The sequence below is a fragment of the Neoroseomonas eburnea genome, from assembly GCF_018129005.1.
GTDB lineage: Bacteria > Pseudomonadota > Alphaproteobacteria > Acetobacterales > Acetobacteraceae > Neoroseomonas > Neoroseomonas eburnea.
Genome location: NZ_JAAEDL010000034.1, coordinates 1 through 51,702, shown reverse-complemented (window position 1 = coordinate 51,702; position 51,702 = coordinate 1). Strand labels below are relative to the sequence as shown.

48 protein-coding genes are annotated in these 51,702 nt (G+C 71.9%); 19 read left to right on the top strand and 29 right to left on the bottom strand.

The features are described from left to right. Positions 1–335 (top strand): hypothetical protein (locus tag GXW74_RS23940; protein WP_211849116.1); only part of this gene is annotated, 335 nt, incomplete at its 5' end. A 218-nt stretch (positions 336–553) separates the two neighbouring features. Here the strand turns inward: GXW74_RS23940 and GXW74_RS23935 are convergent. Both GXW74_RS23935 and GXW74_RS23930 read right to left on the bottom strand, forming a co-directional pair. Next, positions 554–1,024 carry an acyl-CoA thioesterase gene (locus tag GXW74_RS23935; RefSeq protein ID WP_211849115.1) on the bottom strand — a complete coding sequence of 157 codons (471 nt, stop codon included), beginning with the start codon at positions 1,022–1,024 and terminating at the stop codon, positions 554–556. Between the two features lie 2 nt (positions 1,025–1,026). After that, the gene (locus tag GXW74_RS23930; RefSeq protein WP_211849114.1) at positions 1,027–1,785 is read right to left on the bottom strand and encodes an HpcH/HpaI aldolase family protein; all 759 of its coding nucleotides are present in this window, start codon (positions 1,783–1,785) and stop codon (positions 1,027–1,029) included. A gap of 112 nt (positions 1,786–1,897) precedes the next feature. Between GXW74_RS23930 and GXW74_RS23925 the strand changes: the two genes are divergently transcribed. The 7 genes from GXW74_RS23925 (at position 1,898) to GXW74_RS23895 (ending at position 13,257) form a co-directional block, all read left to right on the top strand. Continuing rightward, the gene (locus GXW74_RS23925; protein ID WP_211849113.1) at positions 1,898–2,746 is read left to right on the top strand and encodes a dimethylarginine dimethylaminohydrolase family protein; all 849 of its coding nucleotides are present in this window, start codon (positions 1,898–1,900) and stop codon (positions 2,744–2,746) included. Between the two features lie 4 nt (positions 2,747–2,750). Beyond that, positions 2,751–4,148 (top strand): FAD-binding oxidoreductase, encoded by a 1,398-nt coding sequence (locus tag GXW74_RS23920; protein WP_211849112.1) that lies wholly within the window; start codon positions 2,751–2,753, stop codon positions 4,146–4,148. 4 nt (positions 4,149–4,152) lie between these two features. Then, positions 4,153–5,334 (top strand): MFS transporter, encoded by a 1,182-nt coding sequence (locus GXW74_RS23915; RefSeq protein ID WP_338148316.1) that lies wholly within the window; start codon positions 4,153–4,155, stop codon positions 5,332–5,334. Positions 5,335–5,491: 157 nt separating this feature from the next. Further along, entirely contained in the window at positions 5,492–6,325 is an 834-nt protein-coding gene (locus GXW74_RS23910) for a universal stress protein (RefSeq protein WP_211849111.1), read from the top strand. A gap of 135 nt (positions 6,326–6,460) precedes the next feature. Further along, the gene (locus tag GXW74_RS23905) at positions 6,461–7,630 is read left to right on the top strand and encodes an efflux RND transporter periplasmic adaptor subunit (protein WP_211849110.1); all 1,170 of its coding nucleotides are present in this window, start codon (positions 6,461–6,463) and stop codon (positions 7,628–7,630) included. Positions 7,631–7,636: 6 nt separating this feature from the next. After that, positions 7,637–10,780, top strand: coding sequence for an efflux RND transporter permease subunit (locus tag GXW74_RS23900; RefSeq protein ID WP_211849109.1), 3,144 nt, complete (start codon positions 7,637–7,639; stop codon positions 10,778–10,780). A 143-nt stretch (positions 10,781–10,923) separates the two neighbouring features. Next, positions 10,924–13,257: a xanthine dehydrogenase family protein molybdopterin-binding subunit gene (locus tag GXW74_RS23895; RefSeq protein WP_211849108.1), complete on the top strand. Its 2,334-nt coding sequence runs from the start codon at positions 10,924–10,926 to the stop codon at positions 13,255–13,257. Positions 13,258–13,605: 348 nt separating this feature from the next. Here GXW74_RS23895 and GXW74_RS23890 read toward each other — a convergent pair whose 3' ends face one another. From GXW74_RS23890 to GXW74_RS23855, 8 genes are all read right to left on the bottom strand, one after another. Beyond that, complete coding sequence (locus tag GXW74_RS23890) at positions 13,606–14,283, bottom strand: hypothetical protein (RefSeq protein ID WP_211849107.1); 678 nt, start codon at positions 14,281–14,283, stop codon at positions 13,606–13,608. Positions 14,284–14,463: 180 nt separating this feature from the next. After that, positions 14,464–15,066, bottom strand: coding sequence for an ABC-type transport auxiliary lipoprotein family protein (locus GXW74_RS23885; RefSeq protein WP_211849106.1), 603 nt, complete (start codon positions 15,064–15,066; stop codon positions 14,464–14,466). 1 nt (position 15,067) lies between these two features. Continuing rightward, positions 15,068–16,114, bottom strand: coding sequence for an MlaD family protein (locus tag GXW74_RS23880; protein WP_211849105.1), 1,047 nt, complete (start codon positions 16,112–16,114; stop codon positions 15,068–15,070). A 1-nt stretch (position 16,115) separates the two neighbouring features. Further along, complete coding sequence (locus tag GXW74_RS23875; protein ID WP_338148315.1) at positions 16,116–16,853, bottom strand: ABC transporter ATP-binding protein; 738 nt, start codon at positions 16,851–16,853, stop codon at positions 16,116–16,118. A gap of 194 nt (positions 16,854–17,047) precedes the next feature. After that, positions 17,048–18,151: an ABC transporter permease gene (locus tag GXW74_RS23870; RefSeq protein WP_246524004.1), complete on the bottom strand. Its 1,104-nt coding sequence runs from the start codon at positions 18,149–18,151 to the stop codon at positions 17,048–17,050. Between the two features lie 57 nt (positions 18,152–18,208). Then, the gene (locus GXW74_RS28695) at positions 18,209–18,943 is read right to left on the bottom strand and encodes a TrmH family RNA methyltransferase (RefSeq protein WP_211849102.1); all 735 of its coding nucleotides are present in this window, start codon (positions 18,941–18,943) and stop codon (positions 18,209–18,211) included. Next, positions 18,940–19,941 carry an Ldh family oxidoreductase gene (locus tag GXW74_RS23860; protein WP_211849101.1) on the bottom strand — a complete coding sequence of 334 codons (1,002 nt, stop codon included), beginning with the start codon at positions 19,939–19,941 and terminating at the stop codon, positions 18,940–18,942. Before GXW74_RS23860 ends, GXW74_RS28695 begins: the two co-directional genes overlap by 4 nt. Next, positions 19,941–20,915: a Bug family tripartite tricarboxylate transporter substrate binding protein gene (locus tag GXW74_RS23855; protein ID WP_211849100.1), complete on the bottom strand. Its 975-nt coding sequence runs from the start codon at positions 20,913–20,915 to the stop codon at positions 19,941–19,943. Before GXW74_RS23855 ends, GXW74_RS23860 begins: the two co-directional genes overlap by 1 nt. Before the next feature lie 101 nt (positions 20,916–21,016). Between GXW74_RS23855 and GXW74_RS23850 the strand changes: the two genes are divergently transcribed. Next, the gene (locus GXW74_RS23850; RefSeq protein WP_211849099.1) at positions 21,017–22,192 is read left to right on the top strand and encodes a M20 aminoacylase family protein; all 1,176 of its coding nucleotides are present in this window, start codon (positions 21,017–21,019) and stop codon (positions 22,190–22,192) included. Positions 22,193–22,422: 230 nt separating this feature from the next. On the opposite strand, the gene GXW74_RS23845 is transcribed toward GXW74_RS23850, so the two are convergent. The 3 genes from GXW74_RS23845 to GXW74_RS23835 all read right to left on the bottom strand — a co-directional run bounded on the left by GXW74_RS23845 (position 22,423) and on the right by GXW74_RS23835 (position 25,430). Further along, positions 22,423–23,598 carry a UxaA family hydrolase gene (locus tag GXW74_RS23845; RefSeq protein ID WP_246524010.1) on the bottom strand — a complete coding sequence of 392 codons (1,176 nt, stop codon included), beginning with the start codon at positions 23,596–23,598 and terminating at the stop codon, positions 22,423–22,425. Between the two features lie 5 nt (positions 23,599–23,603). After that, on the bottom strand, positions 23,604–23,888 hold the full coding sequence (locus GXW74_RS23840) for a UxaA family hydrolase (protein WP_211849098.1): 285 nt from the start codon (positions 23,886–23,888) through the stop codon (positions 23,604–23,606). Between the two features lie 312 nt (positions 23,889–24,200). Beyond that, positions 24,201–25,430, bottom strand: coding sequence for a phenylacetate--CoA ligase family protein (locus GXW74_RS23835; protein ID WP_211849097.1), 1,230 nt, complete (start codon positions 25,428–25,430; stop codon positions 24,201–24,203). 78 nt (positions 25,431–25,508) lie between these two features. Here GXW74_RS23835 and GXW74_RS23830 point away from each other — a divergent pair, with 78 nt between their 5' ends. Further along, on the top strand, positions 25,509–26,363 hold the full coding sequence (locus tag GXW74_RS23830) for a branched-chain amino acid aminotransferase (protein WP_211849096.1): 855 nt from the start codon (positions 25,509–25,511) through the stop codon (positions 26,361–26,363). Between the two features lie 563 nt (positions 26,364–26,926). On the opposite strand, the gene GXW74_RS23825 is transcribed toward GXW74_RS23830, so the two are convergent. After that, on the bottom strand, positions 26,927–27,454 hold the full coding sequence (locus GXW74_RS23825) for a biotin transporter BioY (protein WP_211849095.1): 528 nt from the start codon (positions 27,452–27,454) through the stop codon (positions 26,927–26,929). A gap of 31 nt (positions 27,455–27,485) precedes the next feature. After that, positions 27,486–28,685 carry a CaiB/BaiF CoA transferase family protein gene (locus GXW74_RS23820; RefSeq protein WP_246523994.1) on the bottom strand — a complete coding sequence of 400 codons (1,200 nt, stop codon included), beginning with the start codon at positions 28,683–28,685 and terminating at the stop codon, positions 27,486–27,488. Positions 28,686–28,824: 139 nt separating this feature from the next. Between GXW74_RS23820 and GXW74_RS23815 the strand changes: the two genes are divergently transcribed. The 5 genes from GXW74_RS23815 (at position 28,825) to GXW74_RS23795 (ending at position 33,482) form a co-directional block, all read left to right on the top strand. Continuing rightward, positions 28,825–29,232 (top strand): globin family protein, encoded by a 408-nt coding sequence (locus GXW74_RS23815; protein ID WP_211849093.1) that lies wholly within the window; start codon positions 28,825–28,827, stop codon positions 29,230–29,232. A 468-nt stretch (positions 29,233–29,700) separates the two neighbouring features. Then, positions 29,701–30,102 carry a globin family protein gene (locus GXW74_RS23810; RefSeq protein ID WP_211849092.1) on the top strand — a complete coding sequence of 134 codons (402 nt, stop codon included), beginning with the start codon at positions 29,701–29,703 and terminating at the stop codon, positions 30,100–30,102. Positions 30,103–30,197: 95 nt separating this feature from the next. Then, positions 30,198–30,386, top strand: coding sequence for a hypothetical protein (locus GXW74_RS23805; protein ID WP_211849091.1), 189 nt, complete (start codon positions 30,198–30,200; stop codon positions 30,384–30,386). Further along, complete coding sequence (locus GXW74_RS23800; RefSeq protein WP_211849090.1) at positions 30,383–31,780, top strand: amidase; 1,398 nt, start codon at positions 30,383–30,385, stop codon at positions 31,778–31,780. The genes GXW74_RS23805 and GXW74_RS23800 overlap by 4 nt, the downstream gene beginning before the upstream one ends. Positions 31,781–31,916: 136 nt before the next feature. Then, positions 31,917–33,482, top strand: coding sequence for an ArnT family glycosyltransferase (locus tag GXW74_RS23795; RefSeq protein ID WP_211849089.1), 1,566 nt, complete (start codon positions 31,917–31,919; stop codon positions 33,480–33,482). A gap of 48 nt (positions 33,483–33,530) precedes the next feature. On the opposite strand, the gene GXW74_RS23790 is transcribed toward GXW74_RS23795, so the two are convergent. The 7 genes from GXW74_RS23790 to GXW74_RS23760 all read right to left on the bottom strand — a co-directional run bounded on the left by GXW74_RS23790 (position 33,531) and on the right by GXW74_RS23760 (position 42,008). Continuing rightward, a complete protein-coding gene (locus GXW74_RS23790; protein WP_211849088.1) occupies positions 33,531–34,691 on the bottom strand; it encodes a YbfB/YjiJ family MFS transporter in 1,161 nt (386 codons plus the stop codon). 78 nt (positions 34,692–34,769) lie between these two features. Next, positions 34,770–35,075 carry a hypothetical protein gene (locus tag GXW74_RS23785; protein WP_211849087.1) on the bottom strand — a complete coding sequence of 102 codons (306 nt, stop codon included), beginning with the start codon at positions 35,073–35,075 and terminating at the stop codon, positions 34,770–34,772. Positions 35,076–35,178: 103 nt separating this feature from the next. Next, on the bottom strand, positions 35,179–36,594 hold the full coding sequence (locus GXW74_RS23780) for a sensor histidine kinase (RefSeq protein ID WP_246523992.1): 1,416 nt from the start codon (positions 36,592–36,594) through the stop codon (positions 35,179–35,181). Between the two features lie 207 nt (positions 36,595–36,801). After that, complete coding sequence (locus GXW74_RS23775; protein ID WP_211849086.1) at positions 36,802–37,482, bottom strand: winged helix-turn-helix domain-containing protein; 681 nt, start codon at positions 37,480–37,482, stop codon at positions 36,802–36,804. Between the two features lie 5 nt (positions 37,483–37,487). Continuing rightward, positions 37,488–38,570, bottom strand: a complete 1,083-nt coding sequence (locus GXW74_RS23770) for a trypsin-like peptidase domain-containing protein (protein ID WP_211849085.1) — start codon at positions 38,568–38,570, stop codon at positions 37,488–37,490. A 32-nt stretch (positions 38,571–38,602) separates the two neighbouring features. Then, complete coding sequence (hrpB, locus tag GXW74_RS23765; protein ID WP_211849084.1) at positions 38,603–41,053, bottom strand: ATP-dependent helicase HrpB; 2,451 nt, start codon at positions 41,051–41,053, stop codon at positions 38,603–38,605. A gap of 250 nt (positions 41,054–41,303) precedes the next feature. Beyond that, positions 41,304–42,008, bottom strand: a complete 705-nt coding sequence (locus GXW74_RS23760; RefSeq protein ID WP_211849083.1) for a class I SAM-dependent methyltransferase — start codon at positions 42,006–42,008, stop codon at positions 41,304–41,306. Between the two features lie 60 nt (positions 42,009–42,068). On the opposite strand from GXW74_RS23760, the gene gloB reads away from it, so the two are divergent. Genes gloB through GXW74_RS23745 form a run of 3 tightly spaced genes read left to right on the top strand, consistent with a single transcriptional unit; the run spans position 42,069 to position 43,883 of the window. Further along, entirely contained in the window at positions 42,069–42,794 is a 726-nt protein-coding gene (gene gloB / locus GXW74_RS23755) for a hydroxyacylglutathione hydrolase (protein WP_211849082.1), read from the top strand. 25 nt (positions 42,795–42,819) lie between these two features. After that, positions 42,820–43,419, top strand: coding sequence for a glutathione S-transferase family protein (locus GXW74_RS23750; protein WP_211849081.1), 600 nt, complete (start codon positions 42,820–42,822; stop codon positions 43,417–43,419). Beyond that, positions 43,419–43,883 carry a cupin domain-containing protein gene (locus tag GXW74_RS23745; protein WP_211849080.1) on the top strand — a complete coding sequence of 155 codons (465 nt, stop codon included), beginning with the start codon at positions 43,419–43,421 and terminating at the stop codon, positions 43,881–43,883. The genes GXW74_RS23750 and GXW74_RS23745 overlap by 1 nt, the downstream gene beginning before the upstream one ends. 118 nt (positions 43,884–44,001) lie before the next feature. Here the strand turns inward: GXW74_RS23745 and GXW74_RS23740 are convergent, their stop codons facing one another. Continuing rightward, positions 44,002–45,039, bottom strand: a complete 1,038-nt coding sequence (locus GXW74_RS23740) for an amino acid ABC transporter substrate-binding protein (RefSeq protein ID WP_211849079.1) — start codon at positions 45,037–45,039, stop codon at positions 44,002–44,004. Positions 45,040–45,184: 145 nt separating this feature from the next. After that, the gene (locus GXW74_RS23735) at positions 45,185–46,222 is read right to left on the bottom strand and encodes an amino acid ABC transporter substrate-binding protein (RefSeq protein WP_211849078.1); all 1,038 of its coding nucleotides are present in this window, start codon (positions 46,220–46,222) and stop codon (positions 45,185–45,187) included. A 111-nt stretch (positions 46,223–46,333) separates the two neighbouring features. Between GXW74_RS23735 and GXW74_RS23730 the strand changes: the two genes are divergently transcribed. Continuing rightward, positions 46,334–47,086, top strand: coding sequence for an SDR family NAD(P)-dependent oxidoreductase (locus tag GXW74_RS23730; protein ID WP_211849077.1), 753 nt, complete (start codon positions 46,334–46,336; stop codon positions 47,084–47,086). 119 nt (positions 47,087–47,205) lie between these two features. Here the strand turns inward: GXW74_RS23730 and GXW74_RS23725 are convergent, their stop codons facing one another. From GXW74_RS23725 to GXW74_RS23705, 5 genes are all read right to left on the bottom strand, one after another. Further along, positions 47,206–47,889 (bottom strand): ATP-binding cassette domain-containing protein, encoded by a 684-nt coding sequence (locus GXW74_RS23725; RefSeq protein ID WP_211849076.1) that lies wholly within the window; start codon positions 47,887–47,889, stop codon positions 47,206–47,208. A gap of 280 nt (positions 47,890–48,169) precedes the next feature. After that, on the bottom strand, positions 48,170–49,486 hold the full coding sequence (gene devC, locus GXW74_RS23720) for an ABC transporter permease DevC (protein WP_246523990.1): 1,317 nt from the start codon (positions 49,484–49,486) through the stop codon (positions 48,170–48,172). Further along, positions 49,483–50,523 (bottom strand): efflux RND transporter periplasmic adaptor subunit, encoded by a 1,041-nt coding sequence (locus GXW74_RS23715; RefSeq protein WP_211849075.1) that lies wholly within the window; start codon positions 50,521–50,523, stop codon positions 49,483–49,485. Before GXW74_RS23715 ends, devC begins: the two co-directional genes overlap by 4 nt. Further along, a complete protein-coding gene (locus GXW74_RS23710) occupies positions 50,520–51,098 on the bottom strand; it encodes a TetR/AcrR family transcriptional regulator (protein WP_211849074.1) in 579 nt (192 codons plus the stop codon). Before GXW74_RS23710 ends, GXW74_RS23715 begins: the two co-directional genes overlap by 4 nt. Positions 51,099–51,334: 236 nt before the next feature. Further along, on the bottom strand, positions 51,335–51,702 hold a 368-nt coding region (locus tag GXW74_RS23705), incomplete at its 5' end, for an energy transducer TonB family protein (RefSeq protein ID WP_211849073.1).

Sequence of the window (51,702 nt, the reverse complement as noted above, 5' to 3'; positions counted from 1 at the left end):
CGCCGGCCGTGGTGCGGCTCGCCGGGCGCGCCGGTGTCGGCGCGGCTGCGGCAGCCGAGGCCTGGAGCGCGGTGGAACAGGACTTCGCCCTCGATGCGCTGCGCGCCGCCATCGCCGCCGCGCCGGCCCCGGGCCCCTTCGGCCCGCGCGCGCGCGCCGCCCTGGCGGAGGAGGTCGCGTCCGCGCAGGCACGCCTCGCGGCGCAGCGCTTGGAAGGCCGCAGGCCCGACGGGTCGCGCGCGAACGCGACCGCGGCACTGGTGCGCGAAGCCGCGGCGGCGCGGGACCTGGCGGCGGTCACGGTCGCGGTGCGGGGGCTCGCTGCGCTGGGATAGGGGCGGGAGCGGAGAGGGGCTTTGCCCCCCTCCGGACCTCCCCCTACCAGAGGCCGAAAGGCCTCTGGACACCGTTACCTTATCGGCGGGTCGGTGGAAGGGGGCCGCCCGCGCCCCCCGCCCTGCCCCAACCCGCCGATCTGGTCGAGGCTTCCAAAGGCCCTTCGGCCTTTGGCGGGAGGGGTTCCGGGGAGCGCAGAGCCCTCCCCGCCCGCGCCCTACCCTGGCGCGGTGAAGTCCCGCCCCTCGAACGCCGTCAGCAACTCCCGCAGCCGGTCCGGGATCGGCGTCGGCCGTCGCGTCGCCTGGTCGGTCAGCACCCAGACGATCTCGCCGGTGGCGAGCAGGCTGTCCCCGCCCGCCGGGAAGACCGCGGGCTGGAAGGCGATGGAGGAGCGGCCGATGCGCGTCGCGCGCGCGCCGATCTCGAGCCGCGCCGCGCGACCGATCGCGACCTTGTACTCCACCAGGCCGCGGACGACGTGGAAATCCGCGCCGGAGGCCTTCACCTCGGCCTGGTAGTCCCAGCCGGCGGCACGGATGTAGTCGGAGACCGCCTCGTCGTACCAGGTCAGGTAGTGCGCGTTGAAGACGATGCCCTGGGTGTCGAGTTCGACGTAGCGGACCTTGTGCGCCAGGAAGAAGCGGAAGTCGGCGCGGCTCGGCGGCCGCGTCACCGCGCCGTCCATCTTCAGCCCCGCGCTTCCGCCACGGCGGCCTTCGCCGCGGCGACCATCAGCCCGACCTCGTTGGCGATGGTGACGAGCTTGAAGCCCTTCCTGATCATCTTGTTGGCGTAGGCGGCGGTGCCGTTGTGCAAGCCGGCGGCGATGCCGCGCTTGGAGGTCTCGGCGAGCAGCTTGTCGTAGATGCCGAGGATGAAGGGGTCCTCGACGTCGAGCTTCGGCTCGAGCCCATAGGAGAAGGAGAGGTCCGAGGGCCCGACATAGATGCCGTCGATGCCCGGCACGTCGAGGATCTCCTCGATGTTCTCGATCGCCGTCCTGGTCTCGATCATCGGGATGACGAGGATCTCGTCATTCGCCGTCTTCTGGTAGTTGCCCGAGGAGCCGTAGGCGCCGGCGCGGATCGGGCCGTTGGACCGCGTGCCCGCCGGCGGATACTTGCAGTACTGCACCAGGGCGCGGGCTTCCTCGGCCGTGTTCACCATCGGGCAGATCACGCCATAGGCGCCGGCATCGAGCACCTTGCCGACGATCCCCGGCTCGTTCCACGGCACGCGCACCATCGGCACCGCGCCGGAGGGCTGGATGCCCTGGAAGCAGGAGACGCAGGACAGGTAGTCCTGCACGCCGTGCTGCATGTCCACGGTCACGGAATCCCAGCCGCACTTCGAATACATTTCGGCGGAGAAGGCGTTCGGGATGGCGAGCCACCCGTTCACGACGGCGCGGCCGTCCTTCCACGCTTCCTTGACCGCATTCGCCATGGCGCCGCTTCCTCTCTTTTCGGGCTGCTATGGCAGGAACGCTAGGACGGGGTCCGTGGGGCGTCAAACCGGGTGCTGGACGCGCGGGGGCGCCGGAGGCAGGGTGCGCGGCATGAGCCCCTGGAGCGTTTCCTCCGAGACGGGCGTGCTGACCGATGTGCTGGTCTGCCCGCCCGACCATTATCGCTGGATTCCGACCAACACGATCGTGCGCCGCACCCTGGCGGGCGCGCAGCAGCCTTCGGCGATGGCGCTGGCCGCGCAGCACCGGGAACTGGTGCAGGCGCTGGAACAGGGCGGCGCGCGCGTGCATGTCCTGCCGCCCGAACCGCATCTGCCCTACATGGCCTACACGCGCGATTCCGCGGTGGTGACGCCCTGGGGGCCGGTGCTCTGCCAGCTCGAACGGCCGCAGCGGCGCGGCGAATACGCCGGCGTGACCGACTTCCACGCCGGTGCCTTCTGGCGCAAGTCGAGCGCCGGCACGCTGGAAGGCGGCGACATCCATATCCTCAAGCCCGGCCTGGCCGTGGTGGGCGCATCCGGCGGCCGCACCGACCTGGCGGGCGCCGAGCAGTTCGCCGCCTGGCTGCGCGCCGAGGGCTGGGAGGTGCGTGTCGAGGTCTTCGACGAGCACTTCCTGCATCTCGACGTGCTGATGTGTCTCGCCGCGCCGGGGCTGGCCGTCGCCTGCCTCGACGTGCTGGACGCGGATTTCGTCGCCTGGCTGAAGGCGCATGGCATCCGCTGCCTCGACGTGCCGTATCGGGAAGCGATGGCGCTCGGCTGCAACCTCATCGCCCTCGGCAAGGATCGTGTCGTCTCCGCGCGCGGCTCGGCGCGCCTGAACGCCGCGCTGCGGGCGGAGGGCCTCACCGTGCTCGACCCGGATCTTTCCCTGTTCACCGCCGGCGGCGGCGGACCCCATTGCCTGACCTGCCCGCTCAAGCGGGAGGAGTGACCCCATGACCACGACCGTGACCACCACCGAAGCCGATGCCGTCATCGCCGCCGCGCGTGGCTTCCTCGGCGAGCGCATCAGCGTCAACCGCACCATCCGCGAACAGCACAGCCGCGGCGAGGACACCACCACGCCGACCCTGCCCGACGCCGTCGCCTTCGTGGAGACGACGGAGGAGGTGAGCCGCCTGCTCGCGCTGTGCCACCAGCACGGCGTGCCGGTGACGCCCTTCGGCGCCGGCACCTCGCTGGAAGGCCATGTGAATCCGGTGCGCGCGGGCATCTCGCTCGACCTCTCCCGCATGAAGGCGGTGCTGGAGGTGAACGAGGAGGACATGGACTGCCTCATCGAGCCCGGCGTGACGCGGCAGGAGCTCAACGCCTTCCTGCGCGACAAGGGGATGTTCTTCCCGGTCGACCCCGGCAGCCACGCGTCGATCGGCGGCATGTGCGCGACGCGCGCCTCCGGCACCAATGCCGTGCGCTACGGCACCATCCGCGAGAACGTGCTCGGGCTGGAAGTGGTGCTCGCCGACGGCCGCGTGATCCAGACCGGCGGGCGCGTCCGCAAGGCGTCCAACGGCTACGACCTGACGCGTCTGTTCATCGGCAGCGAGGGCACGCTCGGCGTCATCACCAAGGTGCGGCTGCGCCTGCACGGCATCCCGGAGGCGATGAGCGCCGCGGTCTGCCAGTTCCCGACGCTGGCCGCCGCGGTCGAGACGGTGATCACCGTCATGCAGTCCGGCATCCCGGTCGCGCGCATCGAACTGCTCGACGAGGACCAGATGGAGGCCTGCATCCGCTACTCGAAGCTGGAAGGCTTCGAGGCGCTGCCGACGCTGTTCCTCGAATTCCACGGCACCGAGGCCGGCGTGAAGGAACAGGCCGAATCGGTCGAGGCGATCGCCGGCGAATACGGTGCCTCCGGCTTTGCCTGGGCCACCGATGCGGAGAGCCGCAACAGGCTCTGGCAGGCGCGGCACGATGCCTATTGGGCGGCGATCGCGCTGAAGCCGGGCCATCGCGGCATCACCACCGATGTCTGCGTGCCGATCTCGCGGCTGGCGGAAGCGGTGCTCGGCGCCAAGGAGAAGTCGCGCGAGAGCGGGCTGACGAGCTGCATCGTCGGCCATGTCGGGGACGGCAATTTCCACTGCCTCATCCTCTTCCCCGAGAGCGACCCGCAGGGGCTGGAGCGCGCCTGGGCGCTGGACCGCTCGATCGTCGCGGAGGGCCTCGCGCTCGGCGGCACCTGCTCCGGCGAGCACGGCGTCGGCCTCGGCAAGCGCGAATTCCTCGAACAGGAACATGGGCCGGAAGCGCTCGCCGTGATGCGCGGCGTAAAGGCGAGCCTTGACCCGCGCGGCATCATGAACCCCGGGAAGATGTTCAGGAACTGACGGGGTGGACCTGCTCGGGCTGTCCGTCCTCGCGCTGACGCTCGGGCATGTCTTCTCCAACGCGGTGCGTACCCTGCCGGCGATGGCGGCGGACGTGCTGCAGCGGGACCTCGGCCTCACCGCGGACGGCCTGGCGGCGCTGACCGGCGCCTTCCCGGCGGCCTTCGCGCTGGCCATGCTGCCGGTGGGCGTCGCGCTCGACCGCTACGGCGTCAAGCCGACGGCGCTGGTGCTGCTCGCCATCGCCGGGACGGGCTCGTTGCTCGGCGCGGTGGCGGCCGGGCCATGGTCCATGCTGGTGGCGCAGCTCGTGCTCGGCATCGGCTGTTCGGGAATGCTGATGTGCCCCGTCACCTATGCGGCGAAGATGCTGCCGCCGGAGCGCTTCGGCCTGTGGGGCGGGGTGATCCAGGCCTTCGGCAATACCGGCATGCTGCTGTCGGCAAGTCCGCTCGCGCTGCTGGTGGAGCATGCCGGCTGGCGTGCGGGCTATCTCGCCTGTGCGCTGCTCGCCCTCGGTGCGGCGGTTGCCGTCTCCACCGTGGTCCGGGGGGCACCACCGGCCATGCAGGCCCGCCGCAGCATCGCCGAGGATGCGCGCGACGTCGTCGCCCTCGGCCTGTCGCGCGAACTGCGCGCGCCGATCGTCATCGCCTTCGCCTCCTTCGCCGCCGTGCTCGGCGTGCGTGGCCTGTGGGGCGGGCCCTGGCTGATGGAGGTGAAGGGCCTGGCGCGGGTGCCGGCGGGGAACATCCTGCTGTTCTGCACCGTCGCGCTGATCCTCGGCCCCGCTGTCGCCGGCATGCTGGAACGCCGCTTCCAGCGCGTGCGGCGTCTGCTGCTGGCGATGGGCCACCTCGGCGCGGCGGCGGCGATCCTGCTGATGGTGGCGGGCGGCGCGCTCGGCTGGGGGGTGGCGGCGGATGCCGTGCTGCTCACCGCCTTCGGGTTGCTGATCTCGCTGCAGGTGATCTGCTTCGCGCTGGTGCGCTCGGCGGTGCCGCCGGAGCGCGCCGGGCGGGCGCTGTCGGCGATGAACGTCTCCTTCTTCGGCGGTGCCGCGGTGCTGCAGGCGGTTTCCGGCGCCGCGGCCGCGGCGGGGGGCGTCGGCGCGGCGCTGCTCGTCTTCGCCGCCGCGCTGGTGGTCTGCACCCTGGTCTTCCTGCGCCTGCCAGGCCCGCGTTGAGGCTTCGCGATCCGGGAGTTCCGCACCGGAGCGGTCTCCGTTCGCCCTGGCTCACGGCAACGTCGCCAGCCTCCTTTCCTCGCGAGCCTCGTCATCGGATCATGTGATTCCACCTGGTCGGGATCTGCTCTAGAAGCGCTGGCAAGGGGGAAGGCGCATGATCCGCAGCATCCTGGTCGCGCTTGACGACACCAAGGGGGCCCGCCACGCGCGCGACCTCGCCATCGGGCTCGCGCGGCGTACCGGCGCGGCGCTCTCGGCGGCGACGGTGCTCGACTGGCCGCATGTGAAGGACGCGCACGAACCTGTGCCGCCCGGGGCCGTCGCCTTCAAGGAACGCCGCGATGCCGCCCGCGCGCAGCGCGCCGAGGAGGAGGCCGACGCCGCCTTCGCCGCCTGCACGGCCGCCGCCGGGGAGACCCCCTTCGCCCGGCTGCGCCTCACCGAGGCGCCGGAAGCCGCGCTGCTCGCCGCCGGCGCCACGCACGACCTGATCGTCATCGGCCGCGATTCCACCCTCGGCCTCGAGGACAATCCCGATGGCCTGGCGCCGGTGATCGAGGCGCTGCTGCACGATGGCGCACGCCCGCTGCTGGTGGTGCCGGCCGAACCGGCGCCCGGATCGGGCGGCGTGCTGGTGGGCTATGACGGCTCGATCCCCGCCATGCGCGCGATCCAGCTTTTCGCGCTGCTCCGCCTGGCCGAAGATTCGCCGGTGAAGGTGCTGTCCGTGGGCGAGACGCGCGCCGAGGCGGCGCGGCTGGCGGGCGAGGCCGCCGACTACCTGCGCCGCCACGGCATGGCCGCCGAGCCGATCGCACTGGAGGGTGCGCGGCCGGTCGACGCCCTGCTCGCCGAGGCGACCGCCATGCCGGCGCGGCTGCTGGTCATGGGCGCCTATGAGTATTCGGCCCTGCGCACGCTCTTCACCGGGTCGGCGACGCGCCGATTGCTGCATGGCGCCCCCTGCCCGGTCTTCGTCGCGCGCTGACCCGCGCCGCAGCACGCCGCGACCGGTCCGACATGGCACCGTGACAGGCCCGGCGCAGGTGGTCACGTCACGGCGCTTGACGCGGTGCCTCGCAGCGCGACATGAGCGAAGGGAAAGTTGTCCGGACGCTGACCAATGATGCGCCATGCCGCGAGCGCGCTCGCGCTCTACCTTGCCTTCGCGCAGCCTGCCGCCGCGCAGTTCGGGCCCCAGGGCCCGCCCGCCGTCGGCGTGCAGACCGCCGAACGCCGCCCGGTGACGGAAACCATCGAATTCGTCGGCCGCGTCGAGGCGACGGACCGCGTGAACATCCGCGCCCGCGTCACCGGCTTCCTGCATGAACGGCTCTTCCGCGAGGGCGGCGACGTGACGCAGGGCGAGATCCTCTACCGCCTGGAACGCGCGCCTTTCGAGGCGCAACTGGAGCAGGCCCAGGCGAACCTCGCCGCCGCCAATGCGCGGCTCGAGAATGCGCGCGTCGCGCTCGCCCGCGCGCGGGAACTGCGCCAGACCGGCGCCGGCACGCAGGTGACGCTGGACAACGCGCAGGCGGCAGAGCGGACGGAAGCCGCCAATGTCCTCGGCGCGCAGGCGGCGGTGCGGGTCGCCCAGATCAGCCTGGGCTACACCGAGATCGATGCGCCGATCGCGGGGCAGATCGGGCGGTCGAACCTGTCCGTCGGCAACGTCGTGGGGCCGGATGCCGGCAACCTCGCCACCATCGTCAGCCAGGACCCGATGCGCGTCGCCTTCGCGGTCAGCCAGCGCACCGCGCTCGAGCTGCGCAACCGCTTCGAGGGCCGCGGCGGGCCGGAGGCGACGCGCGTGCGCATCCGCACCACCGATGGCCGCCTCTATCCGGAAGCGGGGCAGATCGACTTCATCGACAACCAGATCGACCGCAACACCGACACCATCCTGGTTCGGGCGCTGATCGCGAATCCGATCCGCCGGCGGGAAGGCGGCACGATCAGCGTCTCCCCACGGGAACTGGTGGACGGGCAGTTCGTCAGCGTCTCGGTGGAGGGTGCGGAACCGGTGCTGGCCATCACCCTGCCACGCGCCGCGGTGCTGCAGGACCAGCAGGGCTCCTTCGTCTTCGTGGTGGGCGAGGGCAATGTGGCGCAGCGGCGCAACGTGACGCTCGGCCGCTCCTCCGCCGAGACGGCGGTGATCGAGGGCGGGCTGCAGGGCGGCGAGACGGTGGTGGTGGAAGGGCTGCAGCGCGTGCGCCCGGGCCAGCCGGTGAATCCGGCGCCCGCCAGCCCACCGCCGGCCCAGCAGGCCGTTCCGGGCCGGGGCTGAGAGCGCGTGTTCTCCGCCATCTTCGTCGATCGCCCGCGCTTCGCGATCGTCATCGCCATCGTCACCGCACTCGCCGGGGCGTTGGCGATGCTGCGCATCCCGGTCTCCCAGCTGCCGGACATCGTGCCGCCGCAGGTCTCCGTCACCACGCGCTTCCCGGGCGCCTCGGCCGGCGTGGTGGAACAGACCGTCGCGCAGGTGATCGAATCCTCCGTCAACGGCGTGGACCGCATGATCTACATGCGGTCGAACAGCGCCAATGACGGCTCCTACAGCCTCAACGTCTCCTTCACGCTCGGCACCAACCCGGACATCGCCACCGTCAACGTCAACAACCGCGTCCAGGCGGCGCTCGCGCGCCTGCCGCAGGAGGTGCAGCGGCAGGGTGTCACGGTCCGCAAGCAGTCCTCGGCGGTGCTGCAGTTCATCTTCCTCTATTCCGAGAGCGGCGGACACACCCCACTCTTCCTGTCGAACTACGCCACCATCAACATCATCGACCGCCTCGCGCGCGTGCCCGGCGTCGGGCAGGTTTCCCTGTTCGGTGCCATGGACTATTCCATGCGCATCTGGTTCGAGGTGGACCGGCTGATCAGCCTGAACCTCACGCCTTCCGACGTGGTGGCGGCGATCCAGGCGCAGAACGTGCAGGCCCCGGTCGGGCGCATCGGCTCCCGGCCGATCCCGGACGACCAGCAGTTCCAGATCAACCTCGAGACGCAGGGCCGGCTCAGCACCCCCGAACAATTCGGGGAGATCGTGATCCGCGCCAACCAGGACGGGTCGGCCCTGCGCGTGCGCGACGTCGCGCGCATCGAGCTCGGCGCCGCCAGCATGGACACCGAAAGCCGCTACAACGGCCAGCCGGCGGTGACCTTCGGCGTCTACCTCGCCCCCGGCGCCAATGCCGTCTCCGCCGCCGAGAACGTGCGGCGGACGATGGACGAACTGCGCACGCGCTACCCGACCGGCGTCAACCACCGCGTCTTCTTCGACACCTCGGACTTCGTCAGCGACACCATTCGCGAGGTCATCAAGACGCTGCTCGAGGCCTTCATCCTGGTCGTGATCGTGGTGTTCCTCTTCCTCGGCAACCTCCGCGCCACGATCATCCCGACCATCGCCGTGCCGGTCAGCCTGATCGGCACCTTCGTCATCCTGCTCGGGCTCGGCTATTCGGCGAACACCATCTCGCTGCTCGCCATGGTGCTGGCGATCGGCATCGTGGTGGACGACGCCATCGTGGTGGTGGAGAACGTCGAGCGGGTAATGGAGGAGGAGCCGCACCTCACCCCGGCCGAGGCGACCAAGAAGGCGATGGCGCAGATCACCGCGCCGATCATCGCCATCACGCTCGTGCTGCTGTCGGTCTTCGTGCCGATCGGCTTCATCCCGGGCCTGTCGGGCGAGCTGTTCCGCCAGTTCGCGGTGACGATCAGCGCCGCCATGGTGATCAGCGCGATCAACGCGCTGACGCTTTCGCCCGCGCTCTGCGCCGTCTTCCTGCGGCCGCACCCGCATGCCGGCGGGCACCGACCCGGGCTGATGGGGCGCTGGCTGCGCGGCATCGACTGGGTGCGGGACCGCTATGCGGGCGCGGTGACGCGGCTTGTGCGCGTCTCCCTCCTCTCGATCGTGCTGACCGGCGGCTTCTTCGCCGGCATCTGGTACATGGGCCAGCGCACGCCCTCGGGCTTCCTGCCGCAGGAGGACCAGGGCGCCTTCTTCGTGCAGGTGCAGTTGCCGCAGGGCGCCTCCGTCTCCCGCACGCGGGAGGCGGTGATCCAGGTCGAGGAGATCCTGCGCTCCATCCCCTCGGTGCAGGGCACGCTCGCGATCGTCGGCTTCTCGCTGATCGACGGCGGCGCACAGTCCAATTCCGCCTTCCTGGTGGCGCGCCTCAAGCCCTTCGCCGAGCGGACGACAGCCGCGATGTCGGTGCAGGCGGCGATCGGCCGGGTCTTCGGCGCCGGCCAGGCCGTCCGCACGGCGAACGTCTTCGCCTTCAACCTGCCGCCCATCATCGGCCTCGGCACCGGCGGCGGCTTCGAATACATCCTGCAGGACTACGAGGGCCGCACGCCGGCCGAACTCGGTTCCACCATGCTCGGGCTGATCGCGGCGGCGAACCAGGATCCGCGGCTCGCCGCGGTCTTTTCCACCTTCAACGCGACCAATCCGACGCTCTTCCTCGACCTCGACCGGGACAAGGCCCAGGCGCTGGGCCTGCGCATCTCGGACGTGTTCACCGCCCTGCAGGCGACGCTGGGCGGATTCTACGTCAACGACTTCAACCTGTTCGGCCGCACCTGGCAGGTGAACCTGCAGGCCGAGGCCGCCGACCGGAGGGACGTCAGCGACATCTGGCGCATCCATGTGCGCAATGCGCGCGGCGAGATGGTGCCGCTGCGCGCCGTGGCCGACGTGCGCCCCCGCGTCGGACCGCAGACCATCTTCCGCTACAACAACTACCGCGCCATCTCGATCCAGGGCGCGCCACGGCCCGGCATTTCCTCGGGCGACGGCCTCGCGGCGATGGAGCAGCTCTCCGCCCGCGTGCTGCCGGCCGGCTACGGCTATGAATGGACGGGCACCGCCTTCCAGGAGAGGCAGGCCTCCGGGCAGACGGTCTACATCCTCGCGCTGGCGGTGATGTTCGCCTACCTCTTCCTCGTCGCCCTGTACGAATCCTGGGTCATCCCGATCCCGGTGCTGCTCTCGGTCGCGGTGGGCGTGCTCGGCGCCTTCGGGGCGCTCTGGGTCGCGCGCATGCCGCTCGACATCTATGCGCAGATCGGCCTGGTCGTGCTCATCGCGCTCGCCGCCAAGAACGGCATCCTGATCGTGGAATTCGCCAAGGAGAAGCGGGAGGAAGGCCTGGCGATCCGCGAAGCCGCGATCATGGGCGCCCGGTTGCGCTTCCGCGCGGTGATGATGACCTCGATCGCCTTCGTGCTCGGACTGGTGCCCCTGGTCCTCGCCGAAGGCGCGTCCATGCTGTCCCGCCGGGCGGTCGGCACGGCGGTGTTCGGCGGCATGCTGGCAGCCGCGCTGGTGGGCATCTTCGTCATCCCGATGCTCTACGTCGTCTTCCAGGCGATGCGGGAGAAGACCAAGCGCATGTTCCGCAGGGCCCCCGCCGAAGGATGATGCCGGCCGGGCTTTCGGCTGGCCCGGTATCGGAGTCTTGAGTTTCGCGCGCGGCCACCCCGCCGGCCGCGCGCCATACCCCCCTTCCCATCCCCGCCCGGCATCGCAGATGATGCGGCAAGGAACCAAGGGAGACCCCGCGCATGGCGAAGTTCGGCCTCAGCCAATCCATCCGCCGCGTCGAGGATCCGCGCCTGCTCAAGGGCGGCGGCCGCTACACCGACGACGTGGCCGTGCCCGGCCAGGCGCAGGGCTACGTGCTGCGCAGCCCGCACGCCCATGCCCGCATCCTGTCCATCTCCACCGAAGCGGCGAAGGCGATGCCGGGGGTGCTCGGCATCTGGACCGGGGCGGACCTGGCGGCCGCCGGCATCGGCCACCTGCCCTGCCTCGCGCCGGTGAAGTCGGTGGATGGCAGCCCGACCTCCGAGACGCCGCGCCGCGCCCTGGCCGAGGGTTTCGTCCGCCATGTCGGCGACCCGGTCGCCTTCGTCGTCGCCGAGACCATCAGGCAGGCCCGCGACGCCGCCGAGGCGGTCGAGGTGGACTACGACATCCTGCCCGCCGCCACCGACCTCGCCACCGCGACGCAGCCCGGCCAGCCGCAGGTCTGGGCCAGCGCGCCCAACAACACCTGCTTCGACTGGCATGTCGGCGACGCCGCCAAGGTGGATGCGCTGATCAAGGGCGCGGCCCATGTCGCCCGGCTGCGGGTGGTGAACAACCGCGTCGTCGTCGCCTCCATGGAAGCGCGCGCCGCGGTCGCCGACTACGACGCGGCGAAGCAGCACTGGACGCTGACCACCAACACCCAGGGCTCCTGGCTGGTCCGCAACGTGCTGGCCAGGAACATCTTCAACGTGCCAAGCGACAGCTTCCGCGTGGTGACGCCGGATGTCGGCGGCGGCTTCGGCATGAAGATCTTCATCTACCCCGAGCATGTGCTCACCTGCTTCGCCGCGCGCGAGCTCAAGCGTGCCGTGAAGTGGACCTCCGAGCGCACCGAGGCCTTCCAGTCCGACACCCACGGGCGCGACAACATCACCATCGGCGAGCTCGCGCTCGACGCCAACGGCAAGTTCCTCGCGCTGCGCACCAAGAACTGGGCGGGGATGGGGGCCTACCTCAACACCTTCGCGCCGTTCATCCCGACCGGCGCGGGCACCAAGGTGCTGGCCTCGGTCTACGACTTCCAGGCGATCCATGCGCAGGTGATCGGCGTCATCACCAACACCGTGCCGGTGGACGCCTATCGCGGCGCCGGACGGCCGGAGAGCAACTACCTGGTCGAGCGCCTGATCGACACGGCGGCGCGCGAGGTCGGCATCGACCGCATCGAGATCCGCCGGCGCAACATGGTGCCGTCCTCGGCCATGCCCTACGTCTCGGCCATGGGGCAGCGCTACGATTCCGGCGAGTTCGCGCAGCTCATGGACACCGCCCTGCGCAAGATCGACTGGGCCGGCTTCCCCGCCCGCAAGGCGGAAGCGGCGAAGCGCGGCAAGAAGCGCGGCATCGGCCTCGCCTACTACCTGGAGGCGACCGGCGGCGCACCGACCGAGAATGCCGCGGTGAAGTTCGCCGATGACGGCTTCGTCGATGTCTATGTCGGTACCCAGTCCACCGGCCAGGGCCACGAGACCGCCTATGCGATGATGACGAGCCACGAGCTCGGCATCCCGATCGAGAAGATCCGCGTGAAGCAGGGCGATTCCGACAGCCTGCCGGATGGCGGCGGCACCGGCGGCGCGCGCAGCCTCTACTCCGAAGGCCAGGCCATCCTGGTGACGACGGCTTCCGTCGTCGAGAAGGGCAAGATCGCCGCCTCCGAGCACCTCGAAGCCTCGGTCGCCGACATCGAGTTCACGCCAGGCAAGGGCGCATTCGCCGTCGTCGGCACGGATCGCGCGGTCGGCATCCTCGACCTCGCCGCCGCCCAGCGGAAGAAGGCCGCAGCCGGTATCGAGGCCACTCTCCTCGACGCGCAGGAGACGGCGGAGATCAAGTCCCACACCTTCCCCAATGGCTGCCACGTGGCCGAGGTGGAGGTCGACCCCGAGACCGGGATCGTCGCCATCCCGCGCTACATCGTGGTGGACGATGTCGGCCATGCGCTGAACCCGCTGATCGTGCGCGGCCAGGTGCATGGCGGCGTCACCCAGGGCATCGGCCAGGCGCTGATGGAACGGACCGCTTACGACAACGGCAGCGGCCAGCTCCTCAGCGCGTCCTTCATGGACTACGCGCTGCCGCGGGCGGATGACCTGCCGCCGATCGACGTGGACCTGATCGAGGTGCCCTGCGAGACCAACCCGCTCGGCGTGAAGGGTGCAGGCGAAGCCGGCGCGGTGGGCAGCCCGCCGGCAGTAATCAACGCGGTGGTGGATGCGCTCGCGGATGCCGGAGTGAAGCAGATCGACATGCCGGCGACGCCGGAAGCGGTTTGGAAGGCCCTGGCGGCCGCCAGGGCCGCATAAGGTCGGGGGAGGGGAACCTCCCCCGATCCCCCTCCCTTCCTTGTCCTTTGGGAACTGACACCATCGGCCGCCATACGCGACCGCTGGTACCCGCCTTTTCGTGCCCTCAGGCGCCGGGCGCAAACCTCCGGTTTGCTTGGCTTCGCCGGACCACCGGCGGGCCGCTTTCGCGGCCTCGGCACGAGTCAATGGCTCGTGCCGCTGGTATGATTTCGGAGGTCAGTCTCCAGGTAACAAGGAAGGTCGGGGGGAACGGGGGGAAGTTCCCTTCCCCCGCCTTCTCACCCACCGACAGGAAAGGGCGGCTCACTCCCGGGAGCCGCCCCTCTCCACTTCGACCCTCGTGCCTTACTGCAGCGGCACGATGACGTTGGTGACCTCGCAGAGGTTCACGTTGCGCCGTTCCTGCGGCTGGCCGCCGTCATAGACGAAGCGGATGTCGTACATGCAGGGCCCTTCCGGCAGGCGGATCGGGTAGGTCGCGCCCGGTGCGACGGTGTCCGCACCCAGGCGATCCGGCCCCCAGTTCTGTTCGGTGGTGAGCGAGGCGAAGACCTGCATGACGGTCTGCCGCCCCTGGTTCACCAGGTTGAAGGAAGGGTTGCCCGTCGGCCCGGCCTGACCCGCCGGCGGCTGTTGCGGCCGGCCCTGTTGCGGCGGCGGGCCGCCCTGCTGCTGACCCCGGCCGTCGAAGGCGAGCTCGGTCAGGTTGCAGAGGTTGATGTTGCGGCGTTCCTCGGCCGGGCCGCCCTGCCGGTCATAGACGACACGGACGTCGTAGATGCACTCGCCCTGCGGCAGGCGGATCACGAAGGAGCGCCCGGCGGGCACGATGTTCTGGCCGAGGCGGTCGGCCCCCCAGTTGCTGTCCGAGGAGGGCGAGGCATAGGCCTCGTAGATCACCCGCCCGCTGCGGTTCACCAGGTTGAAGGACGGGTCGCCGGTCTGGGCCTGAGCCTGTGCGGCGAGGCCGCCGAAGGCCAGGAAGGCCGCCGCGGCTGCGGTTGCCAGGCGTCGCATGAGCATGGGGTGCGCTCCTCCTCGAGGGTGCCGGGCAGGGCGCCCGTCCGTGTCGCCCGGGAGGCTACCCGAGGCCGATACGCCGCGCCAACCACCTGCGGCGCGGATGGTGATCTGGGTACGAAGCGCTTCAGGCGGAACCGCGTCCGCCGCGGCGGAGCGGACCCTGCGCGTGGCCGCGCCGCGTCAGGCGTAGCGCGCCAGCGCCTGCTCCAGCGAACCGAACGCGTTGCCCAGCGCCGCGACCATCGCCTCCGCCGCCTGCTCCGGCGTCGGCGACTCGGACCCGGAAGCGAGCGGCGCCGTGCCGCTGCTCACCATCTGGCCGACCAGGCGGCTGCCGTTGCGTTCATCGACCAGCAGCAGGGTCAGCTCTGCGCGCGCGACGCCTTCGCCCTGCATGGCGGCGAGGCGCGTCAGCTCGCCCTCCATCACGAAGTCCGGCGTCACGCGGCTGCCCGGGGCGAGGATCGCGGAAAACAGCCGTGAATCCATCAGCCAGCGCCGCAGCGCCTGCTCCGCGCCCTCGGCCGGCGGCGCCGCCCATTCGGCGTAGAAGTCGAGGCTCTCCGTCCCGTCCGGGCGGATGGTGCGCAGGTTGCGCGTCTCCATCCCCGCCCCGGCGCGGATGGTGCGCACCAGCAGCGTCCGCCGCGCCCGCCCGGTGCGCCCGGCACCGGCGCGGCGCGGCTCGAGCGGAAAGCGCCGCGTCTCCACATAGGGCCGGTCCGGCAGCACCGAGCAGGCGGCGAGCAGCGGCGCGAGCAACAGGGTACGGCGAAGGGCCATGTCAGCGGCGATCCCGGGGCGGTGGCGGCGGCGGCGCGCCGAACAGCGACTGCGACGGGCTGCGCCGCAGCGCCTCCGCCGTGTCGCGCAGGTTGGCGACGGTCGCGCGCAGGTCCCGCAGCAGCGGGCCGAGATCGGCCTGCGCGTCGGAGGTGGTGCCGCGCACGCTGCGCAGCGCGAGTTCGAGCGACTGGATCACCGCCGGCAGCCGGGCGATGGCGGTGCGCAGGTCGGTCGCCGCCTGGCCGATGCTCGCGACGGTGCCGGCAACCTCCGGCCCGCCGAGCAGTTCCTGCGCGGATTCACCCGCCGCGCCGACACGGTTCGCGGCATGGCGGATTTCCTGCAGCGTGGCGGCGAGCTCGGCGCCCTCGATGGCCTGACGCAGCGCGGTCATGGTCGTCGCGGCCTCGCGCAGGGTCGAGCCGAGGTCGCCCTCCGCGCTGACCTGCCGGCGCAGGTCGGCCAGCAGGCCGGTCGCGGAATCGACCAGCGCGTCGATGTCGAGGTTGGCGAGCCGCGTCATCAGCCGTTCCGCCGCGCTGGTCACCTGGGTGATGGTGGACGGCACGGAGGGGACGACCGGGAAGCGAGGCTGCCAGGGCACCTCCAGCGGCGGGAACCGCGCCGGGTCGACGAAATCCACCTCGAGGTACGACAGGCCGGTCACGCCGGTGGAGGCGATGCGCACCCGCAGCCCGGCGCGCACCGCATCCTCCACCGACACGACGCCATAGCGGTCCGGATCCACCGCGAAGCGCACCAGCACGAGCCGCGAGGCGGATTCCTCGATCCCGCGCACCTCGGAGCTGTAGGCGATCGCGACGAGGCCGAGTTCGGTCACGCGCCCGACCTGCACGCCGCGGAAGCGCACCGGCGCGCCGACATCGAGGCCGGCGACGGATTCCCGGACATAGGTCTCGAACACCTGCTGCTCGCCGCGCAGCCGGCCGGAGGTCAGGAACAGCACGAAGCCGATCGCGAGCGCCGTGCCGACGACCACGAGCATGCCCACGCGCAGGTAGAGGGGCCGCGATGCCTGCGCCATGTCAGGCGGCCTCCCGCCGGAAGAAGGCGCGCACGGTGGGGTGCGTGCTCTCCTCGCGCAGCTTCCTCGGATCGCCCTCGGCGATCATGCCCTGGGCCTGCTTGTCGAGCATGATGCAGCGATCGCCGATGGCGAGGATGGATTGCAGCTCATGCGTCACCACGACGAAGGTGGTGCCGGTTTCCCGCGCGATGTCGCGGATCAGCTTGTCCAGCCCGGCGGAGGTGATCGGATCGAGCCCGGCCGAGGGCTCGTCGAGGAAGAGCAGCGGCGGGTCGAGCGCCATGGCGCGGGCGATGCCGGCGCGCTTGGCCATGCCGCCGGAAATCTCGGCCGGCAGGCGGGCGGCGGCGTCGCCCAGGCCCACCAGGCCGAGCTTCGCGCGCGCCAGCACCTCCCGCGCCGGGCGCGGCAGGTCGGTGTGCTCCTCGAGTGGCAATTCGACGTTCTCGGCCAGGGTCATGCTTCCGAACAGGGCGCCGGACTGCCACATCACGCCGATGCGGCGCAACAGCGCGCGCCGCGCCGCATCGTCCGCGGCGGCGAGTTCCTCCCCCAGCAGCCAGGCATGGCCGGCGGCGAGCGGCACCAGCCCGATCAGCGCCTTGAGCAGCGTGGACTTACCACAGCCGGACCCGCCGAGGATGACGAAGATCTCCCCCCGGCGAACCTCGAAGGTGACGTCCTTGAAGATGGTGCGACCGTTGAAGGCGACGGCGAGGTCCACGGCCTTGATCACGGGCTCGATAGCGCCGGGCCGGCCGGGCGCTGCCGGCGCATCGCGCCGCCCGGCGCCGCCGCCATCAGGCGTGCCCGGCTCGCGCGGCCGATCCAGACTTTCGCGCCCTTCGGCGCCGCGGCCATCGGACGCGCTTGCCTGGCGCGGCCGATTCAGACCTTCGCGCCCTTCGGCGCCGCGGCCATCGGACGCGCTCATATGCCCATCCGGAAGAACAGCACGGCGAAGACCCCGTCCATCGCGACGATGGCGACGATGCCGCCGACCACCGCCGAGGTCGCCGCATCGCCCACCGCGCGCGGGCCCCGCCCGGCCGAAAGCCCCGCCCGGCAGCCGATGCCGGCGATCGCCAGCCCGAAGCAGGCCGCCTTGAACAGGCCGCCCACCAGGTCCTGCAGCGACAGCCATTGCTGGAGCTGCGACTGCACCGCCGCCCAAGGATAGCCCAGCGTGCCCATGATCAGCGTCATGCCGGCCAGGCCCGCGAGGTTCATCAGCAGGGCGAGCACCGGCATGGCGAGCGTCGCCGCGACCAGCCGCGGCAGCACCAGCATCGCGCCGGCATCCACGCCCATGATCTTCAGGGCATCGACCTCCTCGTTCACCGTCATGGTGCCGAGTTCCGCGGCGAAGGCCGACCCGGTGCGTCCGGCCAGCACGACGCCGGCGAGCAGCGGGCCGAGCTCGCGCAGCAGCGAGATGCCGACGAGGTTGGGCACGAAGACCTCCGCCCCGAAGCGCCGCAGCGGGATGGAGGATTGGTAGGCGAGGATCACGCCGATCAGGAAACCGAGCAGCAGCGTCAGCGGAAAGGCACGGGTGCCGACCTCGTCGAGGTGGCGCAGCACCTCGGACCAGCGCAGCAGCCGGGGATGCGTCAGCACGCGGATGGTGGTGACGACCGATTCCCCAAGGAAGCCGATCCCCGCGCGCATCGCGCGCAGACGGTCCACCGTGGCGCGGCCGATGGCGCTGACCGGGCGGAAGGGCGGCGGCGGGGGTGGCGGCGGGGCGGTGGCCAGCGCCCGGCGCGTCCGGTCCAGCACGGCGGCGACCGCCTCCGAGGCGCCGAGCGTCTCGGCCTCCGGCGCCGCACTCAACAGCAGCACCGCGCCGGCCGAATCGATCGATTCGAGCCCGGTGAGGTCGAGCACCGCCACCGGCTCCTGCCGCGCCGCGCCGGTCGTCGTCGACCACAGCCGCGCCGCGGCAGCCGTGTCGAGCTGGCCGGAGACGGCGAGCGCACGCCCGCCTTCCGCCTGCCGCATGTCGATCCGCGCTGCGGCCGCCTCTGGCATGGGTCCGTCGTCCATCAGGGCGATTGGACCCATCCCCCCGTCGGCCGCAAGTCAAATTCAGCCGGAGAGAGCGTTGATCAGCACCGCGGCGGCGACCGAGACGTTCAGGCTCTCGACCGGCCCGGCCGCGGGCAGTGTCACCCGCAGCGCGCAGGCGGCCTCGGTGGCGGGGGTGAGGCCGGCCTCCTCGTTGCCCAGCACGAGCGCCAGCGGACTGGTCCGCGGCACCGCCCCGGGCGGCACGCCGCCACGCGGCACGGCGGCCAGGGTCAGGATGCCCGGCGCCAGCGCCCGCAACGTCGCCGCGAGATCCCCGGCGCGGAAGATCTCGAGCGCCTCCAGCCCGCCCTCCGAGGTCCGGAAGGCGGCATCCGACAGCCCGGCCTGGCGCGGATCCCCGGACAGCACCATCGCCCGGCAGCCGAAGAAGGCGGCCGAACGCGCAATGGCGCCAAGATTGTGCGGGTTGCCGATCCCATCCAGCACCGGCGTGACGCGCGCCCCGCGCAGCGCCGACGGCGGCTCACGCGGGTCGAGTGCCGGCACGGCCCGCGGCAGGGCCAGGGCGACGATGCCGCCATGGTGCTGCGTGCCGGCGATGCGGGCGAGGTCCGCCGACGGCACTTCGCGGTACGGCCTGCGCAGGCGCGCCAGCGCCGCGCAGTGCGGCCCGGCTTCGCGCCGCCGCTCCGAGGTGTGGAACAGGCGCATCACGTCCCGTGGCCGACGCGCGAAGACCGCCGCGACGGCCGCCGGGCCGCAATGCCGATCGAGGTCGGGCGCGCGATTCACGTAGCCGTGAGCGCCAGCAGGCGAGCATGCAAGGCGTCCGGGACCTCCAGACCCTGCGCCGCGGCGCGGGTGGCAAGCGCATCACGCCGGCTGCCGGGCAGGCGCACGCCCTCCTCCGCCGCCATGGCGGCGACGAAGGCCTCGATCCGCGCGGCGAAGGCATCGCTGCCGGCGAGCGCACCGGGGTCCACCACCAGCAGCGCCTGGCCGAGGCGCGGGCGGTTGCCCTCATCCCGGAAGAAGCTGTCCGCCTCGAAGCCGAAGGCGGCGCCCGTCAGGGCGCAGCAGAGCAGTTCCACCACCATCGCCAGCAGCGCGCCCTTGGTGCCGCCCATGGCCAGCATGGCGCCGGAGAGCGCGGCCTTCGCGTCGGTCGTCGGCCGCCCTTCGGCGTCGAGCGCCCAGCCTTCGGGGATCGGCCGCCCTTCCTTCGCCGCCACCATGATCTTTCCGCGCGCGACTTCCGACAGCGCCATGTCGATGACGAGCGGCGGCGCGCCGCGGCGCGGGAAGGCGGCGGCGATCGGGTCGGTGCCCATCAGCGGCCGCCGCCCCCCCGGCACCGGCATGGCCGCCGGCGAGTTGGTGAAGGCCAGCGCCACCAGTCCCTGGCGCGCGAGCCGCGCCACCGGCAGCCCCATCGCGCCGGAATGGTGCGAATTGGTGACACCCGCGAAGGCGACGCCATGCGCCCGCGCGCGCCAGGCTGCCTCGGCTTCCGCCATCGCCAGGGCGGGATAGGCCAAGCCGTGGCGCGCATCGATCAGCACCGCGCCGCCGCGCTCATTGACGATGCGCGGCGTGGCGCGGCCATCCGCGCGGCCATTCTTCAGGAAGGCGGCGTATTGCGGCACGCGGGAAAGGCCGTGCCCGGCTTGGCCCGCCGCCTCGGCGGCCGCCAGCGCGCGGGCGGTGGCGGCCGCCATGTCCGGCGACGCGCCGGCGGCAAGAAGGGCGGCGCGCGCCAGCGCCTCCGCTTGGTCGAGCGGTATCAGCATCAGTCCGCGCGCAGCCCCGCTTCATGAATGACCCGCGCCCAGCGCGCCGTCTCATCCGCCACGAAGGCAAGGGAGCGCGTGCGATCCCATCCCTCCACGGTGAAGCCGCCATCGCGCGCCCGGCGACCGACATCGGCGTCGCGGATCGCGGCGAGCGTGTCGGCCTCGAGCTTCGCGAGGATCGGCGCCGGTACCCCGGCCGGCACCATCATCGCGGTCCAGTTGCCCATCTCGAGCGTGGGCTGGCCTGCTTCCTTCACCGTCGGCACCTCCGGCAGCAGCGGATGCCGCGCGGCGGAGGTGATGGCAAGGGGGCGCAGCCGGCCACCCTGGATCTGCGCGATGCATTCCGGCAGGTTCGACACCATGAAGTCGAGATTGCCCGCGGCGAGATCGGTGACGGAGGGCGCGCCGCCGCGATAGGGCACATGGGTGACGTTGTCCCCCGCCCGCGCGGCATGGCGGACCAGCTCGATCCCCAGATGCGGCGGAGAACCGTTGCCGGAGGAGCCGGCATTCAGCCGCCGCGTCTTCGCCATCTCCATCAGCTCCGCGAGCGTGCGCGCCGGGCTCTTCTCCGCATTCACCACCACGACGAGCGGCAGGGAGCCGAGCACGGAGACCGTCGTCAGGTCCTGGCGGAAGTTGAACGGCGCGTTGGGGAAGAGCGTCGCGTTCACAGTATGCGTCATGGTGATGGCGAGCAGCGTGTGGCCATCCGGCGCGCTCTTGGCCACGGCATCGGCGCCGATCAGCGCATTGCCGCCGGCGCGGTTCTCGATCACGACGGGCTTGCCCCAGATCTCGCTGAGCTTCTGGCCGACCAGCCGCGCCATGATGTCGGTCAGGCCGCCAGGCGGAAACGGCACGATGTAGCGGACCGTGCGGTCGGGGAATGGCGCCTGCGCGCGCGCGGCAGCCGGCAACATCGCGGCGGCCGGGATGCTTGCAAGGATGGAACGGCGATCGATCATGGGCGTGGTCTTCCTGTTGTCGTGTTGTTGGAGCAACGGTAGCCCAGGAGAGCGCCGCGCCCTATAGGGTCCGCTTCCCCACGACATGGACGGAGTGACGCGTGACCGCTGTGGACCGGATCCGCGACTGGCAGGATGAACTCACCGCTTGGCGGCGTGACTTCCACGCCCATCCCGAGCTCGGCTTCGAGGAGGTGCGCACCAGCGCCCTCGTGGCCGAGCGGCTCGCCTCCTGGGGCATCGAGGTGCATCGTGGGGTTGGCAGGACGGGCGTCGTCGGTGTCCTGCGCAACGGCAACGGCCAGGGCCGCATCGGCCTGCGCGCGGACATGGATGCGCTGCCCATGCCCGAGGCCAACACCTTCGACCACCGCTCCACCATCGAGGGCAGGATGCATGGCTGCGGCCATGACGGGCACACCACCATCCTGCTCGCCGCCGCCCGCTACCTGGCGGAGACGAGGAATTTCGACGGCACCGTCCACTTCATCTTCCAGCCGGCCGAGGAGGGCCGCGGCGGCGCCCAGGCCATGCTGGCCGACGGGCTGTTCGAACGCTTCCCCTGCGATGCGGTGTTCGGCCTGCACAACCGCCCAAGCCTGCCGGTCGGGCAGTTCGCCATCCGCCCCGGGCCGGTGATGGCCGGCGCGGTGTTCTTCGACATCGTGGTGCAGGGCCGCGGCGGGCACGGCGCGCGGCCGGAATCGACGATCGATCCGGTGATCGCCGGGGCGCAGATCGTCTCGGCGTTGCAGACGGTGGTGGCGCGCAACGTCGCCGCCCTCGATTCCGCGGTGGTGAGCGTGACCGGCTTCACCGCCGGCGACGCCTACAACGTCATCCCCGACCGCGTGGCCCTGAAGGGCACGGTGCGCGCCTTCAGGGTGGAGACGATGCGCCTGGTGGAGGACCGCATGCGGTCCGTGGCGCAGAACATCGCCGCCGGCTTCGGCGCGACGGCCGAGGTGTCCTTCCGCGAGATCGCCGCGCCGACCATCAATACGCCGGAGGAAGCGACCGCGATCGCCGATGCCGCCGCGTCGCTGGTGGGCGAGGCGCATGTCGAGCGCAACCGTTCGCCGGTGATGGGCAGCGAGGACTTCGCCTACATGCTGCTGGAGCGCCCCGGTGCCTACATCCATGTCGGCAACGGCGTGGGCGAGGCGGGCGGCTGCGACGTGCACAACCCGCATTACGACTTCAACGACGCGGCGATCCCCTACGGCGCGGGGATGCTGGCGACGCTGGTGGAACGGAAGATGCCGCGGGTGGGGTGAGGCTGCTGGAGGGGCGCCGCCCCTCCGAGCCGCCCTGCCAAAGGGCGGTGCCCGTCGGAATGACGCCACTTGGCGCCGGCGCCGGCGCCGCTGTCCGAACCGAGACCGGGACATCGCGCTGCGCGGGCCGGACGACAGACGGATCCGGCACCAAGTATCGGTTTCCAAAGGCCTTTCTGCCTTTGGTCGGGTGAGGTCCGGAGAGGGGCGACGCCCCTCTCCGGGAAGCGTCACGCGCTCTCGTACAGCCGCGTCAGGCTGTATTCGCGGTGCCCGAGGATCTCGGCCGCGGTGTGCTGGCCGTCGGCGGTGCGGATGATGCAGTCGAGCAGCGCCTCGCCCGCCTCGTCCATGTTCATCTTCCTCTGCAGCAGGCCGGTCACGTCGACGTCGATGTGCTCGGACATGGTGCGCTGCGTGCGCGGGTTCGCCGTCAGCTTGATCACCGGCAGGATCGGGTTGCCGATGACGTTCCCCTGGCCGGTGGGGAAGGTGTGCACCGCGAAGCCGGAGGCCGCGCAGAGCGTCACCATCTCCGCCGCCGCGGATGACGAATCCATGAACCACAATCCGGGATGCGTCGGCTCCTCGGCCTTGTCGAGCACGCCATCGACCGTGCACTTCTTGCCGATCTTCTGGATGTTGCCGAGCGCCTTCTCCTCGATGGTGGTCAGGCCACCTTCGATATTGCCCTTGGTGGGCTGGCTCTCGGACAGGTCGGAGGTCTTGTTGGCCTCGACCACCGCCTGGTAGCGGTCGAACATCTTCATGAACTGGTCGCGGATCTCGGGCGTGCGGCAGCGCGCGGCAACCAGATGCTCGCCGCCGGTCAGTTCCGTCGTCTCGCCGAAGACCAGCGTGTTGCCGTTCTCCCACAGCTTGTCGAAGGAATTGCCGACGGTGGGGCAGGAGGCGAGGCCGGAGGTGGTGTCGGATTCACCGCACTTCGTGGACACCCACAGATCGACCAGCGGCGCGCGCGTCTTCTTCAGCGCGGTCGCGTATTTCACCATGCGATAGGCGGCGCGCGAGGCGGAGGCGATGGTGTTGATGTCGCCGTTCTGCTCGATGGCGAAGTACTCGACGGGCTTGCCGGTCTTGGCGATGCCTTCCGCGACCTTGGACGCCCAGCCGAGCTCGATGCCGATCACCACCACCGCTGCGACGTTCGGGTTGCAGCCGGTGCCGATGATGGTGCGGAAATGCAGGTCGAGATCGGCGCCGAACTGCAGCCGCCCATAGGCATGCGGGATGGCGAGCGTGCCCTGGATGTTGCGCGCCACGCCTTCCGCCGCGGCATTGGAGATGTCGTCCACCGGCAGGATGATGACGTGGTTGCGCACGCCCATGCGGCCATTGTCGCGGCGCCAGCCTTCGAAGGTGGCGTTCTTGAGATTGATGCCCATCGCGCTCACCACCGCTTCGTCTTGACGTTGTGCACGTGCAGATGCTCGCCCGCGCCGATGTCGGCCACGGCCTTCCCGATATCCACGCCGTACTTGATGATGGTGTCGCCCTTGGCGATCGCCTTGATCGCGACCTTGTGGCCGATCGGGATGTCGGACCTGGCCGGGAATTCGATCATCCGGTCCTGGTCCATGATCCAGCCGTTTAGCGTCTGGCCGGATCTGATCCCCTCGACGACCACGACGCCGACGGAATCGCCTTCGTCATGGACGCAGAAATGCACGGTCATTGCGCGCCCTCCCCTCTTGCACTTCGGGCGACGCTAGGGCGCGGACGAAGGGTGGTCAACGCGGCGCCCGGGACGGCACTGCCGCGCCATCCGCGAACTTCGCGTCGGAACGAAGCCGCTGGACCCGATCATCCATGTTGACGCCTGTGCCGATCGACAGGCGATCCCGAAGCCATCCAAGGCTCGATCGACTCTGACCCGGGCAAGGGTGCCCGGCGTGCCAGCATGTCGCGCCTTCCCGCTTTCAGGCGGGGTCCGGGGTGGCCCGGCCACCCGGGCGGCGGTGCGGGGGCGGTGCCCCGCAACGGCGCCTCACCCCACCGGCCGCTCGTCCGCAATGACCTTCCCGTCGTTCGGCAGGCTGCCCGGCGCCACCACCTCCACCTCCCCGCGCAGCCGTGTCACCGCCTGCAGGGACGCGGCCAGGGCATCGGCGAGGCCTTCCGCCGATGCGCCTTCCACGCGCAGCGTCATCGCGTCCTGTTCCCCCTGCCGTGTCACCACCAGCCGCAGCCGTCCGACGCCGGGGTGGCGCCTGGCGATCTCCGCGACCTGCTCCGGCCGCACGAACATGCCCTTCACCTTCGCCGTCTGATCCGCGCGCCCACGCCAGCCGACGATGCGGGTGTTGGTCCGCCCGCAGGGCGAGGCCCCCGGCAGCACGGCGGACAGGTCACCGAGCGCGAGGCGAAGCAGCGGATGCTCCTCATCCAGCACGGTGACGACGACCTCGCCGATCTCGCCATCGGGGACCGTGTCGCCGGTGCCGGGGCGGACGATCTCGACGATCACTTCCTCCGCCACCACCAGGCCATCGCGCGCCGCCGTTTCATAGGCGACGCAGCCGAGATCGGCGGTGCCGTACATCTGGAAGGCGTCGATGCCGCGCGACCTCACCTCGGCCTGGAGTGACGGGGGGAAGGCCGCGCCCGAGACCAGCGCGCGCCGGATCGAGGACGCATCCCGCCCCGACGCGGCCGCGCCGTCGAGCAGGATCTTCAGGAAGTCCGGCGTGCCGACATAGCCCACCGGTCGGAAGGCGCCGATCAACTCGATCTGCGCCTCGGAATTGCCGGGGCCGGCCGGGATCACCGCGCAGCCCAGCGCCTGCAGCCCGAGATCCATCATCCAGCCGCCGGGGGTCAGGTGATAGGAGAAGGTGTTCAGCGCGATGTCCCCGGCGCGGAAGCCCGCCGCGAAGAAGGCGCGCGCCATGTGCCAGGGGTCCTGCACCCGGGCCTCGCCCTCGAAGATTGGTCCGGGTGAGGTGAAGAGCCGCGCGAAGGACCCCGGAGGCAGCGCGACATGCCCGCCGAAGGGCGGGTCGGCCTTCTGCGCCGCCGGCAGGTCCGACTTGCGCAGCACGGGAATGCGCCCCAGCGCCGCGCGGTCCGTCACCAGCGCCGGGTCGATCCCCGCCAGCCGCGCCGCCCCCGCCGGCGCCCGGCCCGCGGCGGCGACCACCGCCGGCAGCCGGGCGGCAAGCTCGGCGCTCCGCGCATCGGCGCTGCGCGTCTCGCGCGGATCAAAATATTCTCCCATGACGATCCCTCCTGGCAGGCCCTTCTCCGCGCGCCGCCTTCGTGGCACATCCTCCGCCCCTGTCGCCTGGAGGAAAAGATGGCCGGCGTGTTCTGGTACGATGGCACATGGTCCACCGAGGAGCCGAAGGTTCTCGGCCCGATGGACCACGCCTTCTGGCTCGGTTCGGTGATCTTCGACGGGGCGCGGGCCATCAAGGGCTGGGCACCGGACCTCGACAAGCACGCGGCCCGCTGCGTCGCCTCGGCGCGCGCCATGCTGATGAAGCCGACCAAGACGGCCGAGGAGATCGAGGCGCTCTGCCGCGAGGGCATCCGCCGCATGGGCCCCGAGGCCGAACTCTACGTCCGGCCGATGTTCTTCATCCGAAAGGGCCTCGGCGCGGCGCGGCCGGATCCGGACAGCACGGATTTCATCCTCGCCATCTATGACAGCCCGCTGCCGAACTGGGCGGGCTTCTCGGCGGTGATGGCGCCCTTCCGGCGCCCGATGCCGGACATGGCGCCGACCGACGCCAAGGCCGCCTGCCTCTACCCGAACGGCGCGCGGGCCTCGGCCTTCGCGGCGGCGCAGGGCGCGGACAATGCGGTGATGTGCGACGCGATGGGCCATGTCGCCGAATTCGCCTCGGCCAACATCTGGTTCGCCAAGGACGGCAAGGTGGTCACCCCGGCGTCGAACCACACCTTCCTCAACGGCATCACGCGCCAGCGCGTCATCGCCCTGTTCAAGGAAGCCGGCGTGACGGTCGAGCAACGCACGGTGAAGCCGGAGGAACTCGACACGGCGGACGAGATCTTCTCGACCGGCAACTACGCCAAGGTGCAGCCCTGCACGCGCTACAACGGCCGCGACATGCAGATCGGGCGCTTCGCGACCCAGGCGCGGGAACTCTACTGGCGCTGGATGGAAGCGCAGCCGAAGGTCGGTTGACTAGAGCGGTTTCCGTTCGCCTTGGCTCACGGCAACCGCTCCAGCCTTTTGTTTTCGCGAGCATCTTTGCCCGATCAGGCGATTCCACCTGATCGGGATCTGCTCTAACGGGTCGAGCGGACACGGCCCGTACGCGCGAACATGCCGCGCGAACCGGAATTGGAGAGGGGCTCTGCCCCTCTCCAAGCCTCACCCCGCCAAAGGCCGAAAGGCCTTTGGAAACCGTGACCGGGTGCCGGGCGCCACAGGGGCACTGCACGCCCTAAGCGCGACCGGTGCCCATCGCCAGGTCCCGGCGCCGACACCGACAGCGGGGCAAGGCGCCAGGTATCGGTTTGCAAAGGCCTTTCGGCCTTTGCTGGGGAGAGGCGCGGAGAGGGGCAAAGCCCTTCTCCGGTCTATCTGCACCCCGTATTCGCGCACATCGGACAGCGCCCCCTCGCGCACCGCCACCAGGGGAACACGGCCACTGGCCGGCCGGAAGCCTTCCGGCGCATGGAGCCACCGCGCCGCCGCCGACCCGCGCGGAAGGCGCAGGCCGGCGACTGAACCCGGCACCGCGCTCAATCCCGCCGCGCCGCCCGCAATGCGGTGAAGGCCAGGGCGGTCTTCACCACGGTGCCCGGCACGAAGACCAGGAAGCCCGCCACCATCGCGCGTTCCCAGCCGACGAAGCCGGCCAGCCAGGCAATGCCCGGCACGAACAGCACCATATGCGCCGCGCCAAGCACCAGCGCCTGGCGCAGCCAGCCGCGCCCGGCAAGGCCCGCGATCCAGGCGGCCGGCAGGAAGCCCAGCAGGTAGCCCGCCGTCGGCCCCGCCAACACGGCGATCCCGCTCGCGCCTCCGGCAAAGACCGGCAGCCCCATCGCCCCCTCCGCGAGGTAGAGCGCCACGCTCGCCGCCCCCAGCCGCGACCCTCCCAGCGCGCCGAGCAGCAGCACCGCCAGCGTCTGCAGCGTCGCCGGCACCGGCCACATCGGCAGGCTGACCTGCGCCGAGGCCGCGAGCACCGCGGAGCCGAGCAACGCCATGCCCCAGAAACGCGCAGCCACCATGCCGCGCGAGGCGGCCGTCATCTTCACCGTCATGTTGGATCCTTCGTTAGGGTCTTCGCTCGGGTCAGGGAGACAGCGGGCGCGTCTCGCCGCGCGCCACTGCCGCGAATACCATCTCGTTGTGCGCGCCCGCCGGCGGGCCCGGCCAGCGCACCATCTGCTGCGGCAACACGCCGTCGAAGCGGAAGGGTGCCGCCGGATGCAGCACCTGACCGAGTTGCGGATCGGAAACTTCCATCACCCAGCCGCGCTCCCGGAAATGCGGGTCATTGGCGCAATCGGCCATGTCGAACAGGCGCGAACACGGCACTTCGGCCGCTTCGAGCACGGCTTCGGCCGTCGCGGCGTCCTGGGTGCGCGTCCACTCGGCGATCGCGGCGTCGAGTTCGCCGACATTCGCGCAGCGCCCCGCATTGCTGGCGAAGCGCGGGTCCGCGGCCATCTCCGGCCGGCCGATCGCCGCCATCAGCCGCTTGAAGATCAGGTCGGAATTCCCCGCGATGCACAGCCACTTCCCGTCCGCGCAGGGATAGGTGTTGGTGGGCGCCGCCGTCTTGATCGCCGCGCCCTGTGGCTGTCGTACCCAGCCGAACAGGCCGTATTCCGGCAGCATGCCCTCCATCAGCGAGAACACGCTGCTGACGAGGTCCACATCCACCACGCGCCCCTTCGCCGCCGGGTCGCCCTTCACCTGCCAGCAGGCCGCGACCACCGCCATCGCGCAGTACATCCCGGCGAGGTCGTCGCTGATGGACACGCCGCAGCGCGGCGGCGGGTAGTCGGTCTGGCCGGGATTGGCGGTGAGGTGACGCAACCCGCCCATCGCCTCCCCGATCGCGCCGAAGGCGGGCTTGTCGCGATACGGACCGTCCTGCCCATAGCCGGAGATGCGCCCGATCACGAGGCGCGGATTGGCCTGGTGAAGCACGTCCGGCCCGAGGCCGATGCGCTCCAGGTAGCCGGCGCGGAAATTCTCCACCAGCGCGTCGGCGCGCTTCAGCAGCGCCACCAGCTTCCCACGGTCCTCGGCCTTCTTGAGATCGAGCGTCACCGACAGCTTGTTGCGCCCGTGCACGCTGAACCAGACGGCGTTGCCGTTGACGCTCGACCCCCAGCCGCGCACCGGGTCCCCGCCGGGGGGTTCCACCTTCACCACCTCGGCGCCAAGGTCGGCGAGCAGCCGCGTCGCGAAAGGCGCGGCGATGTAGTGGCCGAGTTCGACGATCTTGAGCCCGGCGAGGGGCAGGTTGGGAATCTGCGTCATGGCCCGACCCATACGCCGGAACGCGCCGGCGGAAAATCGGCGGCGTCCCATCCACGTTGCGTCGTGACCGCAACGAACTTTGCTGCATCTGCGTTCAGGCGTGGCTAGGCTCGCCTCACGACACCGCGAAGGAGCAGCCATGTCGCCCGACCAGACCCGGATCGTGCAGGACACCTGGAAGCAGGTGGTGCCGATCGCCGACACCGCCGCGAACCTGTTCTACGACAGGCTGTTCGAGATCGACCCGAGTACCCGCCCGCTGTTCACCGCGGAGACCCTGCCGGAGCAGAAGCGGAAGCTGATCGTGATGCTCAACGCGGTGGTGAACGGGCTGAAGCGGCCTGAGGAGATCATCCCTGCCGCCGAGGCCCTGGCGCGCCGGCATGTCGGCTACGGCGTGACCGCGCCGCAGTACGACAGCGTCGGCGCCGCGCTGCTCTGGACATTGGAAAAGGGCCTCGGGCCGTCCTGGACGGCCGAGGCGCAGCAGGCCTGGACCGCGGCCTACGACCTGCTGTCCGGCGTCATGCGCCGCGCCGCCGCCTGATACCAACGGCCGCTATTCGCGACCGCTGGTAGCCGCCCTTTCGTGCCCTCAGACGCCGGGCGCAAACCTCCGGTTTGCTTGGCTTCGCCGGACCACCGGCGGGCCGCATTCGCGGCCTCGGCACGAGCCAAGAACTCGTGCCGCTGGTACGATAGCCGCTCCACCAGGCATCGATCCTCGCGGAGCGGGTATCGGCTTTGGTCTCGCGCGCGGTCGCCCCGCCAACCCCGGGCGCCACGCCAGGTCGCGAAGGGTCGAAGCCTTGGCGATCCGGCGGAGCGGTCGCTGCCAGGCGAATGAATGCCCAGGTGTGGACGGGCCGAACGAGGCCGAGCGGGCGGCGGCCGCTTCGGCGCACCCCGGGCGGCACCTCGCCTCGTCGAGACGCCACAGAAATCACGTGCGCCGACCCAAGCATGCCGCTATCTGGGGCCAACAAGACGTGAAGACGTTGGAGGAAAACCAGGATTGGCACCGGAAGATGCGCGGCTCGTTACCTATGCCTGGAAGCGCATCGGCTCGCACTCGGACCACGCAGCCGGTCTGTTCTATGATCGCTTGTTCGAGATCGCGCCCACCACGCATGCCCATGTCTCCGTCGAATTGATGCCGGCCTGCCGGCGGGACCTGATGGCAGGGATCGACTGGGCCGTGGGCGAGATCGCCCGCGAGCGCCCCGGCACGCTGCCCGGCCCCCTCGCCCTGCGCGATCCGTTTCTCGGCGCCGGCACGGACCAGGTCGTCGCCGCCCTGCTGTGGACGCTCCATACCGTTCTCGGCCGGGACTGGACGCCCAGGCATGAAGCCGCTTGGCGCGCCGCGGGGCCGGCGATCGTCGCGGCCCTGCGCCCGCATCCCTCCTCCGCCTGACGATTGCCTCAGCCTCGCCACGGCGCGGCGCGAACTTCCTCCCCCTGTCCTTTTGCGGCAGTTTGCCCGCGACCGGGGAAGGGGATCATCGCCGCATGACCGAGGAAGACGCACTGGCCCGCGCCGCCGGGCTCGGGGGGCCCTGGCAGGGCCGTTCGGCCGAGATCGCCGCGGCGATCGCCCATGCGCGCAGCCTCGCCGCCTCCTTCCCCCGTCCCGCCGACGAGCGCGCCGAACCGATGCCCGCCTACGCCGTCCCGGCCCCCGGGGCCGCCGGCACATGAGCATTGCGCCGCACGAGATGACCCTCGCGGAGGCCTCCTCCGCGGTGGCGCGCCGCCGGCTCTCCCCGGTCGAGTACCTCGACGCCCTGCGCGCGCGCTTCGAGGCGCTGGAGCCGCGCCTCAACACCACCATCCTGCCGCTGTGGGACGACGCCCGCGCCGAGGCGAGGAAGGCCGAGCGCCGCATCGCGCGTTCGGGCCCGCGCTCCCCGCTCGATGGCCTGCCGGTCGGGCTGAAGGACATCATCGATCTCGACGGCCACCCGACGACCTGCCATTCGCGTCTGCTGCTCGACAATGTGAAGCAGCAGGACGCGGCGGTGGTGGCGCGGCTGCGCGCCGCCGGCGCGGTGTTCCCGGCCAAGCTCGCCACGCATGAATTCGCCATCGGCGGCCCGGCCTTCGACCTGCCCTTCCCGCCCGCCCGCAACCCGTGGAACACGGCGCACCATCCCGGCGGCTCCTCCTCAGGCTCCGGCTCGGCGGTCGGGGCCGGCATCCTGCCGGCGGCGCTCGGCACCGACACCGGCGGTTCGGTGCGCCATCCGGCCAGCCATTGCGGCATCGTCGGCATGAAGCCGACCTACGGCCTGGTTTCCCGCCGCGGCGTCTTTCCGCTCGCCTACACGCTCGACCATGTCGGACCGATGACGAGGGACGTCGCCTCCAACGCGATGCTGCTCAACGCCATCGCCGGGCACGATGCGGAAGACCCCGGCAGCGCCGCGCGGCGCGCCGCGAACCATGCGCGGCACCTGCGCAAGGGGCTCAAGGGCCTGACCATCGGCTACGTCCGCCACTTCCACGAAACCGACCAGCCGGCGACGGCGGAGATCGCCGCCGCCCTCGATGCCGCGGCGAAGCTGCTGGCGAAGGAAGGGGCCAGGGTGAAGACGGTCACCCTGCCCGCCCTGACCGATTTCGCCGGCGTCAACCGCGCCATCCTGCTCTCCGAGGCCGCCGCCATCCATGGGCGCTGGCTGCGCGAACGGCCCGAGGGCTATTCCGACCTCACCCGCAAGCGGCTTCTGCCCGGCCTGTTCACCCGCGCCGAGGACTACGTGCAGGCGCAGCGCCGCCGCCGGGAACTGGTCGCCGCGGTCGAGGCCGCCTTCGCCGGCGCGGACCTGCTGCTGACCGCCTCCAGCATGGACCCGGCGAGCCGCATCGACGATCCGGCGGCGGTGGAGATCACCTACCCCCGCCAGGCGCGCACGCCCTTCAACGTCACCGGCCATCCGGCGCTGACGCTGATGTGCGGCATCTCGGCGGCGGAGGGCCTGCCGCTCTCGCTGCAGCTCGTCGGCCGCTACTTCGACGAGGCCACCATCTACCGCGCCGCCGCGGCCTACGAGCGCGCCGCCCCCTGGCGCGAGCGGCGCCCCGCGCTGTGACCGGGCGCGCCCGTCGGCCCGTGCCGGCCCGTCGCGCCCCTGGCGCGCGTCGGTCGCCTGCCCATCGCGCGCCAGGGGCGCGTGTCCATGGCGTGCCAGGACCGCGTGCCGCGACCGCCCCGGAAGACCCCGCTTCATGAGCCCCGACGGCACCATCCTCGCGACGACCTCGCCCCGCCGCGCCATCGCCCACTCCCGGCTGCGGCGCGCGCTGGGCAACGCGGCGGTGCCGCTCTTCCTGCTGCTCGCCGCCATCCTGCTGCGTGCCTTCTCCTTCGCCCCCGCGGTGATCGACACCGATGAGGGGCTCTACATGCTGCAGGCACGCGAATGGCTGCGCGGCAACTGGCCGCTCGCCGAGGTGTGGGACATGCACCCGGTCGGCGCGCCGGCGCTCTTCGCCGCCATCATGGCGCTGCTCGGGGACGCGATCTGGGTGCCGCGCCTGCTCGGCGTCATCGGCACCTGGCTCACCGCCTGGGCGCTCTACGCCATCGTGCGCTTCGCCACCGCGCCGCCGGCGCTGGGGCTGGCGGCAGGGCTGCTCTACCTCGCGCATTCGACGCTGATCGGCGGCCTCGCGACCAACACCGAGATCCTCTTCACGCCGCTGACCGCCTGGTCCATGGCGCTCGGCCTGCGCGCCGCGCGCCGCGCGCTCGAACATGACGAGCCGCCGCCCTTCACCAAGATCGTCGCGATGGGGCTGATGATCGGCTTCGCGCTCGCCATCAAGCCGGTCGCGGTCTTCGAGGGCAGCCTCGCCTGGCTGCTGCTGGTCGGCCCGGCGGTGCTGCGGCGGGTCATCTCGTGGACGCGCGTGCTTGCCTACGCCGTGTCCTACGCGGTGCTGTGCGCCACGCCGACGCTGCTCTTCGGCTTCGCCTATTTCCTCAAGGGCGACCTTGACGACTTCATCAACGGCGCCTTCATCGCACCGCTGCGCTACGCCGGCGCGCGGGTGTCGCTGCTGGATGCCGGGCGCTACACGCTGATCGCGGTGATGATCCTGCTCTGGGCCTTTGCGCTGGTCATCCCGGCGGTGGTGCGTCCGCGCACCCGCCGCGGGCCGGTCGCGCTGCTGCGCTGGGTCTGCCTCGCCTGGTTCGCCGCGGCGACGGCGGCAGTGATCATGCCGGGCATGTACTACCAGCACTACTTCCTGCTGTGGCTGCCGCCGCTGAGCCTGCTCGCGGCGCTCGGCGCGCGGCGGCTCGCACGCGCGGCGCGGCCCGGGCTGGTGGTCGCGGCCTTCGCCCTGCTCGTCGGCGGCGTGTCGCTCGATGCCTGGCGCTCCTCCACCGTGCCGCGGCTCTACGGCGCGATCGGGCTGACCGGGCCCGACCCGGTGCGGGAAGTCGCCGCCGCCATCCGGCAGGTGATCGACCCGGGCGACCGGATCTGGGTGGTGAACTACCACCCGACGCTCTACGTGCTGGCCAATGCCGGGCTCGCCACGCGCTACGCCTTCCCGGCGCAGCTCGTCGGGCCCTATTGGCGCGTCACCGGCATCGATCCCTACGAGGAAGTGGCGCGCATCCTTGCCTCCACGCCGCAGGCCCTGGTGATCGACCGCGGCTGGTGGCCGAACATCCGGCCCCGCGTCGCCGCCATGATCGAGGAAGCACTGGCGGAGAACTACGACCTGGCCACCGTGGTGTGGGAGGAACGCGGACCGGTGGAGGTCTGGCGGCTGCGGTGATGAAGGTCGGGGGAGGGGAACCTCCCCCGAACTCCCTCCCCTTTTCTGTCAGGGTGCCCGTCCTGCGTCCGGGCGCGCGGCGGCGTGGTCGGCGACGCCCATGGCCAATGCGAGGACGGACAGCAGCAGGCCGGCGGCGAAGATCGCGGCGTGGCTTTCGCCCGTGGCACCGAACAGGGCGGCCATGGCGAAGCCGGTCACCGCCTGCGCCACGGCGAAGCCAGCGGTGACCCGGACCCAGAGGATGCCCGCCTCGGCCCCCGCCCGCTCGCGCGCCGCCGCCAGCGCCACCGCCGTGACGCCGACCGAGGCCATGCCGGACAGCAGCCCCGCGACCACCAGCGCCGGCACGCCGGGCAGCAGCGCGGTGCCGAGCGCCGCCACCTGCACCGCCAGCGCCAGCACCATCGCACGGCGGCCGCCCATGCGGTCCGCCAGCGCCCCGCCCGAAAGGCTGCCCGCCACCGCGCCGGCGCCGAAGACCACCCACATCAGCCCGCCCGCACGGACGCCGAGCCCATGGCCGCGCGCCGCCAGATCCGCGAGATAGACCATCGGCGGGACCAGCCCCGCCCCCGACAGCGCATAGGCGATCACCAGCCGCACCGCCCGCGGCACCGCCGGCCGATGATGGCCGCCCACCGGGGCCGGCGGCGCCGGCCAGAAGCGCCGCGCCAGCATCCACAACAGCAGCGTCACCACGGAAAGCCCGAGCCAGGCGGCGGCCACCCCCTGCCCGACGAGCGCCGGCACCAGCAGCGCCCCGAGCGTCACTCCGGACCCGACGCCGAGCAGCACCACGCCGCCCGCCAGTCCGCGCCGCTGCGGCGCCACCACCGCCTGCACGGCCGGCCCGGCCAACCCCATCAGCGTGCCGCCCGCGACCCCGGCGAGACCGCGCCAGAGCCCAAGCCACGCCAGCCCGCCATTCCACGCGCAGCAAGCCGCCGCCAGCACGGCGAGCGCCATGCCCGCATCGAGTGCGCGCGGCACCGAAAGCGCCCGCGCCACCCTCCGCGCCGCCAGTGCGCCGACCAGATAGCCCGTCAGGTTGATCGCCCCGAGCAGCCCCGCCCCCGCGCCATCCACCCAGCCCGCCGCAACCATGGCCGGGAACAGCGGCACATAGGCGAAGCGCGCCAGCCCGATGCCCGAGCAGGTGGCGGCCGCACCCGCCAGGGCGGGACCGAGGACGCCGCGCGTCGTCACGCCGCCGGCCCGCCCGGCGACACCGTGGCGACCGGCCGCGCCGCGTCCCTGCCGCAGGCCATGCCCGGGCGGCGCGCCCTATTCCGCGACGCGCGCGGCGCGGATGGCCCGCCGCAGCTTGGCCACGCCGACGCGCGGATGGCCGGTCTCGCAGAGGCGTCGCCCCTCCTCGGCCATGCTGCGCACCGGCTCGCCATGCGAGGCCGGCAGGGCGGCGAGCCGCTCGGCCAGCTCGGCGCAGTATTCGCGGCTGTCGGTCGTGACTCGGGGGACCGGCTCGTTGCCGTCGGCCAGGGCCGGTGCCGCGAGCAGGAAGGCGAAGGCCAGGGCACGCATGGGCAGGAGGATGACAGCCCCCTCCTCGCCTCGCGGTGGCGCGGGCATGACCTGTCGTTCATGCCGGCGGCGCGCGAGCCGCGCGTCATGCCGGCCGGCCTTTCGGCTGAATCGTCATGGGAAACTCCTGCTTCGCCCGCTGCCGCCCGCATCAGCCCGGCCCCAGCAGCATGGCCGCGCGCAGGCCCGGCGGCGGCGAGGCCTCCTGCAGCACGAGCTCCCCGCCGTGCTGACGGGCCACCGCCTGCACGAGCGACAGCCCGAGCCCCGAGCCGGGCGTCGCGCGCGAGGCATCGGCACGGAAGAAGCGTTCGCCCGCGCGGGCGCGGTCCTCGGGCGAAAGGCCGGGGCCGCTGTCCTCCACCGCGATCTCGACGCGGTCGCGCCCGATCGCGCGCGCGGTGAGCCGAACCTGCCCCCCCTCGGGGGTGAACTTCAGCGCATTGTCGAGCAGGTTGCCGGCCGCCTGGGCCAGCAGGTCGCGGTCACCCACCAGCTCGAGCCGCTCGGGCAGATCGACCGAGAGCGCCTGGCCGCGCGCCTCGGCCGCCGCTCCGTAGAACTCGGCGACGTCGGCGAGCATCGGCACCAGGTCGAGCGGCGCGAAGGCGGCGCGACGGGCGCCGGCCTCGGCCTCGGCGATGCGCAGCAGCGCGCCGAAGACGCGCGAGATGTGGTCGAGGTCGGCGATGCCCTGCTCCATCGCCGCACGCAGCGAATCGGGATCGCCGCTGTCGGCAAGCGCCTCCTCCAGCTTCGCGCGGGCGCGCGCGATCGGCGTGCGGAGGTCGTGGGCGATGGCGTCGGAGACCCCGCGCACGGCCTCCATCAGCCGGTCGATGCGGTCGAGCATGTCGTTCATGCCCTCGCCCAGCCGGTCGAACTCGTCCCTGCGGCCGGCGACCGGCACGCGGCGCGAAAGATCCCCCGCGGCGATCGCCCTCGCGGTCATCGCCGCCGGGCGCAGCCGGTTCTCGAGGGCGCGCCGCAGCACGGCCGCGCCGGCCATGGCGAAGACCACGGCACCGAGCGCCGACCAGCCGAAACCCTCCGCGAGCAGGGCGCGCAGCCGCTGCTTCTCCTCGACGTCGCGCCCGACCGCGAGCCGGTAGCCCTCGCCGAGGTCGCGCGTGAAGATGCGCGCCTCGACACGGCTGCCATCGCGCTCGACGATGCCGGTGATCCAGGCCCCGTCATCCTCGGCGCCAGCCGGCCAGCGGTCGAGGTTGCCGGCGAGGCGCTGCCCCTCCGGGCCGGTCAGGAGGTAGATGGCGGTGTTCTCGACATCGCCCGAGAGCCGCTCCGCGACCGCCTCCGACAATGCGCCGGGGCCGCCTTCGCGCCAGCGCTCCATCAGGCCGAGCGTGTCGGTGCGCAGCGCCGCCGCGGTCTGCCGGTCGAGCGAGCCGGCCGTCGCGTACCACAGCACCAGCGCGAAGAGCGCGGAGGCGCCGATGAAGACGACGGCGAACAGCAGCGCGAAGCGGAAGCCGGCGCTGCGCAGGAAGCGCATCAGCGCGGCCCAGCCGGCCGGTGCGTCGTCGAGCGGAACCGGCGGCACCGGCATGCCTATGCCCCCAGGCCTCGAACGCTCACCGGCGCCGTCGGTCGCATCGGCCGCGCGCGAAACCAGGACTCCGATGCCGGGTCAGCCGAACGGCGCATTCGCGATGCCGGCACTGGCCCGCACCGCCGCCTGTCCACCCAGGGACGGCATCCTTGATGGATGGCCGGACGGAGGTGTGGGCCGGTGCCGGCATTCTCGAAAGGTCCTTCAGGCCTCGGCCCGGATCATGTAGCCGGCGTTGCGCACGGTGTGGATCAGCGGCCTGTCGAAGCCCTTGTCGATCTTCTGCCGCAGCCGGCTGACATGCACGTCGATCACGTTGGTCTGCGGGTCGAAATGGTAGTCCCACACCTTCTCGAGCAGCATGGTGCGCGTCACCACCTGGCCGGCGTGGCGCAGCAGGTGCTCGAGCAGGCGGAACTCGCGCGGCTGGATCTCGAGCCGCCTGCCCCCGCGCGTCACGGTGCGGGAGAGCAGGTCCATCTCGAGGTCGGCGATCTTCAGCTTCGTCGCCGGCGCCTCCATCGTCGGGCGGCGGCCGAGCGCCTCGACGCGCGCGAGCAGTTCCGCGAAGGCGAAGGGCTTCACCAGGTAATCGTCGCCGCCCGCCTGCAGGCCCTTCACCCGCTCGTCCACCGCGGACAGCGCGGAAAGGAAAAGCACCGGCGTGCGGTTGCCCTGCCCGCGCAGCGTCTCGACCAGCCGCACCCCGTCAACCCCGCCCGGCAGCATGCGGTCCAGCACCAGGATGTCGAACTGCTCGGAGGCCGCGAGGAACAGGCCGTCCCGCCCGTTGCCCGCGTGCTCGACGATGTGTCCGGCCTCCTGCAGGCCCTTGCGCACGAAGCGCGCGACCTCGGCGTCGTCCTCGACCAGCAGGATGCGCATCTCGATCAGCCCTGGTTGTCGTTGGGGCGGCGCCCGATCTGTACCGCGATCTCCTGGCTGCGCCCGCCGCGGATCAGCGTCAGGCGCACCGTCTCGCCCGGCGGCAGGCCGGCGATGCTGCGCACCAGGGCGCGGCTCGTCTCCACCCGCTCGCCATTCAGCGCGATCACCACGTCGCCCTGGCGCAGGCCGGCGCGGGCGGCGGGGCTGCCGCGCTCGACGCCCATGACCAGCGCGCCGCGCTGGCGCCGCCCCTGTTCCTCCGCATCGCCGACCGAGACGCCGAGCCAGCCGCGCTCCACCCGCCCGCCACGGATCAGCGCCTCGATCACCGGGCGCGCGAGGTCGGACGGCACCGCGAAGCCGATACCGGCGGAGGCGCCGGAGGGCGAGTAGATCGCAGTGTTGATGCCGATCACCTCGCCCTGCATGTTGAACAGCGGCCCGCCGGAATTGCCCGGATTGATCGGCGCGTCGGTCTGGATGAAGTCGTCGAAGGGCCCGGCGCCGATGTCCCGCCCGCGCGCCGAGATGATGCCGCTGGTGACGCTGCCGCCGAGGCCGAAGGGATTGCCCGCCGCCATCACCCACTGACCCACGCGCATGTTCGCCGAGGTGCCGAGCGAGACGGCAGCCAGCGGCGCACGCGGCGTGATGCGCAGCAGGGCAAGGTCGGTCAGCTCGTCCACGCCCACCACCCGCGCGGCGTAGTCCATGCCGTCATGCGTGGTGATGGTCACGCGCGTCGCATTGCCCACGACATGCCCGTTGGTGACGATCACGCCGGAGGGCTCGATGATGAAACCCGACCCCGCGCCCTGCACCAGCTGCCCGCCGCGGCGCTGCTGCTCGCGGAACTGGCGCTCATAGGGCGTGCCGCGCAGTTCGGGCGGCAGGGTGGACTGCTCCCGGCTCGTCACCTGGATGCTGACGACGGCGGGCAGCACGCGCTCCGCCAGGTCCGCGAAGTCGGGCAGGCCGCGCTGCGCCCGCGCGGGGCGCGAACAGGCGGCGAGGGCAGCCGGCAGCAGCAGCGCCAGGCGACGCGACAGGACGGGCGAAGCGCCCAGGGTGGATACGGTGTTCACACCAGGCAATCTGCGCTTGCCCCCTCGCTCCTTCAACCCAAGGCGCCGGCCGGGTCCTCCGGCCAGGGGTGCTTCGGGTAGCGGCCGCGCATTTCCTTGCGCACCTCGGCCCAGGCACCCTTCCAGAAGCCGGCGAGGTCGCCGGTCACCGCCACCGGCCGCCCGGCCGGGGAGAGCAGCGCGGCCTGCAGCGGCACCCGCCCGCCGGCCAGGGGCGGCAGGGAAGCGAGCCCGAACAGGTGCTGCGCCCGAGCCTCCAGCGTCGGCACCTCCCGCGCATAGTCGACGGCGGCGGAACGACCCGCCGGCAGGGCGATGCGTGCCGGCAGGGCGGCGTCCAGCGCGCGGCGCCTCTCCCAGGGCAGGGCTTCCAGGAGCAGGGCCGTGACGTCGAGCCCGCCGAGTTCCGAAAGCCTTGTCTTCCCGTGCAGATGCGGCGCCAGCCAATCCCGCACCGTCGCCACCAGCGTCGCATCCGAGACATCCGGCCAATCCTCGCCCTCCGCCCGGCGCATCCAGAGGATGCGCGCCTGGGCCTGGCGCGCGGCATCCGTCCATTTGAGGTCGCGCAGCCCGCGCTCGGCCGCGGCATCGGCCAGGGCCAGGGCGACCGCCTCGGGGTCGGCATGGGGCAGCGGCGCTTCCTCGAGCACGAGGGGGCCGAACATCAGCCGGCGGCGGGCCACCACCGCGCCGGCGCGGGCGTCGAAGGCGGCCCCTTCCTCCCGCCGCAGCCGCTCGGGGAAGCGGGATTCCAGCACCGCGCGGTCGATCGGCGCCGCCATGCGGATGCGTGCCTCGGTCCCCTGCAATTCGAGGTCAGCCACCGCCAGCAGCGCCGCCTTGGCGAGCGGATCCGTCGCCGGCAGCCGCGCGCCCTGGCCCGAGGCCAGCCGGAAGGCCCCATCCATGGCGCCGCGCTTCGCCGCGATGCGGTCCGGGAAGCCGGCCGCCAGCAGCGCGCCGGCGTCGCCCTCGGCCGGCACCGATCCATGCACCCGCAGCCGCCGCCGATGCAGCGCCGCGGCGCGGCGGATGCGGTGGATCGTCGCGCCGTCGGCATCGGCGCGATCCCGGCCATGCAGCAGGTCGAGCCGCAGATGGACGTCGCTCGGCGCCTCCCGCCCGCGGATCGGGTCGCGTTCCTCGAGCAGCGCGGCGAGGTCGGCCGCCAGCGCCCGTTCCCCGTCGTCCGCCGCGGCGATCAGCATGCGCGCCAGCCGCGGATGCGTGCCGAGCCGCGCCATCCGCCGCCCAGCCTCGGTGATGCGCCCTTGCGCATCCAGCGCGTCGAGGTCCCGCAGCAGGGCGCGCGCCGCCTTCACCATCCCCGCCGGCGGCGGGTCGAGGAAGGACAGCGCCGCCACCTCCGCCCCCCAGGCCGCGCAGTCCAGCACCAGGGAGGACAGTTCCGCCTCCAGCACCTCCGGCCGGTCGGCGAGCGGCAGGCCCCGATGCAGCGCCTCCGTCCACAGCCGGATCGCCACGCCGGGGGCCTGCCGCCCCGCACGACCCGCCCGCTGTTCCGCCGCCGCGCGGCTGATCCGCAGCGTCACCAGGCGCGACAGGCCGCTCGCCGCATCCAGCCGCGGCGCGCGGCGGAAGCCGCCATCCACCACGATGCGCACGCCGGGCACGGTCAATGAGGTCTCCGCGATCGAGGTCGCCAGCACCACCTTCCGCCGCCCGCCCGGCGCCGGATTCAGGGCGACGTCCTGCTCGGCCGGCGGCAATTCGCCGTGCAGCGGCACCACCAGCGCATCGAGCCCCGCCAGCCTCTCCTGCGTGCGCCGGATCTCCCCCCAGCCGGGCAGGAAGGCGAGCACGTCGCCGGGGTGTTCGCGCAACGCGTCACGGATCGCGCCGGCCATCGACTCCGGCAGGTCGCGCGCATCCTTGAGGTCCCGGGTGCGATGTTTCACCTCCACCGGAAAGGCGCGGCCGAGGCTCTCGATCACCGGCGCGCCGCCGAGCAGTCCCGCGAAGGCCGCGCCATCCAGCGTCGCGGACATGGCCAGCAGGCGGAGTTCCGGCCGCAGCGCGCGCTGCACGTCGAGGCACAGTGCGAGCGCCAGGTCGGTGTCGAGGTTGCGCTCATGCGCCTCGTCGAACAGCACCGCCGCGACGCCGTCCAGGCCGGGATCGGATTGCAGGCGGCGGACCAGCAGGCCCTCCGTCACCACCTCGACCCGCGTGCGGTCGGACACCATGCGGTCGAGCCGCGTCGCCAGGCCGATCAGGCCGCCGGGCTGTTGCTCGCCGACCATCGCCGCCATCCGTCGCGCAGCCGCGCGCGCGGCGACCCGGCGAGGCTCCAGCACCAGGATGCGGCCGGACAGGGCCCAAGGCTCGTCCTTCAACACCAGGGGCACCAGCGTCGTCTTGCCGGCGCCGGGCGGGGCGACGAGCACGGCATTGGACGACTCGCGCAGGGCCGCAGTCAGGGCGGGAAGGGCCTCGGCGACAGGGAGATCGAAGGACATCACGGATGAAGGTCTAGCGGAGGGGGCTCCGCCCCCATACCCCCGCCGGGAGGGCGCCTCCCTCCCGGACCCTCCCGCCCAAGGCCGAAAGGCCTTGGGGAACCGGGACTCGTGGCCGGGAACTGATCGAGGAGGACGGATCGGGACGCGGTGGCGCTCCCTGCCCCTCGGCGCACCCTCGAATCTCATGGCTTCCAAAGGCCTTTCGGCCTTTGGCGGGGGTGCAGGGGGCAGCGCCCCCTGCTGCGCCTCACGCCGGCACGAGCACCCTCCGCCGCATCGCCCCCGCCCCCGCCGGCGCCGCCGCAAGCAGGTCCTTCCTCGCCTCCACGATCGCCAGCCCGGCATGCCGCGCCGGCCACAAGGCGTGCCCCGCCCGTTCCCAGGTGGAGGCCGCGCGCAGGAAGGGCGCGTAGGGCGGTGTGAACAGCGCCGAATCCCGCCGTTCGACGCGGAACAGGTGCCGCGTCAGCAGCCGCGTGACCTGCCCCGGGGAATAGGGCTGCCCGTGCCCGAACGGCGTGTGCTCGGCATGGGCCCAGAGCCCGCGACGGTTGGTCGCCACCACCAGCACGCGCCCATCGTCCTTCAGCACGCGCCAGATCTCGCGCAGCAGGCGGCGGGCGTTTTCCGCCATCTCCAGCCCGTGCAGCAACAGGATCCGGTCGAAGCAGAGGTCCGGGAAGGGCAGCGCGTCGTCTTCCGCCACCAGGCTGGAGCCCGGCGCCTCGGGGATGGCGGGCGGCAGGCCGAGCTGGACGGGCGAGAGGGCGATGCAGCGCGACGTCTCGGCCCGCCACAACCCGAGATAAGGCGCGGTATGGCCGATCCCGAGCACCGACATCCCCGGCAGGGACGGCCACATGGCGCGCAGCCGCTGCGCGACCACCCGCGCCGCCGCCGCGCCGGCGGCCGAGGCGTAGTATTCGCCCGGCCCGTGGACCTCTCCGCTCATGCGGACGATATAGGGGAGGCAGGGGCCGGTTGGGATGGCCCCGCCAGGAGTTGCCGCCCCATGCCTGTGACCGTCACGCCCGTGCCGTGTCTTTCCGACAACTATGCTTGGCTGCTGCGCGCCCCCGACGGGCGCCTGGCGGTGTGCGACCCCGGCGAGGCGGCCCCCATCGCCGCGGCGGTCGATGCCGCCGGCGGCAAGCTCGACCTGATCCTGCTGACGCATCATCACGGCGACCATGTCGGCGGGGTGGCGGAGCTGGTGGCGCGCTACGGTGCGAAGGTGGTGGGCGCGGCGGCCGACGCGCACCGGCTGCCGCCGCTCGATGTCGCGGTCGCGCCGGGCCAGGCGATCGACGTGGTGGGCGTGCCCGTCCAGGTGCTCGCCAGCGATGGGCACACCCGCGGGCACATCGCCTTCCATTTTCCCGACTGCGCCATCCTGCTGTGCGGCGACACGCTGTTTTCGCTCGGCTGCGGGCGGCTGCTCGAGGGCACGCCGGACGAGATGTTCGAGAGCCTGCATCGGCTGTCCGTCCTGCCGCCGGAAACCCTGGTCTGCTGCGGCCACGAATACAGCGAGAGCAATGCCCGCTTCGCCCTGACGGTGGAGCCCGGGAACGCCTCGCTGCGCGCCCGCGCCGACGAGATCGCGCGCCAGCGTGCCGAGGGGAAGCCCACCGTGCCGACCACGATCGGCGAGGAGAACGCCGCCAACCCCTTCATGCGCGCGAAGGATGTCGCCACGCTCGCACGCATCCGCGCCGCCAAGGACAATTTCCGCTGACATCGGACACGAGGCACGATCCAGGATGAAGCTGCACCATTCCCCCGCCAGCCCCTATGTCCGCAAGGTGATGGCCTGCGCCATCGCGCGCGGCCTCGACGGCCGCATCGAGACGGTGGCGACCAACCCGCATGTCTCCCCGGCGGAACTGCTGGCGGACAACCCGCTGTCCAAGGTGCCGGCGCTGGTCGCCGACGATGGCACGGCGATCTACGACAGCCCGGTGATCTGCGAGTACCTCGACACGCTTGGCGACGCGCCGGCGCTGTTCCCGCCCACCGGGACGCCGGCACGGCTGCGCGCGCAGGTCATGCAGGCGACGGCGGACGGCATCCTCGATGCCGCGGTGGGGCGGCGGCTCAGCATGCCGCACCCGCAGGACGACGGCCGCAAGGCCTTCGACGCACGGCAGAAGGCGGCGATCGAGCGCGCCCTCGCGGTGCTCGAGAAGAACCCGCCGAAGGGCCTGTCCGACATCGGCGCGATCTCGGTCGCCTGCGCCCTCGGCTATCTCGATTTCCGCTTCGGTCACGAGCCGTGGCGGGAGGCGCAGCCGCAGCTCGCCGCCTGGTTCGCCGAGGTGTCGAAGCTGCCGCCGCTCGCCCGGACCGTCCCGGTCGGCTGATGCTCGACCTGCGCGACCCGTCGGTTTCGGCCGCGCAGGTCATCGCGGCGCTGGAGCTGCGCCCGCATCCCGAAGGCGGGCACTATCGCGAGCTCTGGCGCGACGCACCGGCGGACGGCTCCCGCGGGGCGGGCACGGCGATCTACTTCCTGCTGGCGGCGGAGGAATTCAGCCACTGGCACCGCGTGGACGCGGCCGAAGCCTGGCATTGGTATGCGGGCGGGCCGCTCGCGCTGTCCCTGTCGCAGGACGGGCGTGGTGCGGAGGCGGTGCATCTCGGGCCCGACCTGTCGCGGCAGCAGCGGCCCTTCGCGGTGGTGCCGAAGGGGTGGTGGCAGAGCGCGGTGTCGCTCGGGCGATGGACGCTGGTGGGGTGTACCGTCAGCCCCGCCTTCGACTTCGGCGGGTTCGAGCTGGCGCCGGCGGAGTGGCGGCCGACGCCAAGCAAAGGTCGGGGGGAGTGAACTCCCCCCGATCCCCCCTCCTTTTTTGATTCCTTGGGAACTGACCCCCGAAGTCAGTTCCCAAGTGCCAAGGAAGGGAGGGGGTTCGGGGGAGGTTCACCCTCCCCCGACCTCCCCATCAGCGCATCGGCAGCGCGTAGAGCAGCCCGCCGTTGTTGTGCAGGTTGTTCGGCCCGCGCGGCAGGGCGACCGGCGTGTTCTCGCCCATGGTCCGTTCGTAGAGCTCGCCGTAATTCCCGATGGCGCGGATCGCGTTGTACGCCCACAGCGGGTCAAGCTTCAGCGATTGCCCGAGCTCCGGCGTCACGCCGAGCAGGCGGCGCGTGTTCGGATTGACCGAGGTCCGGCGCATCTCCTCCGCATTGGCACGGGTGATGCCCTGTTCCTCCGCCTCGATGATCGCGGTCGTGTACCAGCGCACGATGTCGAACCAGTTGTCGTCGCCGCGGCGGACATAGGCGCCGTAGGGCTCCTTCGAGAAGCGCTCCGGCAGGATGGTCCAGTCGCGCGGATTGGGCATCGAGGCGCGCGTGCCGGCGAGCTGCGATGCATCGGTGCCGAAGCTGTCGCAGCGCCCGGCCGCCAGCGCCGCCGCCGCCTGGTCGGTGCGTTCGAACACGACGGGTTGGAACGGCACGTTGATCGAGCGGAAGTAGTCCGCCGTCACCTGTTCGTTGGTCGAGCCCGCGATCAGGCAGATCGTGGCGCCGGCCATCTCGCGCACGCGGTTCACGCCGGCATTGGCGCGCACCATGAAGCCGTGGCCGTCATAGAAGTAGGTGGTGACATGGCGCAGGCCGAGCGTGGTGTCGCGCAGCATCGTCTGCGTCGAGGTGCGGAACAGCACGTCGATCTCGCCCGACCCGAGCGCGGTGAAGCGCGTGGAGGCCGAAAGCGGCACGAAGCGCACCTTCGACACATCGTTGAAGATCACCGCCGCGAGCCCGCGACAGAGATCGACGTCGAGCCCCTGCCACACGCCGCGGCTGTCGGGCGAGGCGAAGCCGGCGACGCCGGTGTGGATGCCGCAGTTCAACGTGCCGCGGGCGCGGATGGCGTCAAGCGTCGGGCTCGGGATGTTGGTCTGCGCCGCGGCAGTGCCGGCAAGGGTGGCGCAGAACGCCGCGAAGGCGGCCGCAAGGCCCCGTCTGAGCATGATGAGTAGCCCCTCCTGTCCTGGCATATTCGTGATGGATCGTCGCTGCTCGATCCATGCACTGTCAACGCTGCCACGCCGGCGGCTTGCAGAAGGGCCGGGCAGAGCGGGGGCGGGGCCGCGCAGGGCAGCCCCGCCCGCCGCTTCAGCGCATCGGCAGGGCGTAGAGCAGCCCGCCATTGGTGTGCAGGTTGTTCGGCCCGCGCGCCAGGCCGACCGGCGTGTCCGGTCCCATGGTGCGGTTGTAGATCTCGCCGTAGTTGCCGACGGCACGGATCACGTTGAACGCCCAGGTCGGGTCCAGCTTCAGCGACTGGCCGAGTTCCGGCGTCACGCCGAGCAGGCGGCGCGTGTTCGGATTGACCGAGGTCCGGCGCATCTCCTCCGCATTGGCGCGGGTGATGCCCTGTTCCTCCGCCTCGATGACGGCGGTGGTGTACCAGCGCACGATGTCGAACCAGTTGTCGTCGCCGCGCCGGATGTAGGCGCCATAGGGCTCCTTCGAGAAGCGTTCCGTCAGCACCGTCCATTCCGACGGGTTGGGCATCGTGGAACGCACCGCGGCGAGGGAGGACGCGTCCGTGCCGTAGGCGTCGCAGCGGCCGGCCAGCAGCGCCGCCTGGGCCTGGTCGCCGCGCTCGAAGATCACCGGCTGGAAGGGCACGTTGATCGAACGGAAGTAGTCGGCCGTCACCTGCTCGTTCGTCGTGCCCTGCAGCAGGCAGATGGTGGCGCCGTTCATGTCGCGCGCGCGCTCCACGCCGGACGCCGTGCGCACCATGAAGCCGTGGCCGTCATAGAAGTAGGTGGTGACATGGCGCAGGCCGAGCGTGGTGTCGCGCAGCATCGTCTGCGTCGAGGTGCGGAACAGCACGTCCACCTCACCCGATCCCAGCGCGGTGAAGCGCGTGGAGGAGGAGAGCGGCACGAACCGCACCTTGGACGCGTCGTTGAAGATGGCGGCGGCCAGCCCGCGGCACATCTCGACATCAAGCCCCTGCCACACGCCGCGGCTGTCGGGCAGCGAGAAGCCGGCAACGCCGGTATTGATGCCGCAGATGAGCTGCCCCCGCGCGCGGATGGCATCGAGCGTCGGGCTCGGGACGTTGTTCTGTGCCTGGGCGCTGCCCGCAAAGACCGCGCACAGAACCGCACACGCGGCCACAAGGCCTCGTTTGACCATGGTGAATGCCTCTCCTTGTATTGGTCTCCCGGCGTGATGCTCGCCGCTGCCTCGGCAGGCTGTCAACATCGTCCGGAGCCCCGCATGCACCGGACGGCCAGGAGGACAGGCATGATCGACCGCTTCGCGCGCTATCCGAGCCTTGCGGGCCGCGCCGTGCTGGTGACCGGCGGCGCCAGCGGCATCGGCGCCGCCATGGTCGCGCATTTCACGGCACAGGCCGCACAGGTGGCCTTTCTCGATTTCGACGCGGCGGCGGGCGCACAGGTCGCGGCCGCGACCGGGGCACTGTTCCTGCCCTGCGACCTGCGCGACATCGCCGCGCTGCGCGCCGCGGTGGCGGAGGCCGGCACACGACTCGGCGACATCACCGTGCTGGTGAACAACGCCGCCCGCGACGACCGCCACGGGCTGGAAAGCGTCGATCCGGACTATTGGGACGAGCGCATGGCCACCAACCTGCGTCACCAGTTCTTCTGCGCCCAGGCCGTGGTGCCGATGATGCGGCGCGCCGGCGGCGGGTCGATCGTCAACCTGGGCTCGGTCTCCTGGATGAAGGCGCAGGGCGGCATGCCCGCCTACACCACGGCCAAGGCCGCGGTGCGCGGGCTGACACGCGGGCTCGCGAGGGATCTCGGCCCCGACCGCATCCGGGTGAACGAGGTGGTGCCGGGCTGGGTCTACACGAAGCGCCAGCTCGCGCTGTGGGTCACGCCGGAAGCGGAAGCGCGCAGCCAGGACCAGCAATGCCTGAAAGGCCGGCTGGAGCCGGATGACATCGCCCGCATGGTGCTGTGGCTGGCGGCCGATGACAGCGCGATGGTGACGGCACAGCACTTCGTGGTGGACGCGGGCGGGAGCTGAGGATCGTGCGCGGGGAGGGCTCTGCCCTCCCCGAACCCCACCCGCCGAGGGCCGAAAGGCCCTCGGAACCCGTGGCCTGACCAGGGTGTCGGGGGGAGGGGCGGCGCCCCTCCCCGGCTTCACGCCGCCGCCGCCTCCACGATGCGCCCGTCCTCCATCGCCACCACGCGGTCCGCGATGTCGAGGATGCGCGGGTCGTGCGTCACCATCAGGATCGGCGTTCCGCGCGACTTCGCCATGTCGCGCAGCAGGTGCGCGACCTCGCCGCCGGAGACCTTGTCGAGCGCGGCCGTCGGTTCATCCGCCAGCACCAGGCCGGGCTCGCCCACCAGCGCACGCGCGATGGCGACGCGCTGGCGCTGCCCGCCGGAGAGCTTCGCCGGCAGCTTGTCCTCGTGCCCGTCCAGCCCGACGGCGGCGAGCATCGCGCCGGCGCGCGCCAGCCGGTCGCGTTCGGGCAGGGCGGCCTCGACCTCGAGCGCCATGGCGACGTTCTGCCGCGCGGTGAGGAAGCCGAGCAGGTTGTGGTTCTGGAAGATGAAGCCAATGGATCGCCGCAGGCGGACGCGCTCGTGCTCGCTCGCGCCCATCAGTTCGCGCCCGAGCACGCGGCAGGATCCTTCCTGCATCGCACGCAGGGCGCCGATCAGCGTCAGCAATGTCGTCTTGCCCGAGCCGGAGGGGCCGGTGAGCAGCACCACCTCTCCGGCATGGACCTGCAGCGCGACGTCGCGCAGCACGGGGCGGCGGAGTTCGCCCTCGCCATAGGCGAAGGTCAGCTTGCTGATTTTGATGGGATCCATCACCAAGCCGACGGGAAGGGCTCCGCCCTCCCCGAACCCCTCGCTGTCCTCGGGGAGGGCTCCGCCCTCCCCGAACCCCTCGCTGTCCTCGGGGAGGGCTCCGCCCTCCCCGAACCCCTCCGGCCAAAGGCCGAAAGGCCTTTGGAAACCATGAGTCCTGGGGAGCACCCGTCGCAACGCGGAGCTTCCAAGGTGCCGGGTTCCAAGGGCCTTTCGGCCCTTGGCGGGGTGAGGTCCGGAGAGGGGCGGCGCCCCTCTCCGGCAGCCCGCGCCCGACGCATCAGAACATATCCGCCGGGCTGGCATCCCGCAGCTTGCGCATCGCGAGGAGCCCTGCCGCCGCACACATCCCGAAGATCAGCGCGAACACCACCGCCGCGCGCTCGAAGGTCATCGCCAGCGGCAGGAAGGTCGCGTCCGCCACCACGTCGTAGAGCCACACGCACAGCGCCGCGCCCGGCAGGAACCCGATGACGGCGAGGATGAGCGCCGCCGCCATCACCACCCGCGCCAGGTAGAAGTTGGAGTAGCCGATCGCCTTCAGCGTCGCGTATTCGCGCAGGTGGTTGGCGATGTCCGAGAACAGGATCTGATAGACGATCACCATCCCGACGATCAGCCCCATCACGCTGCCGAAGCCGAAGATGAATCCGATCGGCGTCGCGGTCTCCCAGTAGCGGCGCTCATGCGCGACCAGTTCGGCATGCGTCAGCACCATGACGTCGGGCGGCATGATCTCCCGCAGGCGACGTTGCGCGGTGGCGACGTCCGCATCCGGCTGCAGGCGGATGGCGACGAGGTCGGTGTTGGTCGCCTGGCGCTCGCGCACCATGCGGCGGAAGTTCACCTCGCTCATCACCAGGTTGCCGTCGGCGCCGAAGGACGGACCAATGGTGACAAGTCCGACGACCTCTACCATGCGGTTGCCGACCTGTACCTCGAAGGGGCCGCGCTCGGCGAAAAGGCGCGCGACGTCGCCGAATTCGGGACGGGATCGCGTGTCGAAGCCGACCGCGTCGACACGACGCAGCGCGGGGGCGATCGCGTCGAGCCCTTCGAACCGCATCGCGCCGGCCTCGACGTCGAAGCCGATCATCTGGATCATGCGGCGCGACCCGTCCTCCGGGTTCCGCCAGGTCGCCTGGGTCATGTAGACGGGCACCGCCTGCGCGACTTCCGGCAAGGCCAGTGCCTGGTGCGCGCGGACACGCGGGATGGGTTCGGGCCGGAAGCTGACCGTGGTCAGCGGATTCAACAGGAAGAGCTCCGCCTCCATCGCCGCGAGCAGCCGCGTCGCGCTGTCGAACAGCGCCGAGCGGAAGCCGAGTTGCATGAAGACCAGCACCGCGGCGAACATCACCCCCGCCATGGCGGAGAAGAGCCGTGCGCGCTCGGCGCGGAGCTGCCGCCAGGCGAGGCGCGCCGGCAGCAGCAGGGCGGAGAGCATGCCGGGACCGCGCGGCACGGCCGGCGCGGCGGGCGGCGCCTCGCCGGTCCGCTCCGGCGCCCAGGGCAGGAGGCCCGGCGTCCCGATCGCATCCGGGGATCGCAGCGCGGCCGGACCGAAGCGGCCGCCCTTGTCCATGGTGGCACTCATGGCCGGATCGCCACCTGCACCTGCATGTTCGACCGCCGCCGCAACGCCTCGGACCCGGCATCGTCGAGGGCGAGGCGGACCTCCACCGTGCGGCTGTCCACCGCGGCGACGGGGTCCGTGTTCGCCTGGGTCTGGCGGCGCACGGTCCAGCCGATCTCGCGCACGGTCGCGGCGAAGCGGCGGGACTCGCCGGGCACCACCACCTCGGCGGGCGCGCCCATGCGCAGTCGTGGAAGGTCCGTCTCATAGACATCCGCGACGATGTCCATGCGCGACAGGTCGCCGATCTCGAGCAGCCCATCACCGCCCACCTGGTCGCCCGGGCGGGCGATGATGCGCAGGATGGTGCCGCCGAAGGGGGCGCGCACGCGCGACAGCTCGGCATCCGCGCGCGCCTTGGCGAGCGCGGCTTCCGCGGCGGCGAGACGCGCCTCGGCCAGCGCGATGTCCTCGGGGCGGGAGGAGAGCAGGCTGTCGAGTTCCGCCTCCGCCTGGCGGCGTTCGGCGGCTAGGCGCAGCGCGGCGGCGCGGTTGCGGTCGGCGGCGGCGATCGCGCCGGCGCCGGTCGGCACCAGGCGCTCGGCGCGCTCGGCGTCGCGCGCGGCGAAGTTCTGCTGCGCGACCAGGGCTTCGATGCGCGCGCGCTGGGCCTCGACCTCGGAGGGCCGGCCGGCGGCGCGCATGCGGTCGAGGCTGGCCCGCGCCTCGGCCACGGCCGCCTCCGCCTGGGCGACGGCGGCATCCTTCTGCGCGGCATCGGCGAACTCGGCGAGCAGCGCGCCTTCCTCCACCTGGTCGCCTTCCGCGACCAGCAGCCGGTCGAGCCGCGTGACCGCCATGCCGCCCGGCTGGTTCAGCCGGCGGATGCGTGAGGCCGGCTCGACGCGGCCGAGCGCGCCGACGCCGACCGGGCCGGCGGCCGATGCCGCCGCCGGGGCGGGCATGCGCTCCGCCTCGCCATGCGAAACCCAGGCATAGCCCGCGCCAGCGGCGGCCAGCACCGCGAGGCCGAGCAGCAACCGCCCGCGGCGCGTCATGTGCGCGCCTCCAGCAACTGCTCGAGCGTCGCGCGCAGCGCGGAGAGTTCCGCCTCCGAGGCACGGTAGAGGCCGAAGACATGGGCATTGAACAGCCCATCCGTCGCGGTCAGGATGGCGAGCGCCGGCCCGGGCGGGATGCCGTCGGACAGCAATTCGGCCTTGATTCGCGCCATCACCGCGCGCATCGGATCGAGCAGCGCGGGATCGTGGTGGAAGGCGGCGAGGAAGACGGCGGCGGCGCGGTCGTGGCGCTCCTCGCCCGGGACGCAGTCGCCCTCCCCGAAAGCCCAGGCGATCATGGCACGGGCGACGCGGCCGGGGCCTTCGGGCTGCAGCCTCACGCCATTGTCGAACTCGCTGCCCATGAAGGCGGCGAGGCGCTCCATCAGCCCGGTGAGCAGCGCTTCCTTGGAGCCGAAATGATAGAGCAGCCCGCCCTTGGAGACGCCGGCCTCGCGCGCCGCGGCTTCGAGGGTGAGGCCCGTGACGCCGCGTGCCTGCACGATGCGTTCGACGGCATCGAGGATGCGGGTACGGGCATCGGGCTGGGAGGTCGTTGCGGATGCGTCCATGACGCGCCGCATCTATACCGTCCGGACGGTGAATTCAACCGTCCAGACGGTACAGCCCGCCTGCGATGACGACCCCGCCCGCTTCCACGGCGATCAATGCGGCCGCACGGGCGTCATCCGCTCCCCGAAAGTCAGCCGCGCTCATCCCACGCGCCCTGGGCAACTGGCCGGGAGACGCGGCACCCAGGCCCCGTGGGATCGAACGACGTCGCGGCAGCGACCGCGACGCTTGGTGGTCAGCGGATCTGGAACCGCACGGGAACCGCGACTTCCAGGCTCTCGCCCGACATCTCCGCCGGCATGGCCGGCAGGCTGACCCGGCTGATCATGTCGGCCACGGCGCGGTCGAGGTCGGCGTCGCCGGTGCTGCGCTCGATCTGCCAGCGGGCGACGTGCCCGTTCCGCATCACCCTGAAGCGCAGCAGCGCGGTGCCGGCCGCGCGGCGGGCGCGCGCGGCTTCCGGGTAGCGCTTCTGGCGCTCGAGCGCCGCTGCCAGTGCCTGCAGGTAGGACGCCGGCGGCCCGGCGGGGCGTGCCGCCGGCGCCGGCGCCGCCACCGGCGCGGGGTCCGCAGCCGGAGACGCGACCGCGGAGGACCGCGGCG

Coding starts and splice junctions, on each gene's coding strand:
- GXW74_RS23855 (WP_211849100.1), bottom strand. CDS start 20,915: ATGATCGATCGCCGTTCCATCCTTGCAAGCATCCCGGCCGCCGCGATG.
- GXW74_RS23930 (WP_211849114.1), bottom strand. CDS start 1,785: ATGGCGAATGCGGTCAAGGAAGCGTGGAAGGACGGCCGCGCCGTCGTG.
- GXW74_RS23760 (WP_211849083.1), bottom strand. CDS start 42,008: ATGAGCGGAGAGGTCCACGGGCCGGGCGAATACTACGCCTCGGCCGCC.
- GXW74_RS23745 (WP_211849080.1), top strand. CDS start 43,419: ATGCTCGACCTGCGCGACCCGTCGGTTTCGGCCGCGCAGGTCATCGCG.
- GXW74_RS23795 (WP_211849089.1), top strand. CDS start 31,917: ATGAGCCCCGACGGCACCATCCTCGCGACGACCTCGCCCCGCCGCGCC.
- GXW74_RS23890 (WP_211849107.1), bottom strand. CDS start 14,283: ATGCTCATGCGACGCCTGGCAACCGCAGCCGCGGCGGCCTTCCTGGCC.
- GXW74_RS23880 (WP_211849105.1), bottom strand. CDS start 16,114: ATGGCGCAGGCATCGCGGCCCCTCTACCTGCGCGTGGGCATGCTCGTG.
- GXW74_RS23905 (WP_211849110.1), top strand. CDS start 6,461: ATGATGCGCCATGCCGCGAGCGCGCTCGCGCTCTACCTTGCCTTCGCG.
- GXW74_RS23780 (WP_246523992.1), bottom strand. CDS start 36,594: ATGCCGGTGCCGCCGGTTCCGCTCGACGACGCACCGGCCGGCTGGGCC.
- GXW74_RS23830 (WP_211849096.1), top strand. CDS start 25,509: ATGGCCGGCGTGTTCTGGTACGATGGCACATGGTCCACCGAGGAGCCG.
- GXW74_RS23835 (WP_211849097.1), bottom strand. CDS start 25,430: ATGGGAGAATATTTTGATCCGCGCGAGACGCGCAGCGCCGATGCGCGG.
- GXW74_RS23785 (WP_211849087.1), bottom strand. CDS start 35,075: ATGCCCGCGCCACCGCGAGGCGAGGAGGGGGCTGTCATCCTCCTGCCC.
- GXW74_RS23885 (WP_211849106.1), bottom strand. CDS start 15,066: ATGGCCCTTCGCCGTACCCTGTTGCTCGCGCCGCTGCTCGCCGCCTGC.
- hrpB (WP_211849084.1), bottom strand. CDS start 41,053: ATGTCCTTCGATCTCCCTGTCGCCGAGGCCCTTCCCGCCCTGACTGCG.
- GXW74_RS23860 (WP_211849101.1), bottom strand. CDS start 19,941: ATGCTGATACCGCTCGACCAAGCGGAGGCGCTGGCGCGCGCCGCCCTT.
- gloB (WP_211849082.1), top strand. CDS start 42,069: ATGCCTGTGACCGTCACGCCCGTGCCGTGTCTTTCCGACAACTATGCT.
- GXW74_RS23840 (WP_211849098.1), bottom strand. CDS start 23,888: ATGACCGTGCATTTCTGCGTCCATGACGAAGGCGATTCCGTCGGCGTC.
- GXW74_RS23845 (WP_246524010.1), bottom strand. CDS start 23,598: ATGGGCATCAATCTCAAGAACGCCACCTTCGAAGGCTGGCGCCGCGAC.
- GXW74_RS23815 (WP_211849093.1), top strand. CDS start 28,825: ATGTCGCCCGACCAGACCCGGATCGTGCAGGACACCTGGAAGCAGGTG.
- GXW74_RS23730 (WP_211849077.1), top strand. CDS start 46,334: ATGATCGACCGCTTCGCGCGCTATCCGAGCCTTGCGGGCCGCGCCGTG.
- GXW74_RS23715 (WP_211849075.1), bottom strand. CDS start 50,523: ATGACGCGCCGCGGGCGGTTGCTGCTCGGCCTCGCGGTGCTGGCCGCC.
- GXW74_RS23925 (WP_211849113.1), top strand. CDS start 1,898: ATGAGCCCCTGGAGCGTTTCCTCCGAGACGGGCGTGCTGACCGATGTG.
- devC (WP_246523990.1), bottom strand. CDS start 49,486: ATGAGTGCCACCATGGACAAGGGCGGCCGCTTCGGTCCGGCCGCGCTG.
- GXW74_RS23935 (WP_211849115.1), bottom strand. CDS start 1,024: ATGGACGGCGCGGTGACGCGGCCGCCGAGCCGCGCCGACTTCCGCTTC.
- GXW74_RS23710 (WP_211849074.1), bottom strand. CDS start 51,098: ATGGACGCATCCGCAACGACCTCCCAGCCCGATGCCCGTACCCGCATC.
- GXW74_RS23820 (WP_246523994.1), bottom strand. CDS start 28,685: ATGACGCAGATTCCCAACCTGCCCCTCGCCGGGCTCAAGATCGTCGAA.
- GXW74_RS23895 (WP_211849108.1), top strand. CDS start 10,924: ATGGCGAAGTTCGGCCTCAGCCAATCCATCCGCCGCGTCGAGGATCCG.
- GXW74_RS23800 (WP_211849090.1), top strand. CDS start 30,383: ATGAGCATTGCGCCGCACGAGATGACCCTCGCGGAGGCCTCCTCCGCG.
- GXW74_RS23775 (WP_211849086.1), bottom strand. CDS start 37,482: ATGCGCATCCTGCTGGTCGAGGACGACGCCGAGGTCGCGCGCTTCGTG.
- GXW74_RS23805 (WP_211849091.1), top strand. CDS start 30,198: ATGACCGAGGAAGACGCACTGGCCCGCGCCGCCGGGCTCGGGGGGCCC.
- GXW74_RS23725 (WP_211849076.1), bottom strand. CDS start 47,889: ATGGATCCCATCAAAATCAGCAAGCTGACCTTCGCCTATGGCGAGGGC.
- GXW74_RS23825 (WP_211849095.1), bottom strand. CDS start 27,454: ATGACGGTGAAGATGACGGCCGCCTCGCGCGGCATGGTGGCTGCGCGT.
- GXW74_RS23870 (WP_246524004.1), bottom strand. CDS start 18,151: ATGCCAGAGGCGGCCGCAGCGCGGATCGACATGCGGCAGGCGGAAGGC.
- GXW74_RS23920 (WP_211849112.1), top strand. CDS start 2,751: ATGACCACGACCGTGACCACCACCGAAGCCGATGCCGTCATCGCCGCC.
- GXW74_RS23735 (WP_211849078.1), bottom strand. CDS start 46,222: ATGGTCAAACGAGGCCTTGTGGCCGCGTGTGCGGTTCTGTGCGCGGTC.
- GXW74_RS23750 (WP_211849081.1), top strand. CDS start 42,820: ATGAAGCTGCACCATTCCCCCGCCAGCCCCTATGTCCGCAAGGTGATG.
- GXW74_RS23740 (WP_211849079.1), bottom strand. CDS start 45,039: ATGCTCAGACGGGGCCTTGCGGCCGCCTTCGCGGCGTTCTGCGCCACC.
- GXW74_RS23910 (WP_211849111.1), top strand. CDS start 5,492: ATGATCCGCAGCATCCTGGTCGCGCTTGACGACACCAAGGGGGCCCGC.